This is a genomic window from Microcoleus vaginatus HSN003, assembly GCF_022701255.1.
GTDB classification, from domain to species: Bacteria; Cyanobacteriota; Cyanobacteriia; order Cyanobacteriales; family Microcoleaceae; genus Microcoleus; species Microcoleus vaginatus_B.
Genome location: NZ_CP031705.1, coordinates 2,355,699 through 2,413,369 on the forward strand (window position 1 = coordinate 2,355,699; position 57,671 = coordinate 2,413,369).

Annotated in this window: 44 protein-coding genes, 2 tRNA genes, 2 rRNA genes and 2 pseudogenes (2 of these 50 cut by a window edge); 28 read left to right on the forward strand and 22 right to left on the reverse strand. The window is 45.8% G+C overall.

Features of this window, described 5'->3' with window-relative positions:
* Together D0A37_RS10100 and D0A37_RS29435 are read left to right on the forward strand one after the other, a co-directional pair.
* A protein-coding gene (locus tag D0A37_RS10100) for an MBL fold metallo-hydrolase (RefSeq protein ID WP_242723744.1) crosses the window boundary here: on the forward strand, nt 1-493 show its 3' portion. It extends 344 nt beyond the left edge of the window; only the last 493 of its 837 coding nucleotides appear in the window; the start codon falls outside the window, past its left edge; its stop codon occupies nt 491-493.
* A 22-nt stretch (nt 494-515) separates the two neighbouring features.
* Nucleotides 516-629 carry a glycogen debranching N-terminal domain-containing protein gene (locus D0A37_RS29435; protein WP_445242512.1) on the forward strand — a complete coding sequence of 38 codons (114 nt, stop codon included), beginning with the start codon at nt 516-518 and terminating at the stop codon, nt 627-629.
* Between the two features lie 407 nt (nt 630-1,036).
* On the opposite strand, the gene D0A37_RS10105 is transcribed toward D0A37_RS29435, so the two are convergent.
* Nucleotides 1,037-2,719, reverse strand: coding sequence for a tetratricopeptide repeat protein (locus D0A37_RS10105; protein ID WP_242723745.1), 1,683 nt, complete (start codon nt 2,717-2,719; stop codon nt 1,037-1,039).
* Between the two features lie 304 nt (nt 2,720-3,023).
* Between D0A37_RS10105 and D0A37_RS10110 the strand changes: the two genes are divergently transcribed.
* Entirely contained in the window at nt 3,024-4,862 is a 1,839-nt protein-coding gene (locus tag D0A37_RS10110; protein ID WP_242723747.1) for an RluA family pseudouridine synthase, read from the forward strand.
* A 454-nt stretch (nt 4,863-5,316) separates the two neighbouring features.
* Here the strand turns inward: D0A37_RS10110 and D0A37_RS10115 are convergent, their stop codons facing one another.
* Nucleotides 5,317-7,779, reverse strand: coding sequence for an ATP-dependent helicase (locus D0A37_RS10115; RefSeq protein ID WP_242723749.1), 2,463 nt, complete (start codon nt 7,777-7,779; stop codon nt 5,317-5,319).
* 291 nt (nt 7,780-8,070) lie between these two features.
* On the opposite strand from D0A37_RS10115, the gene D0A37_RS10120 reads away from it, so the two are divergent.
* A complete protein-coding gene (locus D0A37_RS10120; RefSeq protein WP_242723751.1) occupies nt 8,071-9,078 on the forward strand; it encodes a DUF4349 domain-containing protein in 1,008 nt (335 codons plus the stop codon).
* Nucleotides 9,079-9,229: 151 nt separating this feature from the next.
* Here D0A37_RS10120 and D0A37_RS10125 read toward each other — a convergent pair whose 3' ends face one another.
* Nucleotides 9,230-10,324, reverse strand: a complete 1,095-nt coding sequence (locus D0A37_RS10125; RefSeq protein ID WP_242723753.1) for a RuBisCO accumulation factor 1 — start codon at nt 10,322-10,324, stop codon at nt 9,230-9,232.
* A gap of 156 nt (nt 10,325-10,480) precedes the next feature.
* Here D0A37_RS10125 and D0A37_RS10130 point away from each other — a divergent pair, with 156 nt between their 5' ends.
* The 9 genes from D0A37_RS10130 to D0A37_RS10170 all read left to right on the forward strand — a co-directional run bounded on the left by D0A37_RS10130 (nt 10,481) and on the right by D0A37_RS10170 (nt 17,664).
* Nucleotides 10,481-11,425 carry a response regulator gene (locus tag D0A37_RS10130; protein WP_242723754.1) on the forward strand — a complete coding sequence of 315 codons (945 nt, stop codon included), beginning with the start codon at nt 10,481-10,483 and terminating at the stop codon, nt 11,423-11,425.
* Between the two features lie 241 nt (nt 11,426-11,666).
* On the forward strand, nt 11,667-12,374 hold the full coding sequence (gene ubiE / locus D0A37_RS10135) for a bifunctional demethylmenaquinone methyltransferase/2-methoxy-6-polyprenyl-1,4-benzoquinol methylase UbiE (protein WP_242723756.1): 708 nt from the start codon (nt 11,667-11,669) through the stop codon (nt 12,372-12,374).
* Nucleotides 12,375-12,459: 85 nt separating this feature from the next.
* Nucleotides 12,460-13,692 carry a DUF445 domain-containing protein gene (locus tag D0A37_RS10140; protein ID WP_242723758.1) on the forward strand — a complete coding sequence of 411 codons (1,233 nt, stop codon included), beginning with the start codon at nt 12,460-12,462 and terminating at the stop codon, nt 13,690-13,692.
* A gap of 168 nt (nt 13,693-13,860) precedes the next feature.
* Nucleotides 13,861-14,169, forward strand: a complete 309-nt coding sequence (locus D0A37_RS10145) for a DUF3493 domain-containing protein (protein WP_242723760.1) — start codon at nt 13,861-13,863, stop codon at nt 14,167-14,169.
* Between the two features lie 815 nt (nt 14,170-14,984).
* Entirely contained in the window at nt 14,985-15,560 is a 576-nt protein-coding gene (locus D0A37_RS10150; protein WP_242723773.1) for an alpha/beta hydrolase, read from the forward strand.
* Nucleotides 15,561-15,566: 6 nt separating this feature from the next.
* Nucleotides 15,567-15,845 carry a DegT/DnrJ/EryC1/StrS family aminotransferase gene (locus D0A37_RS10155; RefSeq protein ID WP_242723776.1) on the forward strand — a complete coding sequence of 93 codons (279 nt, stop codon included), beginning with the start codon at nt 15,567-15,569 and terminating at the stop codon, nt 15,843-15,845.
* Between the two features lie 114 nt (nt 15,846-15,959).
* Nucleotides 15,960-16,145 (forward strand): hypothetical protein, encoded by a 186-nt coding sequence (locus D0A37_RS10160; RefSeq protein WP_242723777.1) that lies wholly within the window; start codon nt 15,960-15,962, stop codon nt 16,143-16,145.
* Between the two features lie 293 nt (nt 16,146-16,438).
* Nucleotides 16,439-16,894: a hypothetical protein gene (locus D0A37_RS10165; protein ID WP_242723779.1), complete on the forward strand. Its 456-nt coding sequence runs from the start codon at nt 16,439-16,441 to the stop codon at nt 16,892-16,894.
* Nucleotides 16,895-16,968: 74 nt separating this feature from the next.
* Nucleotides 16,969-17,664: a glycosyltransferase family 4 protein gene (locus tag D0A37_RS10170; protein WP_242723781.1), complete on the forward strand. Its 696-nt coding sequence runs from the start codon at nt 16,969-16,971 to the stop codon at nt 17,662-17,664.
* A 212-nt stretch (nt 17,665-17,876) separates the two neighbouring features.
* Here D0A37_RS10170 and D0A37_RS10175 read toward each other — a convergent pair whose 3' ends face one another.
* The 9 genes from D0A37_RS10175 to D0A37_RS10215 form a co-directional block, all read right to left on the reverse strand.
* Nucleotides 17,877-18,101, reverse strand: a complete 225-nt coding sequence (locus D0A37_RS10175; RefSeq protein ID WP_242723783.1) for a hypothetical protein — start codon at nt 18,099-18,101, stop codon at nt 17,877-17,879.
* A 241-nt stretch (nt 18,102-18,342) separates the two neighbouring features.
* Nucleotides 18,343-19,080 carry a low-complexity tail membrane protein gene (locus D0A37_RS10180; protein ID WP_242723785.1) on the reverse strand — a complete coding sequence of 246 codons (738 nt, stop codon included), beginning with the start codon at nt 19,078-19,080 and terminating at the stop codon, nt 18,343-18,345.
* A 418-nt stretch (nt 19,081-19,498) separates the two neighbouring features.
* Nucleotides 19,499-22,705, reverse strand: a complete 3,207-nt coding sequence (gene infB / locus D0A37_RS10185) for a translation initiation factor IF-2 (RefSeq protein WP_242723787.1) — start codon at nt 22,703-22,705, stop codon at nt 19,499-19,501.
* A gap of 382 nt (nt 22,706-23,087) precedes the next feature.
* Nucleotides 23,088-23,402 (reverse strand): YlxR family protein, encoded by a 315-nt coding sequence (locus D0A37_RS10190; protein WP_242723789.1) that lies wholly within the window; start codon nt 23,400-23,402, stop codon nt 23,088-23,090.
* A gap of 94 nt (nt 23,403-23,496) precedes the next feature.
* Complete coding sequence (nusA, locus tag D0A37_RS10195; protein ID WP_242723791.1) at nt 23,497-24,786, reverse strand: transcription termination factor NusA; 1,290 nt, start codon at nt 24,784-24,786, stop codon at nt 23,497-23,499.
* Between the two features lie 285 nt (nt 24,787-25,071).
* Entirely contained in the window at nt 25,072-25,539 is a 468-nt protein-coding gene (gene rimP / locus D0A37_RS10200; RefSeq protein ID WP_242723794.1) for a ribosome maturation factor RimP, read from the reverse strand.
* Nucleotides 25,540-26,025: 486 nt separating this feature from the next.
* Complete coding sequence (locus D0A37_RS10205) at nt 26,026-26,175, reverse strand: MoaD/ThiS family protein (protein ID WP_242723796.1); 150 nt, start codon at nt 26,173-26,175, stop codon at nt 26,026-26,028.
* A gap of 71 nt (nt 26,176-26,246) precedes the next feature.
* Nucleotides 26,247-27,638 (reverse strand): hybrid sensor histidine kinase/response regulator, encoded by a 1,392-nt coding sequence (locus tag D0A37_RS10210; RefSeq protein WP_242723799.1) that lies wholly within the window; start codon nt 27,636-27,638, stop codon nt 26,247-26,249.
* A complete protein-coding gene (locus D0A37_RS10215) occupies nt 27,635-30,460 on the reverse strand; it encodes a hybrid sensor histidine kinase/response regulator (RefSeq protein WP_242723801.1) in 2,826 nt (941 codons plus the stop codon). Before D0A37_RS10215 ends, D0A37_RS10210 begins: the two co-directional genes overlap by 4 nt.
* A 413-nt stretch (nt 30,461-30,873) precedes the next feature.
* On the opposite strand from D0A37_RS10215, the gene D0A37_RS10220 reads away from it, so the two are divergent.
* Together D0A37_RS10220 and D0A37_RS10225 are read left to right on the forward strand one after the other, a co-directional pair.
* Entirely contained in the window at nt 30,874-31,041 is a 168-nt protein-coding gene (locus tag D0A37_RS10220; RefSeq protein ID WP_242723803.1) for a hypothetical protein, read from the forward strand.
* Between the two features lie 292 nt (nt 31,042-31,333).
* A pseudogene (locus D0A37_RS10225) lies at nt 31,334-31,481 on the forward strand (IS5/IS1182 family transposase); the annotation flags it as partial.
* A gap of 13 nt (nt 31,482-31,494) precedes the next feature.
* Here the strand turns inward: D0A37_RS10225 and D0A37_RS10230 are convergent.
* A complete protein-coding gene (locus tag D0A37_RS10230; protein WP_445242513.1) occupies nt 31,495-32,946 on the reverse strand; it encodes a hypothetical protein in 1,452 nt (483 codons plus the stop codon).
* 610 nt (nt 32,947-33,556) lie between these two features.
* Here D0A37_RS10230 and D0A37_RS10235 point away from each other — a divergent pair.
* Together D0A37_RS10235 and D0A37_RS10240 are read left to right on the forward strand one after the other, a co-directional pair.
* Nucleotides 33,557-35,056, forward strand: coding sequence for a GUN4 domain-containing protein (locus D0A37_RS10235; RefSeq protein ID WP_242723805.1), 1,500 nt, complete (start codon nt 33,557-33,559; stop codon nt 35,054-35,056).
* Between the two features lie 300 nt (nt 35,057-35,356).
* The gene (locus D0A37_RS10240) at nt 35,357-35,536 is read left to right on the forward strand and encodes a hypothetical protein (protein WP_006633030.1); all 180 of its coding nucleotides are present in this window, start codon (nt 35,357-35,359) and stop codon (nt 35,534-35,536) included.
* Nucleotides 35,537-35,648: 112 nt separating this feature from the next.
* Here the strand turns inward: D0A37_RS10240 and D0A37_RS10245 are convergent, their stop codons facing one another.
* Nucleotides 35,649-36,176 carry a P-loop NTPase family protein gene (locus D0A37_RS10245; RefSeq protein ID WP_242723806.1) on the reverse strand — a complete coding sequence of 176 codons (528 nt, stop codon included), beginning with the start codon at nt 36,174-36,176 and terminating at the stop codon, nt 35,649-35,651.
* A gap of 356 nt (nt 36,177-36,532) precedes the next feature.
* Between D0A37_RS10245 and D0A37_RS10250 the strand changes: the two genes are divergently transcribed.
* From D0A37_RS10250 to D0A37_RS10270, 5 genes are all read left to right on the forward strand, one after another.
* The gene (locus tag D0A37_RS10250) at nt 36,533-37,099 is read left to right on the forward strand and encodes an adenylate kinase family protein (RefSeq protein ID WP_242725469.1); all 567 of its coding nucleotides are present in this window, start codon (nt 36,533-36,535) and stop codon (nt 37,097-37,099) included.
* Nucleotides 37,100-37,229: 130 nt separating this feature from the next.
* The gene (gene rph / locus D0A37_RS10255) at nt 37,230-37,955 is read left to right on the forward strand and encodes a ribonuclease PH (RefSeq protein ID WP_242723808.1); all 726 of its coding nucleotides are present in this window, start codon (nt 37,230-37,232) and stop codon (nt 37,953-37,955) included.
* 122 nt (nt 37,956-38,077) lie between these two features.
* A complete protein-coding gene (gene avs2, locus D0A37_RS10260; protein ID WP_242723810.1) occupies nt 38,078-42,805 on the forward strand; it encodes an AVAST type 2 anti-phage system protein Avs2 in 4,728 nt (1,575 codons plus the stop codon).
* Between the two features lie 161 nt (nt 42,806-42,966).
* Nucleotides 42,967-43,191: a CopG family transcriptional regulator gene (locus D0A37_RS10265; protein WP_242723813.1), complete on the forward strand. Its 225-nt coding sequence runs from the start codon at nt 42,967-42,969 to the stop codon at nt 43,189-43,191.
* Nucleotides 43,178-43,516: a type II toxin-antitoxin system PemK/MazF family toxin gene (locus tag D0A37_RS10270; protein ID WP_242723815.1), complete on the forward strand. Its 339-nt coding sequence runs from the start codon at nt 43,178-43,180 to the stop codon at nt 43,514-43,516. The genes D0A37_RS10265 and D0A37_RS10270 overlap by 14 nt, the downstream gene beginning before the upstream one ends.
* A gap of 106 nt (nt 43,517-43,622) precedes the next feature.
* On the opposite strand, the gene D0A37_RS10275 is transcribed toward D0A37_RS10270, so the two are convergent.
* Nucleotides 43,623-44,267: a Uma2 family endonuclease gene (locus tag D0A37_RS10275; RefSeq protein WP_242723817.1), complete on the reverse strand. Its 645-nt coding sequence runs from the start codon at nt 44,265-44,267 to the stop codon at nt 43,623-43,625.
* Between the two features lie 411 nt (nt 44,268-44,678).
* Here D0A37_RS10275 and D0A37_RS10280 point away from each other — a divergent pair, with 411 nt between their 5' ends.
* Nucleotides 44,679-46,379 carry an ABC-F family ATP-binding cassette domain-containing protein gene (locus D0A37_RS10280; protein ID WP_242723820.1) on the forward strand — a complete coding sequence of 567 codons (1,701 nt, stop codon included), beginning with the start codon at nt 44,679-44,681 and terminating at the stop codon, nt 46,377-46,379.
* Nucleotides 46,380-46,458: 79 nt separating this feature from the next.
* Here D0A37_RS10280 and D0A37_RS10285 read toward each other — a convergent pair.
* The 6 genes and pseudogenes from D0A37_RS10285 to D0A37_RS29440 form a co-directional block, all read right to left on the reverse strand.
* Nucleotides 46,459-47,375, reverse strand: a pseudogene (locus D0A37_RS10285) (fructosamine kinase family protein).
* Between the two features lie 317 nt (nt 47,376-47,692).
* Nucleotides 47,693-50,597, reverse strand: a 23S ribosomal RNA gene (locus tag D0A37_RS10290).
* 238 nt (nt 50,598-50,835) lie between these two features.
* Nucleotides 50,836-50,908: transfer RNA gene (locus D0A37_RS10295), tRNA-Ala, on the reverse strand.
* A gap of 93 nt (nt 50,909-51,001) precedes the next feature.
* Nucleotides 51,002-51,075, reverse strand: a tRNA-Ile gene (locus D0A37_RS10300).
* 116 nt (nt 51,076-51,191) lie between these two features.
* Nucleotides 51,192-52,691, reverse strand: a 16S ribosomal RNA gene (locus tag D0A37_RS10305).
* Together the 16S and 23S rRNA genes with 2 tRNA genes alongside form the textbook arrangement of a ribosomal RNA operon.
* 456 nt (nt 52,692-53,147) lie before the next feature.
* On the reverse strand, nt 53,148-53,378 hold the full coding sequence (locus D0A37_RS29440; protein WP_445242514.1) for a hypothetical protein: 231 nt from the start codon (nt 53,376-53,378) through the stop codon (nt 53,148-53,150).
* On the opposite strand from D0A37_RS29440, the gene D0A37_RS10310 reads away from it, so the two are divergent.
* The 5 genes from D0A37_RS10310 (at nt 53,362) to D0A37_RS10330 (ending at nt 57,227) form a co-directional block, all read left to right on the forward strand.
* Nucleotides 53,362-54,432 (forward strand): ABC transporter substrate-binding protein, encoded by a 1,071-nt coding sequence (locus D0A37_RS10310; RefSeq protein WP_445242515.1) that lies wholly within the window; start codon nt 53,362-53,364, stop codon nt 54,430-54,432. The genes D0A37_RS29440 and D0A37_RS10310 overlap by 17 nt on opposite strands.
* Nucleotides 54,429-54,569 (forward strand): hypothetical protein, encoded by a 141-nt coding sequence (locus D0A37_RS10315; protein WP_242723825.1) that lies wholly within the window; start codon nt 54,429-54,431, stop codon nt 54,567-54,569. The genes D0A37_RS10310 and D0A37_RS10315 overlap by 4 nt, the downstream gene beginning before the upstream one ends.
* Nucleotides 54,570-54,575: 6 nt before the next feature.
* The gene (locus tag D0A37_RS10320; protein ID WP_242723827.1) at nt 54,576-55,391 is read left to right on the forward strand and encodes a branched-chain amino acid ABC transporter permease; all 816 of its coding nucleotides are present in this window, start codon (nt 54,576-54,578) and stop codon (nt 55,389-55,391) included.
* A 285-nt stretch (nt 55,392-55,676) separates the two neighbouring features.
* Nucleotides 55,677-56,246 carry a GNAT family N-acetyltransferase gene (locus D0A37_RS10325; RefSeq protein WP_242723829.1) on the forward strand — a complete coding sequence of 190 codons (570 nt, stop codon included), beginning with the start codon at nt 55,677-55,679 and terminating at the stop codon, nt 56,244-56,246.
* Nucleotides 56,247-56,291: 45 nt separating this feature from the next.
* Nucleotides 56,292-57,227 carry a branched-chain amino acid ABC transporter permease gene (locus tag D0A37_RS10330; protein WP_242723830.1) on the forward strand — a complete coding sequence of 312 codons (936 nt, stop codon included), beginning with the start codon at nt 56,292-56,294 and terminating at the stop codon, nt 57,225-57,227.
* Between the two features lie 118 nt (nt 57,228-57,345).
* On the opposite strand, the gene D0A37_RS10335 is transcribed toward D0A37_RS10330, so the two are convergent.
* On the reverse strand, nt 57,346-57,671 hold the final stretch of the coding sequence (locus D0A37_RS10335) for a serine/threonine-protein kinase (protein ID WP_242723832.1). It continues 1,546 nt past the right edge of the window; the window shows 326 of its 1,872 coding nt (coding positions 1,547-1,872); the start codon falls outside the window, past its right edge; the stop codon is at nt 57,346-57,348.

Below are 57,671 nucleotides of genomic sequence, written 5' to 3' on the forward strand. Positions count from 1 at the left end.
AGCCACAGTACACGTTATGCAGGCTGAAATCGATGCGGCACAGGATCGGCACGGTTTCATCACAAAAAGGCGCTATCGTCCGGGGCAGTGGGATGAAGTCAAACGCTGGAAATACTATTCGGCGGGCGGCGAACCTTGGTTCGGTTTTGAAGCAGTCCGCGACCTCGACGGGTTGCCGCCGGAGATTTTGCTAATCCCGTTGGTGGGGCACACGCGCGGTCATGCTGGCATTGCCATTGATACACCCGATGGCTGGCTTTTGCACGCAGGCGATGCCTATTTCTACCGACACGAGATGGATGCCGCTAACCGGCGCTGCACACCCGCTTTGCGCGCCTACCAATGGATGATGGAGGTCGATCGCAAGGCTCGGTTGCTCAATCAAGGCCGGCTGCACGCATTATCGGTGCAGCATAGTAAAGATGTGCGCCTGTTTTGCAGTCACGATGCTATTGAGTTAAAAGCCTTTGCTGCCGGGTCTAGGAACTCTTAAAACTAGAAATTTCATCATTTTTTTGGTAACAGATTCTGATGGTTCGATCGACCATCGGCCTGTCCAAGGCTTTTTTGTCCGCGACACTCGTCCGATCTTTTTCTACAACATGTCAGTGGCAAAGGCAGCAGTATAAAGAAGGTTGAGGGCTGACAATTTAGATCCTTTGGCTAGTTCAAAGTCCAAAGGTGGGAGGGGAGCAAGCTCAACTTTTCGGTACACGATCGCAAATGGTGATGCAAGGATTTTGTGCTATTTTACCTGTTTATCTTGCACTCTTCCACCTTTTTTTGCTCACACAATCCATACAGTGTTTACTGGGAAAACTAATTCAGCAAGCCCTAATTATGCTCAGGATATAGCAATACTAATTGTTTTGGGAATTAGATTTTTTTATTAACCGCAGAGGGCGCAGAGAACGCAGAGGAAGAGAGAAGAGGGAAGTTTTTTTAGTTTTAAGTTAAATAGTTCAAGCTTTACCCCAGCGCAGTATTAGGAGGAACAAAGCAATTTCAAAAATTAAAACTATTTGTCAATTTCCCCTTACCACTTTCCTGACATCGCGCCCTTGAGCCTCAATTCTTCTCGACTGACTAGAGCTTCGTAGTAATCGGGTTTGATTTCGAGGGCGACTCCGTAAGAGCTAATAGCATCTTGAGTTCGCTGCAATTTTTGCAAAACGTCCCCCCGCTGCGCCCAAGCTTCCCAGTTGTCTGGCTTGAGTTGAATCACTTGGTCAAAAGCGACGAGTGCTTGGGAATAGTTCTGCATTTCCCCTAGGATCAAACCTCGCTGTACCCAGCCTTGATAGTTATCCGGCCAGACAGTAATTGCTCGATCGTATGATGCTAGAGCTTGTTCGTACTGCTGCAATTTTGACAAAGCGTTGCCGCGTTTCAACCAAACTTCAAAATTGTCTGGCACGATTTTTAGTACGCGGTTGTAAGCTGCGACGGCTTCTTCGTAACGCTGCAATTTTTCCAGCGCTGCGCCTTGCTGCAACCCTACTTTTGATGTAATTTCTGCTTCTGAAGTCAGAGAGATTACTTTATCAAAACAGGCGATCGCTTCTTCGTATTGCTGTAATTTTTCCAGAGCTTCGCCTCGCAAGTTCCAAGCTTCTAGAAAATTACCTTCAATTTGTAGGGCATTGCTGTAAGCGATAATTGCCTCTTTGTAGCGTTCCAATCCTGCCAGGGCGATGCCTCTACCCAGCCAAGCTTCGGGAAAATTCGGATTAATTTGAACGGCTTGGTCAAAAGCAGCGATCGCCCCTTCAAAATCTCTCGATTCTGACAGTGTTTGACCGCGCCCGATCCATGCTTCGGGATAAAAAGAATTAATTTTAATTGCCCGATCGAAACAAGCAATTGCCGCGTCTGCCCACTGGTGTTTGAGGGCCATTCCTTTATAAAACCAAGCTTCGCAGTCGTTGGGCTGCATTTGCAGTACGCGATCGTATGCTGTCACGGCTTCTGCATATTTGTGCAATTTTGCGGAAGCAATGCCTCGATTGAACCAAGCCAGACTATTTTGTGGTTGCAGTTGAATGGCGCGATCGTAAGAAGTTACAGCTTCAGCGTAGCGTTCGGCTTTCATCAAAGCCAAACCTCGGTTCAGCCAAGCTTCCCAATTAGTCGGGACGAGTTTCAGCGCCCGCTCGAAAGCGGCTACGGCTTCAGGGTAGCGCTCCGCTTGAACCAACACGTTGCCTTGCCGATACCACATGGCGGGCAAATTCGGATGAAGTTGGGTTGCTTTTTTGTAACAGCTTGCGGCTGCATCCCACTGCTGCAATTCCTCTAAAACTCGGCCTCGCTGATACCAAGCTTCGTGCTTTTCTGAATTGATTTGAATTGCGGTGTCGAAAGCCGCGATCGCTTCTGAGTGATTTTGCAAACTTAACAGCCCTGTCCCGCGCAGCATCCAAGCCCAGTATTCTTCGGGATTAATTGCTGTAGCTCGATCGGCGCAGGCTACGGTTTCTGCGTAGGAGTGCAGTTGCTTGTAAGCTTTGCCCAGATTCAGCCACGCCCGGGCCCAGTCCGGCTTAATTTGAACGGCTTTTCCGTAGCAAATGACTGCCGCTTCGTACCTTCCTGCGGCGTACAATCTATTGCCCCGATCGTAATCTGGAAATGCTGCCAAAATTCTTAAAATCGGCGGCAGCAGAGCTGGTTGGGGGTTTGAGGAGTTTTCTGTAGCCGAAGTCGAGAGGTCTGGCATACGCCTTTCACATAAAAAATTTAGTGGGATAACAAGCTTGCGGTCTTATATATTAACTTATGCTTTTCTTAATCTCGCTGCTGTTTGGAAACAAATTTAGCATATCAGGCTTGGTGCGACAAATCCTTTTTACTTAATTCGAGTAGGTATAAAATTATGCACGATTCCCACTTTCGGTACACCCCTGTAAGATACGGTCAGTCGATTTTCTATTTTCGATTTTCTATTTTCTATTTTCGATTGACCGAAAGCATCGAGGACACAAGCACATATGCCCTAATTCAGGTTTAAAACCAAATTGAAGATGCTAGAGTTGCACACGCTTTTAGATTTCACTGACTGCGATCGGGAGTCGATCGACTCGCACCCCAATTATTGGTACGAAGGCCGTTGTCCTCAAAATGGTGAGCTGCTGAGACTGCCGCGCACTCGAATGTCTGAGGATCTCGCCCGGGGTTTGATGCGGTATCTTGCGGCTGACGATTCCTACGATCGCGAAGGAAAGATGTACGGCATATTACTGGTGGAGATGCCTTCGGGGGAACAGGGGATACTCAAAGCATTTTCCGGGCTGCTGAACGGTTGCAGCATTGTTGAGGGCTGGGTGCCACCGATTCCGGGACGAGATCGAGTTGCTTTTGAGGAAGCCCGCACGTTAACTCAATTGGAGGCGATGAAACAGGAACTTATTGCACTGAATCAACTCCCGCAGCGACAAGAGTATGAAGCCTTATTTCGGGAGTTTGAAATGCAAATGCAAGTTTTGAGCGATCGGCATCGCAATTGCAAGCAGCAGCGAGACGAAAAACGCCAGTTACTGTGTCAAACTCTCGCAGCAGAAACACTAGAAATTGCCCTGGAACAACTGAATCAAGAAAGCCGTTTGGAGAAAATTGAACGCAGGCAATTGAAACGGCAGCGGGATGAAACATTGCAGCCGCTAAAACAATTCATTGAAGCTGCGGATCGACGGATGCGGGCGCTGAAACAGCAGCGAAAAGAACTTTCCCGCGAACTTCAGACGCAAATGCACGCGGCTTACACTCTGATGAATTTTTTGGGAAAATCGATCTCGCTCTCCTCACTGATGCCAACTAATTCTATTCCCACTGGCACCGGCGACTGTTGCGCGCCAAAATTGCTCCACTACGCGGCAGTAAACAATCTGAAACCGCTGGCAATGGCTGAGTTTTGGTGGGGGCCACCATCGGGCGATAAGATACAGGGAGAATTTTATGGTGCTTGTAGCGATCGGTGTCAGCCGTTGATGGGTTTTTTGCTGTCAGGATTGGCTCAAAATCCGACTGTTTCTAATATAAATGAGGGTTTGAGGGGCGGGCTAGAAGCCCAACCCCTACTCCCCACCAGCAATAATTTTTCTTGTGGAACGGGCATCTTGCCCGTTACCAAAATACATATTGTGGAGGCAGAACCTCTAGATTTAGGGGCTGTTGAAGCCCGCCCTAAAAACCATAATATTTCTTGTGGAACGGGCATCTTGCCCGTTACCCAAATGCTACCGATTATTTATGAAGACAAATGGTTGATCGCGGTCAATAAACCTTCGGGGTTGCTGTCAGTTCCAGGTCGTTATCTGGAAAATCAAGATAGTGTTTTCAGTCGTTTGCGTAACTTGTTACCGGATAGTTTAAATTTGACAGTTGTGCATCGTTTGGATTTGGAAACATCTGGGATTTTGCTATTGGCGCGGGACAAAGAAACTAGCAGTCAACTCAGGCAGCAATTTGCACAAAAGCAGGTTCACAAAGTTTATGAAGCGGTGGTTTCGGGTACTGTAAAAATTGAGGCGGGGACGATCGATCTTCCACTTTGGGGCGCTCCCGAAAATCGCCCTTACCAGCAAGTTAATTGGGAGTGCGGAAAACCCAGTGTTACTCGCTTTCAGGTAATGGCGAGGGAGGGAAATTGCGATCGCGTCGAGTTTTTGCCGCTGACGGGACGCACGCATCAATTGAGGGTTCATGCAGCGGATGTTCGAGGGTTGGGGATACCGATTTTGGGCGATCGGCTTTACGGATGTCGGGCTGCTGCGAAGCGGCTACACTTGCACGCGCGGGAACTTTCATTTGAGCATCCGCAGTTGGGAGAAAGGCTATACCTAAAGACAGAAACACAATTTTGAGCTAAGGGCGGCAACGAGAGATAGTCTAGCAGTAGGAATTACAGATAGAGGCAGCAAATATTTATTTTTGAGTCATCAAAGCAACCTGAATTCTGAGCAAATTTACAGGTTAGCAGCCAGCTTAAAACAATCAGAATGCTTGAGACTTGCGTATTAGATGAAGCAAGAAGATTTTCGGGAAATAGATAAAATTCATATTACCAGAAGGCGCCTCAAAAGTGAGATGACCCCCTGGTAAATTTTGTACAAGGATGTCTATTTAGTTGTACTAACCAGAGGGGTATGCTAATCTTCCCTCGATATTTATAGCCATTTAGATTAAGCGAGTCGCACGTTAGTAAAAGCAGTATATACTAAGGTCATGACAGAATCGAGAAATTCCTAAAATCGGGAAACTTCAGCTTAAGTTGTCACCCATGAGTTGAGCCGGGAAACGAGCTACTTATTACTTCTTTTATATGGCATTACTCGGAAATCTCTGCTTTAAAACAGGCATTACCGGACAAGGTTTTTGCTCCTGCAAATTCTCCGGTTTGTTCCAAGTAAAAGGCCCTTTCTTCTCCGCCGCCATCCACAGCAAGCTTTTTGCTCGCGTCATCGCCACATACAGCAGTCGAAACTCTTCTGCTGTCTTCAAATAACCTGCTTGTTCCCAGGCTTCGCCTAGATTTGGTAAAGGATATTTTTCGTGCAAACTTGCTCGAATTTGTGCTCTTGCTACCTCTGCTAAAGTGAAATCTCCTAAAAATCGGGTTTGCGGCAAAACTCGCAAATTTCCGGGGATGGTTTGTTCGTGCAGAAACGGCAAAAATACGCAATCCCAATCCAATCCTTTGGCTTTGTGCATGGTAATAATTGTTAGTTGACCTTTGCTGGTATAGCGTTCTTCTATTTTGTCGTCTGCATCCACAGGTTCAAATCTTTCGGAACTGACAATTTCGCTGAGTACATCCAAAATATTCCGCATTGAATTGTTCCCGGCTGTTTGGATTGCTACTCGTTCTGCTAATTTGTCGGCGGTGGCTAATTCTGTTTGGTCGTATTGCAGCGCTAAGGCTAAGAATGAAATGATTTGGTATGGTGGCAATTCTAAGCTAGCTTGCAGCAAACCGCAGCAAAAATAGCGACATTTGCGAACGGGGTCTGACTGCTGCGGGTCTAGCGGGCCTGGGTAAAGAAATTGCTCGGGGCTAGTCGCAAAAGCATTGTAGTCTTGTTTGGGGATCAGTTGCCGATCGCTCAAAATCTTTAATGCTGCTTTCAGGTAATCTGGAGAGTGCGGGCGATCGAGAAATTGCAGCAGTGTTAAGATTTCCCAAGGTACTTGAGAATGTCTGTCCCGCTCTCCCACATCCTCAATTTTAATCCCGTATTTCCGCAAATCAAAGTTTAATCCGTGTTTTTGAGGATTTTCCAGCACTTCTTTGATAAACTTACCTTGTTTGTTTTCCCGCACCAAAATAGCCATCGATTTCAGATTTTCTAACGGCAATTTGGCACTATTTTCCCCCTCGCTCGCTTGTCCCCCTGAATCGATATCTTTGCCATCACTGCCCCATTCAAAATCGGTCGGTAAAAATTCCTCGACTAACTCAATTACCCGCTTGCCAATTAACTCAATTGTATGGTAAATATCGCGGGGAGTATGCAATTCTAAGCCGCGACCAATGGGGGCAGGATTTGCATTTTGCTGCGGGTCATCGCTGGGTACTGGCTTAATAGTTTGGTCGCGAAAAGGCTGTTCGGTTCCCGCTAATTTTGAGCTATTTACCCATTGCAACATAAAGTTAGCAGCATCGATAATCACCTGGGTACTACGGCCTGCGCCGTCCATGGTTGCTAACTTATTTTCTACTTCGCACCGATCGCAAAATTGGTTAAAATAAATCGGGTCTGCGGGAGTGAAGGTAGAATTAATCGCTTGATTTGGATCGCCAACTCTGATAAAATTGGGAGGTGAGTTAGGATGATCGGGATCGATCGCCAATGTTTCCAAAAGCCGAGTCTGCAAAGGTGTCGAATCCTGCGCTTCGTCCTCGAAAACGGCAAATACTTGCTTTTGCTCGATCGCCCTCGCCCTCGGATTTTCCAACACCCGCAAAGCGGCTAAAATCATTTCGTCGTAATCGATAAATTCCCGACTCCTCAACAAAGCCTGATATTTTTGATATAAACCCCCAGCTACAGCTAAAATCTCATAACCGTCCCCAGTATCAAGAGCGTTCATTTCTAACAACTGTTCGGGAAATAAACCCGAAGATTTCGCCTCGTGAATCACAGTTTTAGCTACCTGCGGCAAAATTTCTGTCCGCAAAACCGATTGTCGCCGCAGCCTCTCCGTTTCCTCTCCGTCGAATTGCTGTCCTTCCAACAAAACTTGATATCTGCGGGGATTTTCCGCAATCCAAAGTTCTACACAGGTACGAATTAATCGGTGACTTTGAGTGGGAGTAACTAAGGTTGAATTTTCTAAATTTAAACCCGACAAATCAGGATGGCGCATCGCAATATTCAAAGCTAAACCGTGCAAAGTGTGCACCGCAAAACCGCCTTGAGATAAAGATAATTCTGCCAATCTTTCCCGAATTTTAGCTTTAATATTAGCAGCAGCCGATCGCGTAAATGTCACGACAATTAACTGGCGGCGGTTGTGAAGCAGGTTGCGGGCGATCGCAATTGCCGACGCAGCAGCCATTCCCGTAGACTTCCCGGCCCCTGGAACCGCCGAAACAGCAAGGGGGCCGCCTTGCCAATCCGCCATGTCCTGCTGCCCCGCACGCAAGCTCTCACGAATTTTAAGGCAAGCTTGTTCTCGCAAAACTGCGGCAAACCCTGATTCTGACAGCGCTGAGGCTACATCCGGGCGATCGATATTGGTTGTCGATCGCATAAAATCAGTATCAAATTCATCTGTCATGCGATTTTAGATTTTAGATTTTAGATTTTAGATTAGAAAAATATTTGTGGCGTTCAGCCTTTTCAAACGGTATCAGAAACCGAGTTGCTGTAGTTGCGATCGCGTATGTCCAGATCCCGAACCGTCATTGCACCGGCATTGAGCGACCTGCATCTGCAGCTAAAAATCCCAAAGTATTCAACCTCTACCGTTTCCATTTCCGTATCGGCTAAACTAACACTATCTATTGAAGCTTAAATTGAAACCACCATAAAATTCAATACCAAAGCCTTTTTTAGAGGAGTCACCCAAATGAAAACTCACCTCAAAATCAATTCCCCCCCGCCCAAGCCAAACCCAAACCCAGCCAACAACAGCACAGCTCGTTTTGCTGTGGCGGTATTCTTAACTTTATCTTCAGCCATTGCTTTGCCTAGCTGCGGAGGAGATCAATCGACCGGCAGCGCTCCACCCGACGCAGCTTCATCCCGCATCCCTGAAAACCAAGTTGCGACATCGGCTCCACAATCGGCACCAGCACCCGAGCCAGCAGCCCAAAGGTCAAAAACTCCTGGTGCATCAAAAAAAGCAGCAGAAACTCCAGCAACCCGTCCCCAACTGATTAAAAAAGCCCAACTCAGTCTAGTTGTCAAATCTCTTGACGCCAGCACTAAATCTGTTACTAATATTGTCGAAAAACAGCAAGGCGATATCTTGGGTTTCCAAAATCAAAAGCCGCCGGATTCGAGTGTCCGCCAAACCGCGTCTGTGGAGATTCGCGTGCCTCAAGAACGGTTAGAAACTACTTTAGAGGCTTTGGCAAAACTCGGAACTGTAGAGAACCGTGCTCTGACGGCTGAGGATGTTACCAATCAATTAGTTGACAGCGAGGCTAGACTGCGGAACCTCCGCAAATCGGAAGAAATGGTGTTAAAAATTATGGAGCGATCGGGTTCTGTCGGCGATGTGCTCAAAGTTTCTCAAGAGTTGAGCAATATTCGGGAGTCGATCGAACGCATTGACGCTCAGTTAAAAAGTTTGCGAAATCAAGTAGCCTATTCGACTATTAGCTTAACTCTAGAAGCAGCAGTATCGGCTCAACAAACTCCCGAACCTTCTCTAGGTTTGCGGGTGCAGGAAACTTGGGGGAAAGCAACTCATTCTGTGGGTGAATTGACGCTCGGTTTGTTTGCTTTGGGTATTTGGCTGTTGGCTTACAGTCCTTATTTTCTGTTAATTGCGGCTGCGGTTTACGGCTTTAATCGATTTAAGAAACAGCATTCTGTTCCGCAAATTCAAGAACCGAAACCGCCTCAGTAGTCAGTAGTCAGTTGACTGTTGACTGTTGACTGTTGGCTGTTGACTGTTGACTGTTGACTGTTGGCTGATAACAACTAACAACTGATACCTAACAACTGACAACAACTAACAACTGACAACTAACAACTAACAACTGACAACTGACAACTGACTAATCATCAATTTGCCATCCATCTTTGATATAGTCTTCATCCACAATCTTTTTGGGACGCATCACCAGAACAACTCGCCCCAAAATAGGAATATCTGGGGATTGTTCAAACCAGTACAATTCTAAATTGCCAGCGTTATCGGCGAGGAAATAACTGTCAGCATCCCACTGTCTTTGGGCTCGATCGGCAATAATCAAAACTTCTTCAACTTTACCTTGCAGCGGTACCGGCAATCGATCGCTCATTTCCAAAACAGCCACCGGATCTTCAGCGTTCAAAATTACCTGCCATCCGGGAATCGCCACCCAAGCTCCGGCGCCGGAAAATTTTACCATTCGGAATGGCTCGATTTCCTCCGGCAAAGGCACTGCCAGCAAATCTGTCGTAGAAAGCGGCAATTTGCCCACAACCGGGACAATCCGGGGCAATTGTTCCTCGGTATCGAGCCTGTAGACGGGCAGGCGGGGCGCTTCCCGTCTGGAAACTACGGTAAAATCAACGAGCAACTGCTCGATTTGCGCCCTAGCCGTTGGGCTGCTAGCTAATTTTAAACCGCGAGCAATTAAGCGCGATCGCTCTTGCAAATCGCTTTTCTGTCTCGCTAATTGCCAGCATTGGTAAGCCATAGCATCGCCGGGAGTGTCTGTGAACCCTTGGGGGAGACTCCCGAAGTGCGAAAACTCCTTGATCGCTTTAGCAACTTGGCGAGCATCGTCAACATCCAAATTGTGGGTTAGCATCAAAGCAGCCGCTCCGGCCCGCTCTACTTGAGAGAGAATCCGAAACTCGTATAAGATATCACTACCTTTGCCCAAAAAGTGCGATCGAACTTCGTCTGAAGCCCCAGCATTGACCATGCTGGTGTAAACTTGGGCTGCGACGCTCACTTGATTTTGCTGAATTGGCTCAAAACCAGTTTCTTCAAAAATCCTTTGAGAGTTGTAGCCAGCTTTTAGCAGTGCAGTGCAGGCCTGTCCCCACTCTACCCAAGTGCCTTCTTTTCGGCGGAGCGATCGAATTAACTTTTCGGCATCCACAGCATTTGTGGAGGATGGAGATGCAGGAGGGGATGAATCTTGCGGTGTATCAGTCATAATTGAATCAAAAACCAGCGTTAAGTTATGTGTGATTGGATACCGGCAAGGCTCGTGTCGCGGCAGAGCGATAGATTAATAGTAAGTGAGTTATGAGACTATTGTTACAGAATAGTTGCTCGCCTAAATTTACAAAGGGGAGTTTATCGTATTGTTATGGATAATGCCATTTCAGAGCTAGATCAAATTAAACGCCAGCTCATGACCCTACACAGACCGAAAAAGCCCAAAATGCTGGTAGTAGACGACGAACCAGACAATCTGGATTTACTCTACCGCACTTTCCGACGAGATTTTAACGTGCTCAAAGCTGAGAGCGGAATTCGCGCCTTGGAAGTCCTCGGCATCGAAGGCGAGGTCGCCGTCATCATTTCCGACCAGCGGATGCCCGAAATGAAGGGAACGGAGTTTCTGAGCAAAACCGTGCCGCAGTTTCCGAATACGGTCAGAATTATCTTGACTGGTTTTACGGACATTGAAGACTTGGTGGATGCGATTAACTCAGGACAGGTTTACAAGTATATCACTAAGCCTTGGGACCCGAACGAATTGAAAATGGTGGTGCAAAAGGCTGCCGAGACTTATGAAATTCTTAAGCAGCGGACTGAGGAATTAGATCGCGCCCAAAATCAAATACAACTGTTAGCAACAATCATGCAAACGGCTGTGGATTATCCGAGTTTGGAAGCAAGTTTAGATCCAATTGCTACTGCTATAAGTGATAACTTTTTGGCGGACTCTTGCATTTTGCAACTGGTGGAAGGAAATGTTTTAACATCAGTCCAAGGCTGTCACACCACGGGTTCAACTGTGGAAAATTGGCTGGCAGATGACCCTCTGGTTCGAGAAGCTATTAGCTCTCAAACTATTCAGGGTGCTGTAAATATTGGGATCGACACAAACCTAGCGAGTCTGCCACACTATCAGAAATCCGGCATTCAAGCTCACCTGACTATCCCGGTGATTCACAAAGGTCGATCGATCGCCCTGATTTCCATGCAGTGGAAGCAACCTTGTTCCCTGCGCCCCGACGAACTCACAACAGTTCACCTCGCCGCTCAAGAAGTTGCTTTGGTATTGACGAGTTTTCAGGGTCATTAGTCATCAGTCATCAGTCATCAGTCATCAGTCATCAGTCATTAGTCTTTAGTCTTTAGTCATCAATCGGCTCTCTGGAGTCGAAAATGATAGCAAACCAATGATTATAGAAAAACAATCACCAACCGCTAACAAATAAAAAAGCATTAATGACTGGCGACAGCATGACATGAATGCACGGATTAATTATTTTTTCCGGCTGACCAATTACCAATTACCAATCACCAATGACCAATAATGACCAATGACTAATAACGCCGAAGAAATTAAAACTATATTTAATCGAATTGCACCAGTTTACAACCAATTGAACGACTGGTTGAGCTTTGGGCAACACCGGATTTGGAAGCAAATGGCGGTGAAATGGAGCAGTGCTGGCCCCGGAAATACTTGTTTAGACTTGTGCTGCGGTAGCGGAGATCTAGCTTTGTTGCTGGCCAAACAAGCAGGGCCGACCGGTTGCGTATTTGGAGTAGATTTTTCCCCCGAACAATTGGCCGTGGCGGCCAGGCGCGATCGACCTTTTCTCACCCCTATAAGTCCCATTTCCTGGGTAGAAGCTGACGCCCTAGACTTGCCTTTTGCTGACAATTACTTCGACTGCGCCACAATGGGTTACGGCCTGCGTAACGTGACTGACATCCCCCGCAGTCTTCAGGAATTGCACCGCGTACTCAAACCCGGTGCAAAAGCCGCTATTCTCGACCTCCACCGCCCCAGCAATTCCCTAATGCGGAGCTTTCAGCAGTTTTATTTAGATACTCTCGTAGTGCCCATTGCTCAGCAATTTGGCATGACTCAAGAATATGCCTACATTAATCCTAGTTTAGAAAAATTCCCGATCGGCCAGGAGCAAGTGGCGATCGCCCAGAAAGCCGGATTTGCCGCCGCCACCCACTACCCGATTGCCGGAGCTATGATGGGAGTATTGGTACTGGGCAAAGCAATTTAAAATTAAAAATGCTTGCAGTCTATATCAGCTATCTAACTATAGGGTGCACTGATCCCTGTGCACCTTACCCTATTTTTAATCATTTATGAATCCGTCTGACATTTGGCTGTTGTTGGCCCCACCTGTAGTGGGAGGAATTATTGGCTATTTCACTAACGATATAGCTATCCAAATGCTGTTCCGCCCCTATCGAGCTATTTACATCAAAGGGCGGAAGTTACCTTTCACTCCAGGCTTGATCCCCCGCAACCAAGAGCGTTTAGCAAAGCGAATTTCCGACACCATTATGGGTTCGCTGCTGACGCCACAGGAACTGCAAAACTTAGCTCGCCGCCTCCTGCAAACCGAGCGGATGCAGTCGGTGATTCTCTGGTTGTTGCAGTTGGCGCTGGATCAGGTAAAAGCAGACGCAGAGCAAAAAACGGCTAAAATTCTCGCTAACATTTTGCGAGATTTGTTGGGGGAATCTGTGCCGCGAATTCTCAAAGTTATGGCGCGCCGGGAAGATTTTTTAGAAGTTCAGCTAAATCAAATTTTTGACCAAGTTTTGCTGGAGATTCAGTTAACTGAAGCTCAGGCGGCTCAGCTTGCTGAGTGGTTGTTGCAGGTAGTAATACCACCGGAAGTGCTGCGGCAGGCTTTAATTGACTTTTTGACGGATCGCAATATTTCGATTATCGATGAAGGGTTTCGAGAAAAAACCAGCGGCACTTATTGGGTAGTAGCAAATTTGTTTGGTTTGCGGAACACTTTAACTCGGCTGCGGACTTTTTGTCTGGATGACAGAGAAGCTACAAATCAGCGCTTAGCAGAGTTAACTATTTCTTTGGGGATTCGCGGGCGAATTCAGGAATGGCTGCAAAATTTGTCGATGCAAAATTTACCGGTTTCGACTGTGAGACAGTTGCGAAAAACTATGCGCGACAGCGTTCGCAGCTACGTTCAAGAGCGGGGTACAGACGTACTTGAGGGGTTGAGTAAATCTATTGACTGGGAAAATATTTCGCGGTTGCTTCTCAATCGATTGCAGACTTCAGCGGTGATGAGCGCTTCCCTGGAAATTGTTAGCAAAGAACTTGCTTTGGTTTTAGAACGCTATCTAGAGCGGGATTTAGAAAATATTGTAGCTCAGGCTATCCCGATTTTGAATATTGACCAGGTGATTGTCGATCGAGTCAAAGGTACTTCTCCTGAAGAGTTGGAGTTAGCAATTCAGGGAATTGTCAAAAGCGAGTTGCAGGGAATTGTAAATTTAGGAGGCATTTTGGGCGTTTTTGTCGGCTGTTTGCAGACAGTTGTACTTTGGATTCAGCGGTGATTTATTTCGGCAGTTGTGAGATATTTGTTGTAGTCTAATATTCGCTCGACTTGCGCCCCCACTACCAAAAACCTGGTTTTTCGACCGTATTAGCCACCTCAGACAGAGGATTTTTGGTAGAAACCGGCTTTTTGTGGCCCCATGCTAATTTACTTATTTCCTAAATCTATGCCAGCCCCCAATTCAGACGATCGCACAAACATCCCAAAAAACCCGCGCAACCTCAGCCGCCAACAATACGAGCGTTTAACCGCAGAAATGGCCACCCCCTACCGGCCTCTGCGACAGTTTGTTTACATAGCTTGTGGCGCTTCGGGCTTTATCGGCGGCTTGGTGTTCCTCGCTAAAATTGCCTCGGGGCGGGAAATTGGTTCTGCTTTGCCTAATTTTGCTCTCCAAGTCGGAGTTGTAGCCCTGATGGTGTTCCTGTTTCGCTGGGAGCAGCGCGCCGAGGGCCGATCCCCGAAGTCGAAGTAACAAAAGTTTACAAACCGAGACAAATATCTATCTGAGGCAAGGAAAAGTTAGAAATATAAAGAAATTATTATGAAATCATGGTTTGTCAGCGATCCCTGTAATAATAATGGTGTGGGTTCAATTGGGGTCAGCAAATTTAAAGGTCCTAATCATAAACCGCTTGTAATTCGTTCAATTGGGGTCAGCTTTCATAAAGACCCTAAATATATAAAATAAATTTAAGCCCAGCGCCAGCCTTCACTAATAGAAGAGCTGGCGTTGGCTATTTTTCCCAACAGCTTTAAAGCAATTAAATATAAGGAAATCGCCTTCACTGATAGAAGAGCTAGCGTTCGGCATTGTGGGAGGCTCGGGAGATTGGGAGATACAATCAGTAGTGTGCCGACCGCGTACACAGAAGCCCGTACCAGCGCCCGGAACCGAGTTTTTTGCCTAGCATCCGATATAGGTAATACGAGTTCCCAACAATCATGCAACTGTAGGCTCATGCTCCCAACCATGATAATCATCAGTCATTCGCAAATCTAAAATCTAAAATGGTATAACGGCTGGAGCGATCGAATAAGGTGGCATTTCCCGAAGAGCTTAGTCTGTGCAGTAACTAATGATATCGTTTCCGGCTGCCTCGGAATGATAAATTAGAGGGCAATTCATGAATAATTTTTACAAGTTGCCACCTATCTCGGCGCAATTTTCAGTTGTTCGAGTCACAGTCAACAGTCAACAGTCAACAGTCAACATCATAAGGAGTGCAACCGGAATTGATATGAGATGTGTCAAAGTCTAAGTAGAAAAAGATGTTGGGAGATTTTACTATGGGTCGATCATTTTTCAAAAGGCGGTGGACGTTATTTTTAGCAGCAGGCGTGGGAATTGTATTTTATAGTAATGCTGCGGGGGCTGCCGAAAAGGTAGTGCTCAAATACAGTGCGATCCGAATGACTTTACCCGTCAGCGAATTAGAAATTTTTGTAGAAACTGGGAAAATGTCGCCCGCGTTAGAAATGCTGCTGGGAAAAGCAAACAAAGACCCGGAAGCGGTTCGCAGCAGTCTGACGAGACCGGTGAAAGTGAGTCAAAGCTTTTTGGATGGGACGCTTAACAGTAAGCTTGGGGAAATAATTCTTGATGAAGTGGGTCAGGTAATTCGCAATCCTTCGGGGAATGCAAATCGAGAAGCTTTGCGCGAGGCCTTGGTGCTGTCTGCAACTAATGATAACGAGATTACGCTGCTGGAAGCGATGAAGAATTATCCGAATTCAGAAGTTTATGTTGAGGGCGATCGCTTAGTTGAAGCTTACGGTAAACTTGTAGTTTGGTCAGAACAATTGGGCGGCGTTTCAGAACGGCTGCAAAATATTTTAAACAAGATTCGCCTGCCTAGACTGTAGCGGATTTTGCCAAGGAGGGTTGATTCGTGCGATCGCACAATGTTTCTGAACCGGCATCAATTACAGGGGAGTTACATTGTGGTGGGACTCGGTTTTAAATACAATATGATGGATCTGCAAGCTGCGATCGGCATTCATCAAATGAAACGAATTCCTCCTTATGGGCAGCGACGGGAGCAGATTTGGCAGCGCTACAACGAAGCATTTGCGGATCTGCCGATTACTTTGCCCGCCAAACCTGAACCGGATACAATTCATGCTTATCACCTGTACACCTTCTGGTAGATGAAGCCAAAGCAGGAATCTGCCCCGACGAGTGTCTCAACGCTATCAATGCTGAAAATATCGGTGTCGGCGTACATTACATGAGTATGCCGGAACATCCTAATCTATCAAGAAATGTTTGGATGGCAGCCGGAAGACTATGCGAATGCTGCGTACATCGGGCGGCATACAGTTAGCTTGCCGATTTCGGCAAAATTAACAGATGCAGATGTGGAAGATGTAATTGCTGCTGTTAAAAAGTGTTTGGCGATCGGCAAAGTTCGGAATCGATTAGAACTCACAGCCCGCCAAGTTGCCTAGACTATTAGCCAAAAAACAATGTGAAACCTCTCCCGCTAGTCAGCATTGATTGAATGACGGCTCACATTCAGTACCCTAAATTTTTACACCCTTTCAACGTAGGGGGATTGGGGCTTTTGGTGGATACAAATATAGTTGTAGGTATCCCCAAAACTATATTTGTAGCTATTAAAACTTCTAATACCCAAAAAATAGCAGGGCGTGGGTTCCGCCAGCAAATCTTTGAGCTGGAACAAACAACCGATTGTTTAGCATATTTTAATTTGTCGAGTTGCTAAGGAAAAGAATCAATAATGAATAAACAGATTGGCTACTTTATCCCTGAATTTCCCGGACAAACTCATACTTGGATATGGCGAGAATATCAAGCAATGCTCGAGCTTGGTATGAAACCTCACATGATATCAACCCGCCGTCCGCCCACTAAAGTTGTACATACTTGGGCCCAGAAAGCGCAAAGTATGACTGATTATTTGATACCCTTTGAGACCAAAGATTTTGTGAAGGTTCCCATAGAACTCATCAAAGCTGGCCCGATTGCCTGGTGGCGCTGCCTCAGTGTAATGGCTAATACTAAAAATCTATCCTTTTCTCAAAGGCTTTACTATTTGGTATTAATTGTTATGGGGGCTAAGCTAGCTTGCCTTGCCAGAACTCAGGGCTGTCTCACGTCCACGTTCATTCCTGTAGCAATGCTGCTAATATTGCCCTATTTGCCTCCATACTTTCGGAGATCACTTATAGTCTGACTCTTCTCGGTCAGTTAGAAGATTTTGGGCCCAATCAAGAACCAAAATGGAAACATTCTGCTTTTGCTTCTGTAATGTCTGAGCAACTCCTCAACTTTCTCAAAGATGAGCTGGCAGGCTTCTTGCCCAAGGAGGTGAGGGTGTTACCAGTCTGGGTAAATCTAGATGAAGTTAAGCGTGAAACTCCCTATAGTCCTTGGCAGGAAGGCAGTCACTGCCGAATTTACACTTGCGGCCGTCTTAATATAGCGAAAGGACAAAAGTACCTGATTGAGTCAGTGAAGTTGCTTCGAGAACGAGGGTTTGACGTGCGCTTGCAGATTGCTGGTGAGGATGAAAAGGGTGGTAATGGCTACCGCAAAGAACTGGAGAAATTCATTGAAGAGCAATCCATGTCTGATTATGTGGAGCTGCTTGGTTCTGTCTCAGAAGAACGAAATCGCCAAGGTTATAAAGAGGCTGATATTTTTGTTTTACCCAGCTTGAAAGAGGGAATTTCTATAGTTGTTATGGAAGCAATGGCTATGGAAACTCCTGTAGTCGTCGTGACGCAGGTGGGTGGAATGGCGGAACTGATAGATAACGGTGTTGACGGTAGGCTAGCCCCGCCGGAAAATCCCGAAAAAATGGCAGAGGCTATAGCAAAATTGCTAAAGGACAAAGAATTAACATTGAGCCTGATTCAGAAATCACGACAGAAGATTGCTGCTAAATTCCCCCATCGGCATAGTGCTCAGGTATTACTTGAATCCTTGCAGGAACTCAGTTAATTTTTGGACGATTCAATCCGGTGATTTTTTAAGTTTTAAGTAGGTATCGATAACGTCCTAGCTCCTGAATAGAAGGAGCTAGGATATCTATGATTCATTCTAAAACGCCCTTTGTTCTGAAAAATCGTGAAATTAACGCCGTGTTTCAAGTTGGTTTTAAACATGGGGCGATGGAAAGGTACTATCGGTTACAGCATTTGGCTTGGCTGTTCTCAGTAAGCCAAAGTTTCTAAAGTTTCCCGCAGATAGGAACGAACCTGCTGATCGATGGTGGCATTTTGCTGCTGACGCTCAAAATTTAGTTCTAGCTGCCAGCGTTGAAATCCTGAACTTGCGCCGATCGCGGATTTGAGACTGCCCCAGATTTCAGAATCTTCGCACAGCTCCATCGCCTCTGCGCCTTGAGGTTCTTCTGCGATCGGTAGATAATTCGCCATATTGTTATACCTCTGTTTTAATCCCCTGTAAGGATTGAAAGCTGACCTTGACACTCTCTATTATAGATTCTTCTCTCCACATAGCCAATATAAAATATCCACACTCTGGGATTAAAAATTCAATATTAAGACTATTAATAATCTCTATCCGAAGAGGGGCCTTACCTATTTTTTTCAAAGCATACATCTGTACAAATTAAAGTAGCTTAAACTACAATTGTCCCCCTCTTAATTTTTAATTTCACTTTTTTTCGATCGACTGTTCGGGTAGAGATGTAACGCCGTTGGTGTCAGCAGGTTTTGGGTTGACAATACTATCGACTGACGAATTCCCGCCGGATGCTGGCCTAATTGACTCTACGGGTGCAGCCACAGCGGCAGTTGTCTCGGCTGCCAAAGCCGGCAAAAGTCGATCGACTTGCCAAGGCGCGATCGTAAAATCCTGCCGAATTTTTTCTACAACATGAGGCTTTGTCGCTGCAAATTCTGATTCTGGCGTCAGCAAAACCGGCATGACACTAGCAGACACCTGCAAAAACAAATTGCTAGCTAAAAAAGCAGAAGCTGCCAACAACAATCCAGCCCACCGCCAGGAAGGAGGAAAGGGAGCCACCGAAGCCGCGAGGGGAGCGAATCGGTAAAGCTGCCACAAAATTACTGCCAGCAAAACAGCGACAAATAAAGCAAGTCCTTTATTTAAGTTAGTTTTAAACCGAGTCAGAATCCGGTGCTGCACAGAAGTTAAATTCTGCGGTTTTACCGCCACAACTAAAATACTAAAAATGTAAAAAGGGCGAAACCACTGCATCCACAGCACAGGAACAATACCTGCTACAGCCACTAAAAACATTTCTAACCAGACAGGGAGCAGGGGAGAACCCACTGCCAGTCCCAGCAAGCACAGTCCTAGGAAAATCGGCAGTGTAGCCGCCCCAGAAAGGTGAATCCACAAAAAAGGATCTGACCAAAAAGAACGCACTTTCAATAATTATGAGTTATGAGTTTTGAATTTTGAGTTTTGATAGTCTGCGACGCACTCTTAACCAAGAAACCCGTGCGAAGAGTACATATCTAGGGGTCAAACCGAGCATTGTGGGAGGCAACTCGGTTGCTTTGTGTAAGTCTTATTTGAGTTTTAAATTAAGAATTTTTAGGAACAGCCAAGACGATGAGGACGTTGTTAATTGCGGATATATTTGCTTTTATTACTTCTTCCTTCTCACCTCGATAACTAAAACCTTCTGCCTTCTGGCTTCTTGCTTCTGCTATAAGTTAAAGACAAAAGTTGGGAGTGATGAGTTGGGGAGTATTGAGTGAAGAGAATAGTTGCGAGCGATCGGCAATTTGGTTGCCATCACTCACAAATTCTCTTCCAACTCAACACTCACAACTCAAAACTATTGAGAGAGAGTCCGGCGCTTAGTAACCATCCGGTAGGCTTCAATAAGATCGCCATCCGCCCAGTCGCTAAACCCGCTCAAAGAAATGCCGCATTCAAAGCCAGCATTGACTTCCTTGGCATCTTCCTTCATCCGTTTTAGGGAGTCGAGGACACCTTCGTAAACGACATTGTTGCCCCGGCGCACCCGCACCTTACAGTTACGGATGACTTTGCCAGAGAGTACCATACATCCAGCCACAGCCCCGCGACCGATCGCGAAGACAGCGCGCACTTCGACTTGACCCAAAGGTTCTTCCACCAGTTCGGGTTCCAGCAGGCCTTCCATCGCCCCTTGAATATCATCCAAGAGGTTGTAGATGATGCTGTATTCCCGCACGTCTACGCCTGCTTGGTCAGCGGCGAGGCGAGCGTCGGTGGCGAGAGTAGTATTGAACCCGATAATTACAGCATTACTTGCTGCAGCGAGGTCAATATCCGTTTCGGTAATTTCCCCAGGAGCAGATAGCAGCAGTCGGAGTTGAACTTCTTTTTGAGGAAGTTGAGTCAGAGCGCCGACAATTGCTTCGAGGGAGCCTTGGACATCTGCCTTCAAGATCAAGTTGAGTTCCTTGAGAACGCCTTCCTTAGCTTGTTGAGAGAAGCCACTGAGGCTGATCCGGCCGCCTTGCAGCAGGCGGGAATCTCGTTGGGAGGTAGCTCTTCCAGTGGCGATCGCCGCAGCTTCTTTTTCGTTTGCGAAGACATCAAACTCGTCTCCGGCGCGAGGAACTTCTCGCAGCCCCAGCACTTCCACCGCGAAGGATGGAGTTGCGTGCTCTACGCGTTCGCCCCGGTCATCGATCATGGCGCGCACCTTGCCCAGAGCCGAGCCTGCGACCACAATATCGCCTACTCGCAGAGTGCCGTTCTGCACAAGCAGAGTTGCCACAGGTCCCCTTGCCTTGTCGAGGTGAGCTTCAATCACAGTACCCTTAGCCGGTCGGTGCGGGTTGGCGTTGAGGTCTTCCATTTCCGCCACTGTCAGAATCATTTCTAACAGCGTATCCAGGTTTTCGCCTCGGATCGCGCTGACTGGAACCATCGTGATATCGCCGCCCCAGTCATCTGCCACCAAGCCGTACTCAGTAAGCTCTTGCTTCACCCGTTCCGGCTGAGCACCCTCCTTGTCAACTTTATTGATAGCCACAACAATTGGCACTTTCGCCGCTTTTGCGTGGCTGATCGCTTCAATTGTCTGGGGTCGCACGCCGTCGTCCGCCGCCACCACCAAGATGGCGATGTCCGTAACCCGTGTTCCCCGAGCCCGCATCGCTGTAAAGGCTTCGTGACCGGGCGTATCCAAAAATACCACCTGCTGGCTCTTGCCTTCGTGTACCACATCCACGTGGTAAGCACCGATGTGCTGGGTAATGCCCCCAGCTTCTCCCTGAGCCACCTTGGTTTTGCGGATCGAGTCGAGCAAGGTAGTTTTACCGTGATCCACGTGACCCATAATCGTTACGACTGGCGGACGGCGTTCGAGGTATTCCAAATCGGCTGCGTCCAGCATCTCGATCACTTTGATAGCTGGGGCTACTTTTTCTGGGGTTTCCACCTCTACGCCCATTTCTTCGGCTACCATCCTCACCGCTGGAATGTCCAGGGTTTCGGTAATATTTACCGCAATTCCTTTAGAGAAAAGCCGCTTAATAATTTCGGTTTCGGGAACAGCCAGAGTAATTGCTAGTTCTTGAACGGTCATCGGCCTGCTCAGCAGCAGTTTTTCTGGACGTTCTACCTTAGCTTCGGCTGTTTTGCCCCGGTTGCCGCGTCCCCCGCTGGAACCTGAAGAAGAACTTTTATCGTGAGAAGGGCCTGGTCTCTTATTTTTTCCGCTGCTTCCGGGTGCGCCCGGAGTTGGTGTTGACTTGGGTGCTGCTTGTCCCTTCGCTTTAGCTGGGCGGGCTAGGGACAGGCTGACCGTGACTGGTGCTGGCAGATCCAAGCCGTTTTCTAAGTCATCGTCATCCTCGTCTATGGGTTTGAGGCGAGAACGTTTTGCCTTAACTGCCTTGGCAGCTTTGGCAGCATCTGAGTTTTCGTCATCATCTTCTTCCCAAATGACCGATGTCTTTTTGGCAGGACGAGGGAGGGAGGGCCTTTCGAGGAGAGGAATCTCCAGCAACGGCGTATTATCTTCTTCATTGTCATCCGTGTCATCCCCTATGGCTCCGGTGTCACCGCCGCGGCTACGCAGCCCGGTAGCTGACGTTGCGGGGGCAAGGCTCCGGCGCGGGCCACCGGGCTGGGGTCGAGCGGCCAGTGGAGTTTTTACTGGGCCACCAGCGCCTTCCCGGCGCGGTCTTTGCGCGTCGCGGGATTCGGTAGGAGCTCCCGGTGTCGGTCTGCTGGGGCGGCTCGGTTTAGCCGGCGCTTCCAGAGTTTCTGACTGTTCTGATTGCTCTTGCTCGGTTTTTGCAAGTTTGAGTACCGGCTTGTTCCCCAGATTTTGTGGGGTACGGCTAGCCGACTCTGACGCCCCTCTGACTGGCGGCGACGTGAGTTTTGCCGACGGCGCAGGGGGGGCGATCGGCGGTTGCTTGGTGCGTTCGGGAGCCTTTTCCGACGGCGGTTGAGGTGCTGTAGGTGCCTGAGCCTGGGCGGTTGTTTCCGGGGCGATCGCACCTACAGTTTCCGAAACTGTTTCTGACACTGTTTCCGAAACTGTTTCGGCCACTGTTTCTGACGGAGCCGCCGGGACAGCGACATTTGGCTTCGACAGTACAGGTCGATTGATATTCGGTTTAGCTGGAGGCTGGAGTTGTTGAGCTGCAGGCGACTTGGGAGGAGTTGCCACGGTTGCCGCGGGCTGGTCTTTGTTCTCCTCGTTGCCTGCAGGCTGGGAGTTGGCACCAGCCGGTCGTACTTTTGGACTGCGTATTTCTAAAATTTGCTGCTTTTTTTGTTGGTCGTTAGGGTGAGGGCCAGATTCTCTAGATGGCGCTGCTGCTCTTTCGGGTGGAGCTGGCTTGCCGGGGGAAGAGTGGCTACTGGCTACGTATTTTTCCGCCGTTTTGCGAATGCGCTCTGCTTCGGATTCTGTAATTGTGCTGCTGTGGCTCTTGACTGAAATATTGAGCCGCTCGCAAACTGCCAAGATGTCTTTATTATCCAAATTTAGTTCCCGTGATAATTCGTAAATTCTTACTTTGCCGTTGTTCATCCACTCTGCCCTCTTTTGTGCCAACCAGTTTTTACATTGTGATTTTTTGTGCTAATGACGACATCATTCGGTGTGATTGATTCAGTGTCAGGAATCGGGGTTTTGGTACTCGCTCAGCAATTTTATCTAAAAGATGCAACTCGCTGAAGTCTGCGGTTGAAGAATTCTCAAGTCTGTTTGGGAACTTGGAACTCCGAAGTCTGAGTTTTGGCAAAACCCACTCTCTCAAGCTTCAAAGTTTGCCTTTCCACCTTGAGGATACCTCTGCTAGTACCCTACCCTTATCTAATCTGACACAAATCTTTCCAGACTGGTGGGCAGATCGGATTGGGGTTTTATAGCTGGCGCTACCGGTAATTACTGGTAGGGCTGCCAAGAGGGTTTATACAGTCGATGCCGAACCATTGTCGGTTTTTCGTCCGGGTGAGCCAGAGTAAGATGTACAGTCAGATGTGGCTAAACGCTGCCCAAGTGTTTGGTACAGTTCGTCAGACACAGGTGCTTTGAGCGATCGCCCAAGTCGATTTTTTTTCTGAGCTGCTTTGAGGCATTCTGCTTCCCGACAAAGGTAAGCAGAACGGCCCATGCCACGATCTAATTGTACCTGATGAGAAGGATAGAGCCTGACTACTCGCCAAAAAGCTTCCTTAGGAGCTATTTTTCGACAACTTGCACAGCACCGGTAGTTCGGTTTCATTTCTTGTGAGAGGGGGAGTAGGGGGAGAGGGGGGAGTAGGGGACAAGTCCTCCTGGTCTCCCGAAGAGAGAAAATCTGGTAAATCTCACAGTTTTTAGACTGCGGCTTCGGTTTCCTCTGTCGCGGCTGCCTCCTCTTCCTCAAATTCTCCGGTTTCCTCGTCGCCGTCGTAGTCTGATCCTTCGTCTGCGTCGTAGTCGCCTGCTAGTTCTTCGAGCCTGGTTGCTTCTGCTGCCAATTTGCTGTCTTCGGCGGCGCGATCGTACTTAGCAATATCTTTGATATCGATTTTCCAACCGGTTAGGCGGGCCGCGAGGCGCACGTTCTGACCTTCTTTGCCAATGGCAAGACTCAGTTGGTCTTCAGCGACCAAAATGTGAGCTCTCCTGCCTTCTGGAGCAACCAAACGCACTTCATCTACTCTAGCAGGACTCAGAGCGTTGGCAATATAAGTTGCTGGGTCTGGAGACCAGCGGATCACGTCGATTTTTTCGCCACGCAATTCGTTGACTACTACCTGAATCCGCGATCCCCGCGCTCCGATGCAGGCTCCTACAGGGTCTACGTCGCGATCGAGAGTATCAACTGCTATTTTAGTCCGGGGGCCGACGTGCCGGGAAGGGGGATTTGCCTCCCGGGCTACGGCGACAATCCTCACCACCCCGTCTTCTATTTCTGGTACTTCGTTAGCAAACAGATAAACCACCAAACCTGCGTCGGCTCTAGAAACAAGTAACTGCGGCCCTCTAGTAGAGCCTTCGCCTACTTTTTTGAGATAAACCTTGAATGTAGCGTTGGCCCGGTAATTGTCGTTGGGCAACTGTTCGCGCTTAGGGAGTTCGGCATCTACTTCTGGCTGACCGAAGCTGCTGGTAACTGCTAAAATTACCGACTGCCTCTCAAACCTGAGCACTCTTGCTTGAAGAACGGTTTCTTCTAAATCTTTAAACTCTTCTTGAATCATTTTGCGCTGTTGGTCGCGCAGTTTTTGAGCCAGGACTTGTTTGGTCTGGATGGCGGCCATGCGACCAAATTCTTTTTGATTTGGTGTTACGTCTACGAGCACGATGCTCCCAGGCTGAGCTTCCGTGGCTACTTCTTGCACTTCCGTAAGTGAGATTTCGTGATCGGGATTGATGACTTCTTCGACAATAGTTTTGTTGGCTAAAACGCGGAAACCTTCTTGTTCGGCGTCGAGCTCTACATCAAAGTTGTCGAAGTATTCTTCGCTGAAGTGATCGAGTTTTTGGGTACGGCGGTAGCGTTCGTATCCTTTGAGCAGGGCTTCTCGCAAGGCTGCTTGGACGGCGTGTTTGGGTAAATTGCGTTCTTTGCTAATACCTTCGACCATTTCTTTTAGTCCGGGCAGGGGAACCATTGACATATAAAACACTCCTTTTTTGCTGTGGTAATAAGTAACTGGTAACTGGTAATCGGTAATTGGTACTTGGAAATTTTCCAGGAGAAGTGAGGACAGAGGAGTGATGAGTTACTGAATAGGATTAGGGGAACTCGGTGCTGTAACAATTTATTTGTTATTCCTATTCAACCCGCTGCCTACAGATGTGATTGTTAAAAATTAACTCGCAGCCAAGCGTTTTCAGCTTGCTGCGAGGCAATCTCAAAACTTAACACTCAAAACTCAAAACTCAAAACTCAAAATTTCCCTTTACATCTTTTTTCCTTCGTCTAGTTCAACTTTGACAATCTGAGGGCGGGGAATTTTAACCTGTCGCCCTTTTTGATTGAGATAAACCGCTGTTTCATCCCGGCCCTGGAGTAGTCCTTTCAACTCTTTGATTCGTGAGTCGGGTTCGGTGGTTGTGGCTGTCACGGGAAAACCTTTAAAGGTAATAAATTCTCGATCGCTGCTGAGCAATCGGGATATTCCGGGACTGGAAATCTCTAGCACGTAGGCATCGGGTATGATGTCGGCTGCCTCTAACTCAGCATCGAGGGCTGTGCTCATGCGCTCGCAGTCGGCTAAACCAGTGTCTTGTTGGAGGTTGCGGATGTCTACCCGCAAGACGGGAGGATTTTGGTTGGTGTGAAACACTGCTCCCACTACTTCCAATCCCAGTGTTTCCGCAACAGGGGTAGCTAAGTCAATGATTTGTGGGATTAGGGGATGAGTCATATCGAATACTTAAGTTAAAACTCCTAAACTCGGACACGGGCAAGGAAAAATTTGGTGTTGAGATTGCTTGGCTTTGAGGTGGTTTGATTAGGTGGCTGCGACTTTCGTCTTCAACTTTGGGACTTACCCAACATCCCAGCAGGGATCTCAAGCGGGGGGATTACCCCTACTCAATCAGTCCTCAACTTGCAAATCAGACGCCCTGAGATCTTTTCCTGCGACTAATGCAACAAAAAAAGTGGGCTTGACCCACTCCTAGGTAAAACAATTTCTTCCAAGAAGTTTGAGGACTTCTTTCGATCGAAGGGAGGCCTCAGTTCTCAGTTTAGCTCGATCGCCCGCCCGGTGACAAACCGATCGCCATCGGCGGACTGTCCGAGGGCAGAGGGGGATAGCTGACAGGGGGAATGAGGAGGACTTGATCGCCGTTTTGGAGTGGGGCGAGGGCAAATTCCTGGTGGATACCGTGATCGGGTGCGATCGTCCCTAGAACTGTTGGCGATGGGCACTCAGGCGTTCTAGGACTTGGGATACGGGAGTTTCGTTGGGAAATTTTAATTTTAGTTTGGACAAGCCCTCTGCTTCTTGATAGGTGGCGAAGAGTTTGACAGTGATGGTGATTGGTAGATTCCACATGGGCGATCGCCAAATTAACAGTATATTGACAAAACAGCCAAACTAAGATTCACCCTGAAAAATCCCCATTACTAATGCTGAATAGGAAGCTCAATTACAAACTCTACCCCGCATTCGGGCGAGGAAATGCAGGTCAGCGTACCACCATGTTTTGCTTCTACAATCTCACGGCTAATAGACAAGCCTAAACCTGTCCCTTTACCCACTGATTTTGTAGTAAACATCGGCGTAAATAAATGCTGCATTATCTCCGGCGTTATCCCCAGCCCATTGTCAGCAATCCGAATCACCACTCTGTCGCCCCGAAGCATTTCAGTGGAGATCCGAATTTGTGGATTGTCATTGCTCTGTTGCTTTTCCCCACACAGCGGACAACTGATCGTAGACTCTTCTAAAGCATCAATTGCATTCGCTAATACATTCATAAACACCTGATTGATTTGCCCAGGATAGCACTCGACCAGCGGTAATTCGCCGTACTCTTTAATAACCTTAATAGCTGGGTGAGTGCCTTTACCTTTCAATCGATGACCTAAAATCAACAGGGTACTATCTAGCCCATCGTGAATATTCACTGGCGTTAGTGCCGATGTATCCAACCGAGAGAAATTACGCAGTGACATAGAAAGATTGTAAAGGCGCTCTGTTCCGACCGCCATTGAATCGATAATTTTTGGCAAATCTTCAACAATAAAATCTAACTCAATCTCCTGGGACTTATCCTCAAATTCTGATGTCGAAGTAACGTTGTGCTGGCAAAGCCGAGTCATCCCGATCAAATCGGCAATATATTCCTTGGCAATAGGGATATTATTGGAGATAAAACTAACTGGATTGTTAATTTCGTGAGCCACCCCAGCTACAAGTTGACCAAGGCAAGCCATCTTTTCACTTTGAACGATTTGCACTTGAGCTTTTTTAAGATTATCCAAAGCTTGAGAAAGTTCAGTCGTTCGTTCTTCCACCCGTTTTTCTAACTCCTGCGCGAGCTGATTTAACGCTGCTTCTGCTGCGAGCCTGTCTTCTATTTCCCGTTTCAGCATTAGGTTTTGCTGTGCGAGAACTTTAGTCAAAGAACGCAGTTTTAAATGGAGGTTGACGCGAGCTAACACCTCCTTTTGTTCAAAGGGCTTAGTAATGTAATCCACCGCCCCTAGATTAAAGCCTTTGACCTTATCTCCTATGTCAGAAAGAGCGGTCATAAAAATTACCGAAATTTCGGTTGTCAACGGACTTGCCTTCAGCCGATGACAGGTTTCAAACCCGTCAATTCCTGGCATCATCACATCTAACAAAATCAAATCAGGCTGACTATATTCAGCCTGTTCGATGGCAGTTTCTCCATCAGTTGCTACCAATATCTCCCATCCCGAACCAGCTAAAGCTTCAGAAAGCACGTCCAGATTGCTAGGATTATCATCGACGATTAAGATGCTACTTGTTTCCATATTTGCTGCCTTCATTCTTTTTCTATTCTGTGGGATGTAATAAACTCTTTGATTTTTTTGACCTGATAGCCTTGGGCTAACTGGCGCAGCTCAACAGCAAAGGACACAAATTTCTGATCCAACTTCTCTAGGTGCTCACTGCGCTTCACAATTCCTTTTACGTTGCCTCTCATCGCCAGTTCAAATAAAAGTTCTATTTCTCCTGGCGGGGGAGCCACTACAGATTTCGATTCAGAAAGTGATTGAGGATCAGAGGAAAAGGGAATAGGGCTGATTTTTTCATTTTTTCCTTCGTCATATATCCATTTAAGTTTTAAATACTTTTGCAAGATATCAAATAGCTCTTCTGCCTGGACTGGCTTACCGATAAAATCGTTGGCTCCCCCCTCCAAACTTTTATGTTGATCCGTAGCAAATACGCTGGCAGATGAAGCAATGATTGCCACGTCTTTATAGTGTGACAAATTTTTGATACGGCGCATCATCTCAAAGCCATCTAACACTGGCATCACCAAGTCAGTGATAATCAGATCGAAATTAAACTTTTCTACTTTTTCTAAACCTTCTTGGCCGTTTTTAGCTTCGGTTACTTCAAATCCGAGGGGCTCCAGCAAATTGACAATGACTGAGAGATTTTCCCATTTGTCATCCACAACCAAAACTTTCTGCTTTCTACCTTGGTAGCCAACCAGCTTTCTTTGGTTGGCCGTCGTGGTTGTATTTGCCCAGTCTGACGCTTCCCGTAAATCCAAATCTAGCCAAAAAACACTGCCGATTCCTGACTGACTTTTTACTTGAATTGTACTACCCATCATTTCGACAATTTTCTGGCTAATTGTTAAACCGAGCCCGGTTCCTTCCGCCTGACGCTTACTGTCTCCTACCTGTTCAAAAGGTAAAAATATTTTTTCTAATTGTTCTGGTGTCATACCAACGCCAGTATCTTCTATTTGAAACCGAATTTTATGAATTGGTGAGGATGGCTTTTGCTCATAGCTTTGTAATTTTTCACCTGTCCCATTGTCCCGATATTCTATTTTAAAATTTACCCCTCCAGAGTCGGTAAACTTAATTGCATTGCTCAGTAAGTTAATGAGTACCTGTCGCAAACGTTTTTCGTCAGCCTGGATGCCAACAGGCATTTCAGAGCTGGGTTGATAAACAAAAGCAATTCCTTTTTGTTCGGCTCGGATGCGGCAAATTTCTGCGACTCCCTGCAAAAAGGAAGGAAAATTAAAATCTTTCGCGTACAGTTCCAATTTCTGGGCTTCAATTTTAGCGAGGTCTAAGATGTCATTGATCAGGGTTAACAGGTGGGAGCCACATTGGTGAATGATATTGATGCCTTGAAGTTCCTTCGGGTCCATCGTTTTCGATCGTTCTAGGATTTGAGCGTATCCTAAAATGCCATTGAGTGGCGTTCTCAATTCGTGACTCATATTCGCTAAAAATTCACTTTTAGCTTGGTTGGCAGTATCAGCGAGTTGTTTGGCTTCGGTGAGTTGGGCGGTGCGTTCTTCTACTCGGATTTCTAGCTCTGAATTGGTCTTGGCTAGCGCCTCAAAGGATTCGCGCAACTGTTGTGCCATAAGGTTGAAAGACTGACCCAAAACTTCTAGTTCTTCTATGCCTTTTACCTGCACATTTTCCTTCAAGTCGCCACTGGCGATCGCCCTAGAAGCTGCGCTCAAACGGAGAATCGGGCTGGTAATCCAGCGTGCGGTTAAGATTCCCAAAACGGTAGCCAGCGCCAAGGCTCCCAAACACAACAAAATGGTAGTCTGGGTATTGGCGTTAATTTGATCCATGAAATCGCTTTCAGGAACTACGACGACAATCAGCCAGTCCAATCCTCGGCTATCCTGAAAGGGCATAACTTGGAGGAATTGCCGCTGACCGGCGATCGTAAAATCTATTTGCTGAGATTTGCTAATTTTAGTGAGGTTGCCAAAGCGTTCTTTTAAATGCGCTGTTGTCAGCCGAATTAAATCATCTGTGCTATCTAAAGCATTCAGACGATCGAGTTTGCCATTTTTGATGATAAATGCTTCTTTGAGAGTTGAACTGCCTACTAGGAGTCCAGAACGTTCCATAATGAATGTCTGTCCCGATCGACCGATTTTTAAGCTTTGCAGAAAGTCACTGAGGAAAGAGATCAGAAAATTAGCCACCAATACCCCGCGCAGCTCACCACTTTCGTCATAAACTGGATGTCCGGCAGGAAGTGAGAGCGTTTTCTGACCTGTAATCGAAAAAATTTCGCTCCATGTGGGCCGGCTATAGCGTACACTGTCTTTATACCAAGAACGGTTGAGTATATTGTTGCTAGGAGAAATTTTTAAGAGCTTTGTTTGATTGCCTTTGCTATCCGATTCATAAATATGAAGTTCAGTACGACTCTCCTTATCTACTCTTTTAAAAAATAGTTTGCCATTCTCTTGGCGTTCAATGGCTATGAACTCTCCACTTTTAGTAGCAAAACCCATATTGGGCAGAGAAGGAAATGCTTGAATTTGCTCCCACAAATAACGCTCCGCACTCTCCAATTCGTCGGGCTTGAAGTATCCTAGGCGAAGGGCATTGGCATTCAGTTGATTGACGCGAGGGGCTGTATCTAGGTATGTGTTGAGCTGCTGCTCGATGCGGGCTGTAATTTCACTCCGCAACTGGCTAGCAACTTCGTTGACTGCTTTTTGCCCGTTGCGTAAGGATAGCCAGCCTGTCAGACCGACGGCAGCAAAGATTTGCACGACGAATGGCAATACTAAAATCAGGCGCAGGGATACCTTTTTTTTAGAACGGTTTGATAAGAAAGTGGTTGCAGAGGTTTGTGGCATTGAGTGGTGTTATTCCTGGGGTAATGAGTGGGTTGAATGAAAATTTTCAGTGGATTTACTGAAATGAGGCTGAGGAAATAGATGTTGAAAAGGAATCTATAATAGTTAGTGTAAAGTTTTAGAAAGTAATTTACTTGGAAAAGCATTGCTACTTACGTGTTTTCCCTGAGAGCGTTATAATTATAGCTGACTGAAAATGCTGATCCGCCTTATTTTTTGGTAGCCGTCGTATTTTTTTTATCGCTTAGCAAAGCAGTTAGAAATCCTATCTAATAGATTACCTCGTCTAGAGATATTTGTAATAGTTTTTAACTTTACTTTACACAGTCGCACTAAAAAGTATAATTTCATCAAACTTACATATAAATTGATATAATCTACATCTACAAAAATTCACCTGGCTCGCTAAAAACATGACACCCCAAGCCGCTGAGAACCGTAACGGCGGTCTAACTCACTACCGCGCTAAAGATTTGATGCACAACCCTGCGGATGACTCTCGTAGAGAATGCCGATCGCAAATGAAACTTTACAATTCCAGCAAGTTTCATTTGCAGGAGTTACAGCAGGGTAATTGCTAATTGCTAATTGGGCACGAAAAAAATAAGTAAAGCGGTGCAGCAGAAGGGATTATGACAGAGGAGAAAGCTGAGGGCTATTCTTTTTATTCTGGGAAACTATCTCAGCTTAATAGTGAATTTGGTATTAGAGATGAACCGAGGGCTGCCAAGGATTTTAAGGTTATTCAAATCCTAGAGGCTAGGGCCTGTCATCACTTGAGGTAAAGGAAGGTGAAGTAGAGATACAGCCGACTAGAAGAATTTGATCGCCGTAAAAAGCCACCGTTATGCCCTACGGGATTAACAGTGGGAAATGACGATCAAAGATTTGTGGCGCGGAGGAGAAGGTGCTGTGAGTGGAACAGCCTGTCTACAATCGGTTGTTAGTGGAAGCGGTGTTGTACGGCTACCCAGCGGGCATCTCGTGGCGAGACTTGCCCGAACGGTTTGGGGACTTCCGAATGATGACACGCCCTAACGCGGGGCTATCCGTTGCAGTTCTTTGGCTTGTTCTAAAATTTTCTCGAAGTCTTCTTCGCTCAACCGCTGAATGTAGTTGATTTTGAACTCTTCTAGGAAGTCGCATAGCAGCAGTTGTATTTCTTGCCAGGTGTGCTGCTGTTGCAGTTCGGTTCCTAAAGCTTGCCCGAAATGTTGGACTAGCTGGCTTGAGAGTTTCATGCCTATGGGGTCTTCGGTGGCGATTTTGAAGGCTTCGTAGGCATCTTGGGGGCCGAGAGTGGCTAATTTTGACAGTTCTGCAACTAATTGCTGTGCTAGCTGTCCGGGCAGGTTTCCCAGACCGGGTACTTGCTTCCATCCTTCATACAGGGGGGATTGTTTGAGGAAGGTTTCAATATTGTACTGGAGAAGGGCTTCTAGGTCTGGCTGGAGTTGGGGGAGGACTTTGTAGACGGTTATTTGGACTAGATGGGTGGCGATCGCTTCTATTTCATTAACATTGTTGATGTCTAGATAGCGCTGTTTTTTAGATTGAAATAGTTGACGGGCGAGTTCGCCTGTGGTAATTGATTGCTGCATCTGGTTGATGAGTTGAATTACTACAACTTCGGTCAATTCTTGGGCGAAGTTGGCGACGAAACCTCGGCTGATTTGGCTGCGTATGGGTTGGAGATCCGGCATTTTTGCTTGGTGGATGCGAATTGTGACGGGTAATATTCGCAACAGGCGCCAGAATGGGAGCATCAGGAAGATGTCGTACCATCGCCAGAGCATGGCTGCTCTCCAAGTGACGCTACGGTGACGGCGGCTGATCGAGTAGGTACGGGCTAGAAATTCGATCGCGAATATGACAACAAATGGCAGGTCTATTTGCCAGAAGTTATCGGTGAATTCACCGTTTTCTCCAATCTCGCGGTAATAGTTGGTGGCCATTAATGGCTTAATTTTGGTATCAAACCACTTGATTTCTTTTTGCCAACCTTGTTTGTTTAAATAGTCTTGGCGCCAGAATGCTTGGAATGATTGTTTAGCGGAGTCTTGCGAATTCGGGATGCGATCGCGCATTCGGTCTTTAATTTTTTCTAGGGTGCCGCTTTTTGATGCTACTCGAAAGGGATCTTCGTCGATCATTTTCGCGCTCAGATTGTTTATTTCCTGCAATTTGGCTGCTACTTGGGGAGAGGGCAAGCCTGTTTGCACTACTTGAATTTTTAATTCTTCTAAGGTTTCTAGATATTGCTGGGTGTCTCGGTGGGGTTTAATTCCTTTAAATGGGTCGTATAGTTGAGTTATAACTGGCAGTTGCCGGAGGTAGAAATCTCGCCCTGGCACGTAACTTATGTCAAATAATACTAGGCTTAAATTTCCTAGGGCGACCAGTGCCATGAACCGCTCGAACCAAGGTACTTTTGGTGATTTTTGGCGGGAGTTTGGAGTTTTAGAGGGCTGTAGTTTTGGGGTCACTGGCGATTCCTAATTAAGTAGACAGATCGAAATAGATGTAACTGGTAATAGCTAAAAAAAGGAAACAGGGAAAACTGGCTAATTGTCGGCTCGCGCTCGGATTGCGTTCGAGGAAGCTAGTCTTTATTTTAACGTGCGTTTGTTAGGGAGTTTTGGATTGTTGATTGGGCCTGGTTAGGTAAAAAATATACTGGTAAAATATTAAGGTCGAGCGAACTTAACGGAAGCGGCCGCTCCCGTTAGTCTGCTTCTCTCTGGCAATAAAATTATATCTCAGGCGGAATCCTAAGTTTTTTGTCGGTGTTGCAAACCTAAGTGGGCTGGTAATAAATTACTATTTCTGTTTAATCTGGTGGCTATTTGACCGCTAAATCAAATGTATTGCTGGCTCGGAGTCTAAGGCTAGATTTGGGCTTCGAGTTTGAGGTCAAACCCTCAAGAGAGTTATACTTGCTCAGGGGCAGTCCGGCGAGAACGCCCCCTCCGATCGCGAGGGTGGCTGTCGCCTCCGTAAGGTTCGAGGTCTCGCCTCTACAAAAACCATCTCGCGATCGGACTCTTGAATAATATTAAACCCTGAGTATAAATTGGTTCGCATTTTTTTTAATATATGACATACTGCCTTAATCTCGATTGCCCAAGAGACAAGCGTCAGAACCCCCCAGGCACAAAGTATTGTCTTAATTGTGGTTCAAAGCTGCTGCTAAAAGACCTTTATGCAGCAACTGAGCCGCTGCGCGATGGGGGATTTGGCAGGACTTTCCGAGCTGTTAATCATGGAAAATTTGAGGAATTGTGCGTGATCAAACAGTTGTCGCCCCCTCAAGAATTTCAACGGAAACCCGGTCATTTTAAAAAATATGTTCGACTGTTTGAACAAGAGGCAAGGCGGTTATATGAACTGAAGCACCCGCAAATTCCTCAGTTAATTTCTTATTTTGAGGAAGATGGGCGCTTGTATTTAGTGCAAGAGTTTATTGATGGCAACAATTTAAAGGATGAGTTAGATAAGTACGGTGCTTATAGCGAAATTAAAACTTGCGAACTGCTGTTAGATTTGCTGCCTTTATTGAAGTTTGTTCACGACAGAAATGTAATTCACCGCGATATTAAGCCTGAGAATGTGATCCGCAGATCTCGCGATCGCAAGTTAGTGCTAATAGATTTTGGGGTTTCCAAACAGGTAGTAGCGGCTGCTCCAACTAAAACTGGAACGAAGTTGGGAACTCCTGGCTACGCGGCTCTAGAACAGCGTCACGGTAGGGCTGTTCCTGCTAGCGACCTTTATAGTTTGGGGGTGACTTGCATTCGCTTGCTGACTTCTGTTATGCCTTATCTCGATATCTACGGGGACATTCACGATGACCTTTACGATCCGCTTGAAGGCCGATGGCTTTGGAGGGAAGCTTTGCCAAAAGGAACGCAAATTAGCCAGGATTTAGGTCAGGTTTTGGATAAGTTGATTCAGGAATATGTTAAAGATCGCTACAAATCGGCTGTGGAAGTTTTGGATGCTTTAAAACCTCCTGTTGTTGTTGTCCCCGTGCTGGAAAAGTCGCAGCAGGCAACTGTTATTAGTCCTTCTGTACCGACTCAACCTGTGACTGAGACTCCGCTAGTTTCTGTGAATTTAGAGTCAGAAAAAGGTATTGATTATTCTCATTTGGCAAGTCTGCTCGCTGCTAAAAATTGGCGGGGTGCTGATGAGGAAACTTCTGTGAAAATGCTGGAGGTGATGCAGCAAGTTTCACGGGGTTATTTGAGCGAGGAAGATATTAGGAAGTTTCCAGCTAAGGATTTGCAGACTATCGATCAACTTTGGGTGCGGCACAGTCACCGCAGATTCGGTTTTTCTGTGCAAAAGGGTTTGTGGGTAAAGTCGGGGGGAAAGGCTGGTGTTTATGATGCTACAGTTTGGGAGAAGTTTGGCGATCGAGTGGGCTGGCGGGTTAACAGCCAGTGGGTATACTATTCTGAGCTGAATTTTACTTCTAAAGCAAAGCCTGGACATTTGCCGGGGGGGACTGTTTTTGGGTGGGAAGGCGGGGTTTTGTGTGGTGTTTTGGGTTTGGGTGGGATCTGGTTTCTGCTGTCGCGGCGGGATTTGTAGAAGGAAGGTAGAAGGTAGAAGGCAGAATTTATTAGTCAGGCTGCACCCCAAGCGAATTTGAAGTGTTAGTCATTAAATAGTTTTGAGTTGCGAATTAAAGAATTAACAAGTTTTTAGTTTAATCATTTGTCCTGTAGGAATTAGGTATAAAGAAAGCGGAAAATAAGATATAATCACAAACTATTTTTTTTGTGCTATGTTCTTAGAGAAGGGCAAGTTTACAAAGTCAAAAGCCAGTCCTGGGCCCTGCCAAAGCATGGGGACTGGCTTTGGCTCCAATTTACCAAGGAGATATATATTATGTTGCAAGAAAAACGTCTCAAGCCGTGGACTATAGTTCGCTCGCTTCCAAATGTGGAAAAGGTGGTTGTGGGTGAGTTTCGCAGTTGGTCTGATGCAGATGGTCACTTAAAAATTCTCAAACGGATGGTGCCGGCTGATCGATTGACTGTTGTGTTCGATCCGGTAGTTCAATCCTAATGTCGCTGCTAAATTGATAGCGTGCGATCGCTCTTTGAGCTAAGCGGTCGCCTATTTTTTTACATAAAAAATGCGACCGCTAAACAGGCGATCGCAACTGGAATCATTGTCCTTAACTGCGGCGAATTTCAGTGATTTGGTCGGCAATATCCAAAATTCTTTGGGGCATGGATGGCCCGGTAAAAATCATATCCAAATGATGCGGTTTGTTGTCAATCAATGCCACCACTTCGGCTTCGGGAATCAATCCCAAATTAACCGCTAAACTCAATTCATCGAGAATAACTAAGGAATAACGACCTTCGCGCACCGCATTTTGAACATACTGCCACAATTGTTCGATCGATCGCGTCTCCAGCTCATCTAAATCGGCATTCTCAATGCAGCGTGACAAATCGCAGCGCACCCAATCTAAATTTTGCCCCAGCCGCACCGGATGCTGATGCCCTTGATTAATTCCCCCTTTGAGGAACTGTACCGCTAGCACTGGAGCTCCCTGTCCTGCAATTCTGAGGGCTTGAGCCATGACACTGGTAAAAAAGCAGCGGTGCGGGCCTGTAAAGACTTGCACCAGCCCTTGAACTGTGTAGGGCAAGCTGTGGTTTAAATTTAGTTTAGGGGTTTGTAACTGAGCAACCATAGGGCAATATTTAATCAGCAACTAAGTCTTGAGTGCAGCTCCGACCTTGGCGTGGCTGAAGCCTGCTTGACAATATATAGTGTACGGGGCCGAGTGCACATCGGATCGAACACTAGATATACAAGTTGTCAAAAGCTCACGGCAGTGGCATTCGCAGTCATTTGTTCAATTTTTGGACTCAATTAGCACTTACGCAGAAACGGGGTTTTTTACCAAAATACGGCGTGGAGCTTGACATTTATACAGTTATGGGGTGAAAAACCAAGGTGATGAGAGTCTCGCTGCGTCCAGGGCTTTTAAGAAAAGGTACACACATCGCGTAAAATTTGAATGTCGCGGCACTAGGAGCAGGGACTGTGAGAGTGGTGATTCTGGGAGGGCCAGGAGCGGGAAAGGGAACTCAGGCTGAACTACTGTGCAGCAATTTGAGCCTTCCTTTGCTGGCTGTGGGGGACATTCTACGGGAGGCGATCGCAGAAGACACAGATTTAGGCAAGCTGGCGGTGTCTTATGTCGAAAGAGGGGAATTAGTTCCCGACGCAACTATGATTGAATTCTTTCGCCGCCGACTGCTGCTATGGGATGTCTTTAATGGCTGGGTGTTGGAGGGCTATCCGCGAACGGCTTTTCAAGCTGAGGAGTTGGATTTTTTATTAGAGGATTTGGCGCAGGAGCTAGATTGGGCCGTTTGGCTGAAAGTGCCGATCGAGGTTTTGCTGAGTAGGTCGATCGAGCGCGATCGATCGGATGACCATCCTGAAATTTTACAGCGTCGCCTCGATTTGTTCCACGAACGCACTATTCCTCTTTTAGAGTATTACGAATACCGCAACAAACTGTTAACTGTGGATGGCGATCAATCCCCTGAACAAGTCCAGCAGGATATTCTCCAATTGATCGAGGCTAAGGGCCAATCGTCATAGCATTTTAGATTTTAGATTTTAGATTCTATATTGAATGACTGCATATTTACCGAATCAAAAAAACCGGAAGATTAATCACCAATTTTGAATTTTTACTACCCAATTACCCATTACCAATCACCTAAATATTATGTCTTTCCAGCGTCCAGATGGCAGACAACCAAATCAAATTCGTCCGATTAGTTTCGATCGACAGTTTACCAAATTTGCTAGCGGCTCGGTGCTAGCAAAAAGTGGCGATACTCAGGTACTTTGCAGCGTTACAATCAAGCCGGGAGTGCCTAGATTTCTGGAGAATACCGGACAAGGTTGGCTGACAGCAGAATACCGAATGTTGCCTGGTTCTACGCCGCAGCGACAAGAGCGGGAATTTATGAAATTATCGGGACGGACTCAAGAAATTCAGCGGTTGATTGGGCGCAGTTTGCGATCGTGCTTGGATATGCAACTATTGGGAGAACGCACCATACTTGTGGATGCGGATGTTTTGCAAGCTGACGCGGGGACTCGCACAACTTCAATTACTGGCGGGTTTGTGGCTGTGGCTGATGCTTTGAATAAATTGGTACAAAAAGGTGATTTAGTGCGATCGCCGATTATTCGTCAAGTGGCGGCGGTGTCTGTCGGACTTTTGGAAGGCGAGCCCTTTTTAGATTTGAATTATGTGGAAGATGTGGCGGCTGAAATTGATTGTAATGTGGTAATGAATGGAGATTTGAATATCATCGAAATTCAGGGAACTGCGGAAGAGGGAAGTTTCAGTCGGAGTCAGTTAAATCAAATTTTGGATTTGGCAGAAACCGGGATTCAAGAATTGTTGGAGGCTCAAAGGCAAGCTTTAGTCAGCAGTCATTAGTCATTAGTCAGCAGTCAGTTTTATGTACTCGGTCGATCGGGCAGATGAATAAAATATAAGCCTGTCCGTGAATCAGAGGTTAGCTAAGTAGAACGTTAGTTTTGTCTAGGAGAGTATTAGTAATGACTAAAATCGATTTCAAAGACATTCGCACTCACAAAGGTAGTCAACATGAAGGATTTGAAGAACTATGCTGTCAACTTGCATCATTTGAGGAAGTACCAAAAGACTCTATTTTTCGTCGCAAATCGGGTGCTGGAGGAGATGCTGGTGTTGAATGTTACTGGCGATTACCTAATGGAAATGAGAAGGCTTGGCAAACAAAATATTTTCCTGATAAATTGGGAGATAGCCAATGGGTACAAATTGATAAATCCGTTAAAGCGGCCTTGGATAAACATCCAAATTTAATTGAATATATAATCTGTTTGCCCCTTAACCGTACTGAAGGACGCAAGGACGGAGAAAAATCCCAAATGGATCGCTGGGATGAGCGTGTTCAAACATGGGAAGGATGGGCTGAAGAACATGATATGAAAGTTCAGTTTGTTTATTGGGGAGAATCAGAAATTATTGAAAGGCTTTCTCGCCCACAACCTCAGTATGCTGGTCGTGCCTATTTTTGGTTTAATAAACAAGAACTAACTAATGAATGGATGATTCAGCGTTTTCAAGAAGTTAGAGAAAATGCTGGGGCACGCTACACACCAGAAATTCATGTTGATTTACCAGCAGCTCAAATATTTGAAGGACTTGGTAGAACCGATCTTTTCTTTGACCGCATTGACAACTTATACAGTCAGCTTTGTCGAAAGTGGAAAGATGCCAAGAAGCCGTCAGAAGAATTACAGGAAAAAGTTCCTAATGTAGCTAAATCTTTAAACGATCTGAGTAAAGATGTCAACTTACTCATCAGTGCATTGAAAAAAGCATCTGATAGACAGGCTTTGTCACCAATTGATTTTGACTTAATTGCTTCTTTGTCAAAAAAACTTTGGCAATATGATAGTTACACACAAATTCGGCAAGTGAATCCGTCTCATAACGGACAACCAAAGGAAAAAATAGAAAATAGAGACATTGATAATCGTTCAAATGAAGACTTAAAATCAGTTCGTGATAAAATTTCAAAAGTAAAAGAAATAGGAATAGAAATTTACGAGTTTGCCACCAGTGATATTACTGCTGCGTGTAATCAAGGCGCACTTCTACTTACGGGTGAAGCTGGAACAGGTAAAACTCATCTCTTCTGTGATATAGCTAAACATCGTCTTGATAACTCACTTCCGACCATAATTTTATTGGGTCAGCACTTTTGTCAAGGCAACCCTTGGATTCAAATAATGCAGAGATTGCACCTTTCTTGTCAGCGTGACGAGTTTTTAGGCGCATTAGATGCTGCTGCACAAGCTTGTGGTAGTCATGCAATGATTTTGATTGATGCTCTTAATGAGAGTGATGATAAAGGTTTATGGAAAAAGGAACTAGCAGGTATGTTAGCTGTTTTGCATAACTATCCACGCATTACTATTGCAGTAAGCTGTCGTACTTCATACGAAAGCGTAACAATACCAAAAAGCATTGTTCCAGAAAAGTTAGTGAAAGTTGAACATCATGGATTTGCTAACCATGAATATATTGCTACTAAAACCTTTTTTTCTCATTATGGCATTGAACATCCTAACGTTCCTTTGTTAGTTCCAGAGTTTTCTAATCCACTTTTCTTACAAACACTTTGTAAAGGTATTAAAAATCGTAAATTAACACGAATCCCTAAAGGCATTAAGGGAATTACTGCTGTTTTTAATCTATTTATAGATTCAGTTAATGAGGTTTTATGTGTACGACTCGATTATGATTATAAGACTAATTTAGTAAGAAAATCAGTAGAAGCTTTAGCCTGTAGAATGGCAGAAAAAGAACAGCCTTGGATAGATAGAGAAGAAGCAAAAAGTATTGTTAATTATTTCTTGCCTAATAATATTTTTTCACAGAGCTTATTTTCTCACCTGCTTGCTGAGGGGTTACTATCAGAAGATTTAATTTATCGTCCCTCAGAAGACGAATATGAAGAAGAACAAAATCAAAAGATTGATATTATTAAGTTTCCCTACGAAAAATTTAGCGATCATTTAATAGTCCGTTATTTGCTGAAAAACTACCTTGATAAAGACAAGCCAACTGAATCATTTGATGAAAATAAACCGCTAGGTAGGTTAATAGCAGCTAGATGGAATACACAGAGTATAAGTGGTTTACTGGAAGCTTTATGTATTCAAATTCCTGAACGACTTGGAAAAGAAGTAATGGAATTAACATCAATTAGATTATGGTGGTTTGAACATCCATTTTTACAAAGTCTTATTTGGCGTAATCCCACTAAAATAACTCAAACAACCAAAGATTATCTTGATGAAATATTCCAAGAAGAAGGAAATGAAGAAAAAGTTTATAATGTACTACTGACAGTAGCTACCGATCCTGAACATCCTTTAAATGCAAAATCTCTTCATCGTCATCTCATAAATCTCAGAATGCCAGATCGCGATGCAATTTGGTCTATTTATTTATTCGATCAGTATGAACAAAAAGGGGCAGTCGATCGTTTACTTGAATGGGTCTGGGAAGCCGAAAAAGACCATATCTCAGATGAATCCATCGAACTTTGTGCAATTGCTTTGACATGGTTTTTAACAACATCTCATCGTTTTCTTCGCGATCGTGCAACAAAAGCTCTTGTTTCAATGCTACATCCAAGACCTCAAGTTTTAGTCAAAGTTATCGAGCAGTTTTTAGAAGTTGATGATATTTATGTATTAGAACGGCTCTATGCTGTTGCTTATGGAGTCGCAATGGTTAGCAATGATGCTGACAAAATAGGAGAACTTGCAAACAAAATCTATGAATGGGTATTTAAAGAAGGTACACCACCAGTACATATACTTTTGCGTGATTATGCTCGTGGTGTTATTGAAGTAGCTAATCATCTGGGTACTTTATCAGACAAGGTAGATATTGATAAAACTCATCCCCCTTATAAAAGTGATTGGAATCTCGATCTACCAACAGAAGAAGAATTAAAACTATATATTGAATTAATAAAGCTTGATTTTGACATCAATCTACCTCTATTACTATTACTTTTATCATTTAAGTCATGGGCTTCAAATTCTTTAATTATATGTAAGCTAAGAAGTGTTTCAAAGGAAACTCAATTTAATAGTTTTAAAGACGATCCTAAATGGAGCCTTGATGTTCTATACACATCAGTTATGGACTCTTTTATGGGAGGGGATTTTTCTCAGTATGTTATAGAATATCGTACTCGTTACTGGTCTTCCTGTATATTAGGCGAGCCAAAAGAACCTACTAAAAAAGAGAGATATGAGCAATTTATAGACTCTCTTACAACTACACAGAAACAAGCATGGGAAGAATATCAAACAATATCCAAAAATGTAGATTTGTATAAACAGCTAGAGCCTGAAAGTCGTATAGAATATTTTGAAGAAGAGTGGACAGACGAAGAATTAAAGGAAGCTATTACATCTGGTAAAGGAGATTTTGTGAGCATTATTGACCAGGAAAAAACAGAATTTTTTGAAAATTATGTTGTACCATTTTTAGAAAATCCAAGAGAAGATGAATGTCGGTTCGATACTTCTATTGCAAAACGCTGGATTGTTAAGCGAGTTCTTGAATTAGGATGGACAATTGAAAAGTTCGGTTGGTTTGATAGACGTTGTGGTAGTCATGGTCGTGCTGCGAATAAACCAGAACGAATTGGTAAGAAATACCAATGGATTGCCCTTCATGAATTTCTTGGTTGCATGGCAGATAATTTAGAGTTTACAGTTTCTTCTGGGTTGGATGAAGCATCTGAATCATCTGTTTATAAAGGAACTTGGCAGATTGGAATCCGAGATATCGATCCATCCTTTTTGTTAAAACAAATTCCTGAATCTCAACAAAATAATCAAAAAACTTGGTTAAAACCTATCGACTATATATTTGACGAAGTTGATAAACAAGGACAGATAGACTGGATAAAGCAACAAGATGACTGTCCCGATCCATGTCAACTCATTGAATTAACTAATCCTAATGATGAAACAGTTTGGTTAACTCTAGAAGGTCATTATGGTTGGGAAGAAAAAGAACCTTTAGAAGAAGAAAAATATCAAACTTCTCAACGACAAATGTGGTATCAGATACGAAGCTATATTGTGCGTTGTGAAAATATGGAAGAAACCTACAAATGGTTAAAAAATAAGAACTTTGAAGGGAGATGGATGCCAGAATCTGGAGAAATTTCTGATATATTTATTGGCGAATTTTCTTGGGGTTTACCTTATCATAAATGGATTGAAGCTAATTCTTGGGTTTCTCACATAAATAGTACAGACGGAGATTTACCTTATCCAGTCGTTGTAACAACAACCGGATATTCTTTTAGTAGTAGTTTTGATTGTTCAACAGATGAAACAATATCTGCTTTAATTCCTTCCGCTTGGCTAATGAAGAATATGGAATTAAGATGGTCAGGAGAATATTTGAAGTTTAGGAATTTAAACAATGAACTTGTGGCATTTAATCCTTTAAATCAACTGTCTCCAGCAAACTTTTTAATCTCCAAATATCAACTGGTTAACTTTCTAAGTGAAAATAATTTAGATATTATTTGGACAGTATTAGGAGAACGTCAATTGATTGGTGGAAATCATAATGAATGGCCTGGACGCCTAGAAATTTATGGTGTGTATCGGCTAAAAAATGGTGTAATAGATGCAGAAAAGCTTAATACTTGGCATAGAAAACCCGATTTGCTTCTCAAAAGCTCGACTATTTGACTATCGCCCTTTCATCTATCCGCCTCCATCGTGGCACGGGCGTCCCGCCTGTGCAATAGATCGGTTCAAAAAGAGCGATCGCCCTGTAAATAGTAGAATTTACTCTGGTTTACTGCTTGTGCTATAATTGAGTAAAAATCTTTGTAATTACTACTAAGATAATGCAAGCTGAAAAAATATCAATTTCCCTATCACAATCGCTACTACAGTTTATTGAAAGCTACAAAATTGCTAAAGGATGCAACTCGCCCTCCCAAGTAATTGAAGTAGCTTTGGAATTGCTGCGAAATCAAGAACTAGAATCTGCTTACCGACAAGCATCCAGTGAAATAGACTCCGCTTGGGAGCTAACAGTTGCCGATGGATTAACCGATGAAACGTGGTGACATTTACTACGCTAATCTCAGTCCTACGGTTGGTTCGGAGATCGATAAACGCCGTCCCGTATTGGTGGTGAGCAATGACGCTAATAACCGTGCCGCCAATACAGTTACAATTCTACCCATTACCTCTAATGTAACCCGTGTCTACCCTTTCGAGGTCTTACTAAATCCAGAGGATAGCGGTTTATCCAAACCTTCTAAAGTTCAAGCACAGCAAGTACGGACAATTTCTAAACAGCGAATTAGCAGCGATGCAGTGGGAAGTTTGAGTGAGGAAATCATGCAGCTAGTAAATGCTGCTCTCAAACTGCATTTAGATGTCGATTAACTGTGATATATAGGCGTTTTTTTTCGTGGCACGGGCGTCCCGCCTGTGCGATCGATCGGCTGAAAAAAGAGCGTGAAGGGGATCTATCCCGTAGAGAATCGCCCTTTCATTCCCCTGACTGAATTTGACTCCTCACCCACTGCCTAAACCCTCGAATCATCGACGTTTCACCCACATTTTCTTGCTTTTCCAAAAATCCCATAATCTCAGATGGCGACAAAAAAGGAAAGTGAGGAGAAACCTCCCGTTCTACATATTCCTGACCTTCTAACTGATAGAATATTAAACGCGAACCGTCATAACGCCAAACCTCTGGCACGCCCAAACTCGCATACAATTCCATGCGGTTGATAGAACTGCTAGTAATGTCAATCTCGATTACTAAATCAGGTGGCGGATATTCATTTAAGTCAATTTGATTTACAGCTCGAATAAGTCGCTCATTCTCGATATAGTAGCACTGATCCGGTTCTAATCCGCGAGCCAAATCCTCGCGCCTGCAAGTTCTCGAACCCAAGCTGCGAATTTCTACATTTAATTCTTCGGTGACTGTTTCTACGAAACGTCCTAAGATTTGTTTATTACCTTCATGTGGATCTGATGGAGTCATAATTTCTAATGTTCCGCGATCGTAAGTTAAACGAATTCCCCGCTGTTGGGCTAACTCGTTTACCAGAGATTCGTAAGTCTGCCAACTAATATTTTTCAGCACAACTCCCGGTTGTGGGGTTTGAATCAGGGTGGCTGTCATGGCTACCTGCTTGCTTTTTAGCTTATTTATTAAATCTTAGCAAAACTCAGCTTTACCAAACGCACTGAGGGGGTGAGAACGCCTCAGAAATTTGGATTCTAAGAGCATTGAGGCTGCTGAACCACGAAAAAGATAGCGGATTATTGACAAGTTTATTGACTCGTAGGATCGGCAGCGATCGTCCCACCCAAATAGTCCTGCACCCACATCGAGGCCAGAAACCCGGTTGCTTCGTAGATTTCTAGTTGAGAATCTGCGATTTTTCAGAGAAACCCCGTTTCTTCGCGTAACTCCTACCAAATCAAAATCCAGCAATACGCTAAATATAATTAAAATTTGTTAAGATTAACTCGACCTCAGCGCCGGCATCCCATCCGCCGCTAAACCTGCCCTTCCCCAGTCCCCACAACAATGCTGCGACTCGAACACATCAGTAAAATTTACCCCACAGGCGTCGTACTCAAAGATGTCACCTGGGAAGTCAAACCGGGCGATCGCATCGGCTTAGTCGGCGTTAACGGTGCCGGTAAATCCACCCAACTCAAAATCATCGCCGGCGAAATCGAACCCACCGCCGGCGAAGTTATTCGCCCCGCCAGCTTGCACATCGCCTACCTCTCCCAAGAATTTGAAGTAGATCCGACTCGTACCGTCAAAGAAGAATTTTGGCGTGCCTTCAGCGAAGCCAACGAAGTCCATGAATCCCTAATGCAAGTCCATCGAGACTTGGAAAACTCCTCCCCAGAAAATCTCGACGAACTGATCCACAAAATGGATCGGCTGCAACGGCAATTTGAAGGCTTAAACGGCTACGGTTTAGAAGCCCAAATCGAGAAAATTCTGCCCGAAATCGGATTTGAACCCGAAGATGGCGATCGATTAGTCAGCGCCTTCAGCGGCGGCTGGCAAATGCGGATGAGTTTGGGCAAAATTCTCCTCCAAAAACCAGACATCCTGCTACTAGACGAACCTACCAACCACCTCGACTTAGAAACGATCGAATGGCTGGAAGTTTACCTCAAAGGGCTGACAACCCCGATGGTAATCGTATCCCATGACCGAGAATTTCTCGATCGACTCTGCACTCAAATAGTCGAAACCGAACGCGGAGTTTCCAGCACCTACCTCGGCAACTACTCCTCTTATTTACTGCAAAAAGCCGAAGCCAGAGAAGCCCAACTCAGCGCCTACGAAAGCCAGCAAAAAGAACTGGAGAAACAGCAAGCATTCGTTGAAAAATTCCGTGCCAGCGCCACTCGCAGCACCCAAGCCAAAAGCCGGGAGAAACAGTTAGACAAAATCGAACGCATCGAAGCACCCACCGGCGGATTAAAAACTTTGCATTTTCGCTTTCCCCCCGCACCCCGCAGCGGCCGCGAAGTAGCCATAATTGAAGATTTGGTGCATACCTACGGCGAAAAAATCCTATTTTTGGGAGCAGACTTGTTAATTGAACGGGGCGATCGCATTGCCTTTCTCGGCCCCAACGGCGCGGGCAAATCAACCCTGCTGCGCCTGATTATGGGTTTAGAAAAGCCGACTGAAGGTACGGTCAAATTGGGAGGCCACAACGTCATCCCCGGTTACTTTGAACAGAATCAGGCAGAAGCCTTAGATTTGAATAAAACCGTGATCGAAACCATTCACGACGAAGTACCGGACTGGAAAAATGAAGAAGTTCGGACTTTACTGGGGCGGTTCTTGTTTATCGGCGAAACAGTATTCAAACAGGTTGGCGCTTTAAGCGGCGGCGAAAAAGCCCGCCTAGCTTTGGCAAAAATGCTGTTGACTCCCGTGAATTTGCTGATTTTGGACGAACCGACAAATCACCTCGACATTCCGGCGAAAGAGATGATGGAAGAGGCGATTCAGAATTATGACGGTACGGTAATTATCGTGTCGCACGATCGCTATTTCATCTCCCAAGTCGCCAACAAAATAGTCGAAATCCGGGACGGAGAATTTCGCCCTTATTTGGGAGACTACCACTACTATCTCGATAAAATAGCTGAAGAAAAAGAGCTAGCCAAGTTAGCCAAACTGGAAGCTGAAAAAGCAGCTAAAAAAGCAGAAAAAGAAGCGAAGAAAAAAGCGGCTGCTAAGCAAAAATAAACTTGCATCACTCGCAGATAAACCTTAAATCCGCGTTTATCTGCGTGTATCTGCGGTTAAAAAAGAATCTGATTCTTAACTAATCCAAAATTTGATTAATCATTTGATTCGCCTGGGACTGGTAACTCCCACCAAACAAATTAAAATGATTTAAAATGTGATACAGATTATAAAGAGTTCGGCGTTCTTCATACGCTGACTCCAAAGGCCAAACCTGATTATATCCCCGGTAAAACTGCGCCGGAAACCCGCCAAATAACTCCGTCATCGCAAGATCAACTTCTCTATCTCCAAAATAAGTTGCCGGGTCAAAAATCACCGCTTCCCCCGCAGATGTCACCCCTGCATTTCCCCCCCATAAATCCCCGTGAACTAGCGAGGGTTGAGGTTCATAACCAGCTAACAATCCAGGAATCATTTCTAATAAACGTTCCCCTTGTGGAAAATGACCGCCCCGACGCCTAGCCAGTTTTAACTGATAACCAATCCGATGTTCTGCCCAAAATTCTGCCCAATTTGCGGTCCAATTATTAATTTGTATAGTTGAGCCGATCGTATTATTAATATCCCACCCAAAAACTCCCCTCCACAAGCCCGAATTAGGCTCTTCTCTCCCCCTTAGCAAGGGGGGGTTGGGGGGGTATATTTGTGCATTTCGGCGAGTTTTCGCCCCATTTCTTCCCAAGCTCGATCGCCCCCGCGACTTCCCAAATCCAGCCATTCCAGCACAATATAAGCTGAATTCCCCTCAGTTCCCCAGCAAATCGGCTCAGGTACTCGAATCGTCTGGGTTCCCCCCATTTGCTGCAAACCCAGCGCTTCAGCTTCAAACATCGCGACTTGGGAAGCTTGATTGATTTTCACGAAGTAAGTGCGGGAGCTGCTGCTGATATAATAGCCTTGATTGATGCAGCCACCGCTGACGGAACGGCGATTGTCGATCGAAAATGTTTCTCCGGTTGTTTCACAGATGTGCGCAGCAATTTTGTCCCACATAGCATGAAATCGTCTTGAGGGTTGAGGGCGATCGGAATTAGTTTAACAGGTATGGCAACTTAATCAAGCAAAAACAACAAAGCCCCTATCTGAAGCTCAGAAAGAGGCTTTGTATTGGATAAGAGAATTCCAGCCATCGAGATATTTTAGAGCGGCAGTGAAGGGCCAAATATCTTCGCCACAGGGAGGTTTAAGAAGCGAGCTGGGGATGGTATCGGGGTGGTGCCACTGGGTCTTTTGAGACTACCAAAAAGTTGTAAGGGAGAAAAACGCTGAAGACTGCAGAGAATTAAGTCATCAATCACCATCAGTCAATAGAGGTCAAGCCCTCGGTCTATTAGTACGCCTCAGCTTCATCCCTCTCAGGACTTCCACTTAACGCCTATCAACGGGTGTTCTGCCCGTGACCTTACTGGATAACTCCATGAGAAGACTCATCTTGAGGTGGGCTTCCCACTTAGATGCTTTCAGCGGTTATCCACTCCGCACTTGGCTACCCTGCGTTTACCGTTGGCACGATAACAGGTACACCAGCGGTGCGTCCCTCCCGGTCCTCTCGTACTAGGGAGGAATCCTCTCAATCTTCTTGCGCCTGCACCGGATATGGACCGAACTGTCTCACGACGTTCTGAACCCAGCTCACGTACCGCTTTAATCGGCGAACAGCCGAACCCTTGGGACGTACTTCCGCCCCAGGTTGCGATGAGCCGACATCGAGGTGCCAAACCTCCCCGTCGATGTGGACTCTTGGGGGAGATCAGCCTGTTATCCCTAGAGTAACTTTTATCCGTTGAGCGACGGCCCTTCCATGCGGCACCGTCGGATCACTAAGACCGTGTTTCCACCCTGCTCGACTTGTAGGTCTTGCAGTCAAGCTCCCTTATGCCTTTGCACTCTTTGGCTGATTTCCAACCAGCCTGAGGGAACCTTTGCGCGCCTCCGTTACCTTTTAGGAGGCGACCGCCCCAGTCAAACTACCCCCCTGAAACTGTCTCCTTCCCGGATGACGGGCAAGGGTTAGAATTCTAGCCTCGCTAAAGTGGTATCTCACCGTTGGCTCGATTCTGCCCACAAGCAGAACTTCATAGCCTCCCACCTATCCTGCGTAAGCGAAGCCCGAACACAATTCCAGGCTATAGTAAAGCTTCATAGGGTCTTTCTGTCCAGGTGCAGGTAGTCCGTATCTTCACAGACAATTCTATTTCGCCGAGTCTCTCTCCGAGACAGCTCCCAGATCGTTACGCCTTTCGTGCGGGTCGGAACTTACCCGACAAGGAATTTCGCTACCTTAGGACCGTTATAGTTACGGCCGCCGTTCACCGGGGCTTCAGTCGCTAGCTTCGGTTACCCTAACCAACTTCCTTAACCTTCCGGCACTGGGCAGGCGTCAGCCCCCATACGTCGTCTTACGACTTTGCGGAGACCTGTGTTTTTGGTAAACAGTCGCCTGGGACTCTTCACTGTGACCTACTTGCGTAGGTACCCCTTCTCCCGAAGTTACGGGGCCATTTTGCCGAGTTCCTTAGAGAGAGTTATCTCGCGCCCCTTGGTATACTCTACCTCCCTACCTGTGTCGGTTTCGGGTACAGGCTGACTAAAGTTTATGATGTTTAGAGCTTTTCTTGGAAGCCTGACATCTACCACTTCCCTCCCGTAGGAGGTCGTACTCGTACCTCAGCTCAAGACGTTTTCTCCGTCTCTCAACACCTCGAATACTTGAACCGGTAACCAACATCCGGCTGGCGATTGCCTTCTCCGTCCCTCTGCACCAACTTTAGTCAGGTACGGGAATATTGACCCGTTATCCATCGACTACGCACTTCTGCCTCGCCTTAGGACCTGACTCACCCTCCGCGGACGAGCCTGGCGGAGGAACCCTTAGGGTTTCGGGGTGTAGGATTCTCACCTACATTTGCGCTACTCAAGCCGACATTCTCACTTCCGCACAGTCCACACCTGCTTGTCGCTAGTGCTTCACACCGTTGCGGAACGCTCCCCTACCAATACATGATTAAAAATCATTTATTCCACAGCTTCGGTAGACTGCTTAGCCCCGTTCATTTTCGGCGCAGGAGCGCTAGACCAGTGAGCTATTACGCACTCTTTTAAGGGTGGCTGCTTCTAGGCAAACCTCCTGGTTGTCACTGCACTCCCACCTCCTTTATCACTTAGCAGTCATTTTGGGACCTTAGCTGGTGGTCTGGGCTGTTTCCCTCTTGACGATGAAGCTTATCCCCCACCGTCTGACTGGCCGAGTACCAGTTTAGTATTCAGAGTTTGCCTCGATTTGGTACCGCTCTCGCAGCCCGCACCGAAACAGTGCTTTACCCCTAAACTTAATCTCGACCGCTGTGCCTCAACACATTTCGGGGAGAACCAGCTAGCTCCGGGTTCGATTGGCATTTCACCCCTAACCACACCTCATCCGCTGATTTTTCAACATCAGTCGGTTCGGACCTCCACTTGGTGTTACCCAAGCTTCATCCTGGACATGGTTAGATCACCCGGGTTCGGGTCTATAAACAGTGACCTGTGCTTTCACACGGGCGCTCTTGTCAAACTCGCTTTCGCTTTGGCTGCAACCCATAGGGTCTTAACCTGCCACTGCCTATAACTCGCCGGCTCATGCTTCAACAGGCACGCGGTCAGACGTTAAATCGTCCTCCCACTGCTTGTAAGCTAACGGTTTCATGTTCTATTTCACTCCCCTTCCGGGGTTCTTTTCACCTTTCCCTCGCGGTACTGGTTCACTATCGGTCACACAGTAGTATTTAGCCTTACGAGATGGTCCTCGCTGATTCACACGGGATTTCACGGGCCCCGTGCTACTCGGGATACAGTCACGCTCTTTTCTACTTTCGACTACAGGACTTTCACCTTCTCTGGTGCAGCTTTCAACTGCTTTGTCTAGCTTGAAGATACGTTAATTGACTGTCCCACGACCCCAGAAGTAAAAACCTCTGGTTTAGGCTGTTTCCCGTTCGCTCACCACTACTTGGGAAATCGCTATTGCTTTCTCTTCCTCCAGCTACTAAGATGTTTCAATTCGCTGGGTTCGCTGCTCTCAGTCTATGTATTCAACTGATGCTTACTGGGTTGCCCCATTCGGACATCTCCGGCTCAATGCTTGCTTCCAGCTCCCCGGAGCTTATCGTCGGTCGCCACGTCCTTCTTCGCCTCTGTGTGCCTAGGTATCCACCGTTAGCCCTTTGTAACTTGACCACTTAATCTTTTGATGATGTCGCTTGTAAGATGCTCTTGTCAGATGCTCCGATTGCTCGGATGACTTACAAGTGACTTACAAGCTTTGATGACTTAATTTCTATGCAGTTTTCAAGGTTCTGACTAGAGTTCTAGACTCCAGCATTCCGACTTCTTTTTGGATTTTGAGCAACTGAGTCTGGGTGCTGATTTCTATTTCTTTTGGTTTTTTTTGTTGGTTTTGGCTAGTTAGTGAGAGTGGAGGTAAGCGGACTCGAACCGCTGACTTCCTGCGTGCAAGGCAGGCGCTCTACCAACTGAGCTATACCCCCACTAAGCAAGTTCTGATTTTGATTGTCTGAGTCCTGAATTAATCATTGATTATTCATTACTCATTACTTAAAATTCATCACTTTTTTTCCAGGTGGGCCATCCTGGATTTGAACCAGGGACCTCACCCTTATCAGGGGTGCGCTCTAACCAACTGAGCTAATAGCCCGCGAGTTCCGAACCAGTTAATAGTTTGAAAGCTTTGACATCTATTCCTCGAACGACCAGGGATGACTGATATTGACCTATTGTTTAGGTTCGGTCGAGTATCAGATGGTCTCCCTAAAAGGAGGTGATCCAGCCACACCTTCCGGTACGGCTACCTTGTTACGACTTCACCCCAGTCATCAGCCCTGCCTTCGGCATCCTCCTCCTCGAAAGGTTAGAGTAATGACTTCGGGCGTGGCCAACTTCCATGGTGTGACGGGCGGTGTGTACAAGGCCCGGGAACGGATTCACCGCAGTATGCTGACCTGCGATTACTAGCGATTCCGCCTTCATGCAGGCGAGTTGCAGCCTGCAATCTGAACTGAGGCAGGGTTTACGGGATTAGCTCGCCCTCGCGGGTTGGCTGCCCTCTGTCCCTACCATTGTAGTACGTGTGTAGCCCAGGACGTAAGGGGCATGCTGACTTGACGTCATCCCCACCTTCCTCCGGTTTGTCACCGGCAGTCTGTTTAGAGTGCCCAACTTAATGATGGCAACTAAACACGAGGGTTGCGCTCGTTGCGGGACTTAACCCAACATCTCACGACACGAGCTGACGACAGCCATGCACCACCTGTGTTCGCGCTCCCGAAGGCACTCCTCTGTTTCCAGAGGATTCGCGACATGTCAAGTCCTGGTAAGGTTCTTCGCGTTGCATCGAATTAAACCACATACTCCACCGCTTGTGCGGGCCCCCGTCAATTCCTTTGAGTTTCACACTTGCGTGCGTACTCCCCAGGCGGGATACTTAACGCGTTAGCTACGGCACTGTCCGGGTCGATACAGACAACACCTAGTATCCATCGTTTACGGCTAGGACTACTGGGGTATCTAATCCCATTCGCTCCCCTAGCTTTCGTCCCTGAGTGTCAGTTATGGTCCAGCAGAGCGCCTTCGCCACCGATGTTCTTCCTGATCTCTACGCATTTCACCGCTACACCAGGAATTCCCTCTGCCCCTACCATACTCTAGCTGTTCAGTTTCCACTGCCTTTCCGAAGTTAAGCCCCGGTCTTTGACAGCAGACTTGAACTGCCACCTGCGGACGCTTTACGCCCAATCATTCCGGATAACGCTTGCATCCTCCGTCTTACCGCGGCTGCTGGCACGGAGTTAGCCGATGCTGATTCCTCTGGTACCGTCAGGTTGCTTTCACAACTTTCTTCCCAGAGAAAAGGGGTTTACAACCCAAGAGCCTTCTTCCCCCACGCGGTCTTGCTCCGTCAGGCTTTCGCCCATTGCGGAAAATTCCCCACTGCTGCCTCCCGTAGGAGTCTGGGCCGTGTCTCAGTCCCAGTGTGGCTGATCGTCCTCTCAGACCAGCTACCGATCGTCGCCTTGGTGGGCTTTTACTCCGCCAACTAGCTAATCGGACGCGAGCTCATCTTCAGGCTATAAATATTTTCCCTTTCGGTACATCGGGGCTTAGCAGTCGTTTCCAACTGTTGTCTCCGTCCTGAAGGCAGATTCTCACGCGTTACTCACCCGTCCGCCACTAAGTATTTCTACTCCGTTCGACTTGCATGTGTTAAGCAGACCGCCAGCGTTCATCCTGAGCCAGGATCAAACTCTCCGTGTTGTTGAGTTTTTTGGCTTTCGTCAAGTTCTTTCCACTCAGCCTTTCACCGCTGGTTTTTTTCCCTTGACATTTTTCTCGTTGTTTGCGATATTGAGTATCAGCTCTCGCTTCTACTCTCGATCTTAATTTTTTGACGAGGTTAATAGTGCTTTAAGCTTTCAAACTATTCTTTTTTCTAGGTTCAGTTTTATGCCTTTAGTTCGCGGTTGTTTGAACCGCCTCTCTTCTGGCGCTTTATTAATGTATCAACTCTCCCCAGAGTTGTCAAGCGTTTTGCCAAAATATTTTTGACTTTTTTTTGAAGCTATACACTGTAAGGGTTTTGGCTCTTACACCGCGCTCCGACATCCGCTGGCTCAATCCTCTTTTCGGGAAGGAGTCTTTTTTTTTGCAAGATGGGACTTTTGGGGGGAGTATCTACCACGCATGGGTAGAATATCTCTACGTGTAGATGTTCTATATATAGATGTTCGATCGCCCGCTCATGAAAAAACCTGCCCCTGGCCCTAGTGCCTTGTTCGTTACCTGCGCTTCACTGCTGATCGCTTGCAGCCAGACAAACACTCCCCAGACATCGACTACAGTATCTCCAGGTACTTCGCCATCTCCGACAACTTCGCCACAGGGTTCGGCTGCGGGGAACTCTACCGCTATTCCCGTTGGGGTTGGGGTGGCGCAAACTAGCAATGTGGCTTTGCTCGGTCAGGAACAGGTGGCTGGGGCGAAAATTGCTGAGAAGTATTTCAACGATAAAGGCGGTGTGGATGGGACGCCTATTAAACTGGTGTTCCAAGATACTGGTGGAGATGAACAAGGGACTATTAATGCTTTTAATACTCTGATCAATCAGGATAAGGTCGTGGGTATTGTGGGGCCCACCCTGTCACAACAAGCTTTTAGTGCCGATCCGATCGCCGATCGAGCAAAAGTTCCCGTACTCGGGCCCTCCAACACCGCTAAAGGCATTCCCCAGATTGGCGATTATGTGGCCAGAGTCTCCGCGCCTGTGGCAGTGGTAGCACCTAATGCAGTTAAAGCTGCACTGAAGCAAAATCCCAATATTAAGAAAGTAGCTGTGTTTTTTGCTCAGAATGATGCTTTTAGCAAATCTGAGACTGAAACTTTTCAGACAACGGTTAAAGATATGGGACTGGAATTGGCAACAGTCCAAAAATTCTTGACTACTGATACAGATTTCCAATCTCAAGCTACTAACGCGATCAATGTCAACCCCGATTTGATAATTATTTCCGGGTTGGCCGCCGATGGAGGCAATTTAATTAAGCAATTGCGGGAGTTGGGTTACAAAGGCGCGATCATTGGGGGCAACGGTCTGAATACTTCTAATGTATTTCCTGTTTGTAAAGCACTCTGTGATGGAGTTTTGATTGCCCAAGCCTACAGCCCGGAATATGAAAATGAAGTTAACAAGGCTTTTCGCGATGCTTATCGCGCTCAATTCAAGAAGGAACCGCCTCAATTTAGCGCTCAAGCTTTTACTGGCGTACAAGTTTTTGTTGAGTCATTAAAGGCAATTAATGCTAAGTCTAAGGTTAGCGAAAAGCCGTTGGCAGAATTGCGTACAAATTTGAATCAGCAGTTGTTGGATGGTAAGTACGATACGCCTTTGGGGGAAATTTCTTTTACGCCTGAAGGGGAGATAAATCAGAAAGAGTTTTATGTGGCACGGATTAAGATGGAGGCGGATGGCAATAATGGTAAGTTTGAGTTTTTGAAATGATTGGAGAGGAAAGTTCGGCAACAGATTCCTTCGACGAATTTAACGGATGTCGGGAAGACCGAAGAAGTAAGAGGAAAGAGGGAAAATCCGTGACGTATTTGCTGTTGAATGATTTTGGTGTGATGCTCAATTTTTAACGGGTGATGGACTTAACTCTGTTTTTGCAACAATTTTTGAATGGTTTGTCGATCGGCAGCGTGTATGCTATTTTTGCTCTGGGCTATACGCTGGTGTTTTCGATTTTGGGAATTATTAACTTTGCTCACGGTGCAGTATTTACCTTGGGTGCTTATTTCACCTATGCGCTGATGGGAGGGACTTTCGGTTTTAATGGGTTGTGGGCTAATGCTAGAATTCCCGTGGACTTGCCTTTTGCTGTGGCGTTAATTTTGGGCAGTGTCATGGCTGGTGTAGTGGGAGTAATTGTGGAACGAGTTGCTTTTTTGCCTTTGCGTCGCCGACACTCAGATTCTCTGCTAACAGTGGTTTCTAGTTTGGGTGTAGCAGTAGCGATCGCTAATATCATCCAATATCTTGTAGGTGCGGAGATTTACACTTTTCCTGCTAACACTTACGGCTATTTGCCTGCTGCAATCAACTTCGGTACAGCGGATAAACCGATTCCAATTCGGAGTGTTCAAATAGTAATTTTTGCGGTATCAGTTGCGATTGTGGCTGTCTTAACTTACTTAATAAATTTCACTAAGTTTGGCAAAGCAATGCAGGCGGTGGCTGAAGATGCTACTACTTCTAGTTTGTTGGGGATTGATACCGATCGATACATTGTATTGACGTTTTTTGTGAGTAGTTTTCTGGCTGGTTTGGCGGGGAGTTTGGTGGGTTCTAGTGTGAGTATTGCTGGGCCGTATTTTGGTATTGCTTTTGGTTTGAAGGGTTTGGCGGTGATTGTGCTTGGGGGTTGGGGAGTATTCCTGGGGCGGTTTTGGGTGGGTTTATGATTGGTTTGGTTGAGGCTTTTGTGCCTGGTGATTTTTCGGCTTATAAGGATGCTGTTGCTTTTGCCATATTGTTTATTATGCTATTGGTTAGACCGCAGGGTTTGTTTGGACGGCGTTTGATTCAGAAAGTCTAGGCTGATTTGCAGGACATCTCCTAAGCCAAGACGGTTTTGAAAAGGGAAAACGGGTTTCCAGCAAAGACTATAGCTAAACCAGCCCGTATCAACTGTTGTGGAGTTTTATATCCTTACCTATAAAACTTATTCATACCTCAGAGGCAGTTTGATGAATTCGGAAGTTCCATTAATAGTAAGCGATCGCCTTTTTTTACGATTAGCCACTCAAGAGGATATCGGCAAAATAATTAAATTTTACAGAGACAATCAAAGGTTTTTTACTCCGTGGCACCGACAGTGGGCGGAAGAATTTTTAACGGAAAGTTATTGGAAAAAACAAGTAGAGAAAGATTTCCAAGGCTTTAAATCTGACAGATCTTTAAAGCTATGGATTTTTGAGAAGGATAATCCTGAGTATATTGTCGGTAACGTTAATTTTGATAATTTTGTACGAGGTGCCGGTCATTTCTGCTTTTTGGGATATAATCTGGCAGAAGCGCAACAAGGTAAAGGTTATATGAGTGAATCTGTGCGAGTTGCAATTCAATATGTTTTTGAAGAGTTAAATTTACATCGCGTTATGGCAAATTATATGCCTCACAATCAGCGTAGCGGTAATCTACTTAAAAGATTGGGATTTGTGGTGGAAGGTTACGCTAGAGACTATTTGTTGATAAATGGTCGGTGGGAAGACCATATTCAGACTAGCTTAATAAATCCCAATTGGAAACCAAGCTAACCCGATTTTCCTTAATAACTTCTAATCTAAAATATCTAAAATCAAATGGCTACCTTTTTTACTACTTATGGGTTTCTGATGGTCTCGATGTTGCTGGGTGCAATGTTGGGAATGTCGCTGTATTTGCCTTTAATGACTGGACAGTTGTCTTTGGCTAGTCCTGGCTTTTATGCTTTGGGTGGGTATATTGCGGCGATTTTGTCTACAACAGTGTTTCAAACGACAGGCAGTTTATTTCCCCTGTCACTGCTGTTATTAGAGATGATAATTGCAGGGGTTGTTTCAGGGTTGCTGGGTATTTTGGTGGGAATTCCGGCGCTGCGGTTAAGTGGGATTTATTTGGCGATCGCAACTATTGCTTTTGTGGAAATTTTGCGGGTTTTATCGCTGAATCTAGATATCACTGGCGGGGCTGTGGGCATTTTTGGGATTCCGCAACCGTTTGGGACGCCGATCGAGTATTTGTGGATTGTACTACCTTTACTGTTGGTAAGTATGGCGATTGTTTATCGGCTGGAACGGATTCGGGTGGGTCGGGCTTTTGCGGCGATTCGGGCTGATGAGTTGGCGGCTGATGCGATCGGCATTAACCCAACTTTTTATAAAGTTTTGGCTTTCACGTTAGGTGCTGTTTTAGCTGGTGTTGTGGGTGCAGTTAGTGCCCATTTTCTGAATACTTGGAACGCCCGTCAAGGGACTTTTGATGCTAGTATTATTTACTTAACTTCTGTGTTGATTGGTGGTAGCAGAACGTTTCTGGGAGCAGTTTTGGGTGGGATGGTGTTTACTGCTTTACCGGAAGTTTTGAGGGGAATGGCGACTATTCAGGGATTACCGATTTGGTTGACACAATTTCTGCGGGATGGGCGGTTAATTATTTTTGGGTTGCTGATTGTTTTAGGGACGATATTTTTTCCGCAAGGTTTGGTGACGCCGGAGTTGTTGAAGAGGTTTAAAAAGGGCGATCGTACTTCTATTTAAAAGTTATAAATCCTCAGGGATTTCTGGCAAATATCGCGCGCCGTACAACATTTTTTACAAGCTTTTTTCGTCAATAAGAACTTTATTCCTTAATACAAACAACTTGGAGTGTGGGTAATTAAACAAACATCATATTCTGCCAGATCTTAATAGTTTTGTCACTGCTGGCACTAGCCAAAAACTCTCCTTCCTGGCTAAAATTAACAGAATAAACCGAGTTATTATGACCCGCAATATTAAAAATTTCTTGGCCGTCTTTCACTCGCCAAATCTTAATAGTTTGATTGCTGCTGCTAGCCAGAATCTCGCCATCTGGACTAAACGCAATAGAATCAACATACCAAGAATGTCCTGTGATAGTTAAAACTTCTTGCCAATCTTTAACCCACCACATTTTAATAGTATTGTCATGGCTGCCGCTTGCCAAAAACTCTCCATTTGGAC

Bases quoted from the DNA above. Each gene is read 5' to 3' on its own strand.
- D0A37_RS10105 (WP_242723745.1), bottom strand. From the start codon at position 2,719: ATGCCAGACCTCTCGACTTCGGCTACAGAAAACTCCTCAAACCCCCAA.
- D0A37_RS10110 (WP_242723747.1), top strand. From the start codon at position 3,024: ATGCTAGAGTTGCACACGCTTTTAGATTTCACTGACTGCGATCGGGAG.
- D0A37_RS10115 (WP_242723749.1), bottom strand. From the start codon at position 7,779: ATGACAGATGAATTTGATACTGATTTTATGCGATCGACAACCAATATC.
- D0A37_RS10120 (WP_242723751.1), top strand. From the start codon at position 8,071: ATGAAAACTCACCTCAAAATCAATTCCCCCCCGCCCAAGCCAAACCCA.
- D0A37_RS10125 (WP_242723753.1), bottom strand. From the start codon at position 10,324: ATGACTGATACACCGCAAGATTCATCCCCTCCTGCATCTCCATCCTCC.
- D0A37_RS10130 (WP_242723754.1), top strand. From the start codon at position 10,481: ATGGATAATGCCATTTCAGAGCTAGATCAAATTAAACGCCAGCTCATG.
- ubiE (WP_242723756.1), top strand. From the start codon at position 11,667: ATGACTAATAACGCCGAAGAAATTAAAACTATATTTAATCGAATTGCA.
- D0A37_RS10140 (WP_242723758.1), top strand. From the start codon at position 12,460: ATGAATCCGTCTGACATTTGGCTGTTGTTGGCCCCACCTGTAGTGGGA.
- D0A37_RS10145 (WP_242723760.1), top strand. From the start codon at position 13,861: ATGCCAGCCCCCAATTCAGACGATCGCACAAACATCCCAAAAAACCCG.
- D0A37_RS10150 (WP_242723773.1), top strand. From the start codon at position 14,985: ATGGGTCGATCATTTTTCAAAAGGCGGTGGACGTTATTTTTAGCAGCA.
- D0A37_RS10160 (WP_242723777.1), top strand. From the start codon at position 15,960: ATGTTTGGATGGCAGCCGGAAGACTATGCGAATGCTGCGTACATCGGG.
- D0A37_RS10165 (WP_242723779.1), top strand. From the start codon at position 16,439: ATGAATAAACAGATTGGCTACTTTATCCCTGAATTTCCCGGACAAACT.
- D0A37_RS10170 (WP_242723781.1), top strand. From the start codon at position 16,969: ATGTCTGAGCAACTCCTCAACTTTCTCAAAGATGAGCTGGCAGGCTTC.
- D0A37_RS10175 (WP_242723783.1), bottom strand. From the start codon at position 18,101: ATGGCGAATTATCTACCGATCGCAGAAGAACCTCAAGGCGCAGAGGCG.
- infB (WP_242723787.1), bottom strand. From the start codon at position 22,705: ATGAACAACGGCAAAGTAAGAATTTACGAATTATCACGGGAACTAAAT.
- D0A37_RS10190 (WP_242723789.1), bottom strand. From the start codon at position 23,402: ATGAAACCGAACTACCGGTGCTGTGCAAGTTGTCGAAAAATAGCTCCT.
- nusA (WP_242723791.1), bottom strand. From the start codon at position 24,786: ATGTCAATGGTTCCCCTGCCCGGACTAAAAGAAATGGTCGAAGGTATT.
- rimP (WP_242723794.1), bottom strand. From the start codon at position 25,539: ATGACTCATCCCCTAATCCCACAAATCATTGACTTAGCTACCCCTGTT.
- D0A37_RS10205 (WP_242723796.1), bottom strand. From the start codon at position 26,175: ATGTGGAATCTACCAATCACCATCACTGTCAAACTCTTCGCCACCTAT.
- D0A37_RS10210 (WP_242723799.1), bottom strand. From the start codon at position 27,638: ATGAAGGCAGCAAATATGGAAACAAGTAGCATCTTAATCGTCGATGAT.
- D0A37_RS10215 (WP_242723801.1), bottom strand. From the start codon at position 30,460: ATGCCACAAACCTCTGCAACCACTTTCTTATCAAACCGTTCTAAAAAA.
- D0A37_RS10220 (WP_242723803.1), top strand. From the start codon at position 30,874: ATGACACCCCAAGCCGCTGAGAACCGTAACGGCGGTCTAACTCACTAC.
- D0A37_RS10235 (WP_242723805.1), top strand. From the start codon at position 33,557: ATGACATACTGCCTTAATCTCGATTGCCCAAGAGACAAGCGTCAGAAC.
- D0A37_RS10240 (WP_006633030.1), top strand. From the start codon at position 35,357: ATGTTGCAAGAAAAACGTCTCAAGCCGTGGACTATAGTTCGCTCGCTT.
- D0A37_RS10245 (WP_242723806.1), bottom strand. From the start codon at position 36,176: ATGGTTGCTCAGTTACAAACCCCTAAACTAAATTTAAACCACAGCTTG.
- rph (WP_242723808.1), top strand. From the start codon at position 37,230: ATGTCTTTCCAGCGTCCAGATGGCAGACAACCAAATCAAATTCGTCCG.
- avs2 (WP_242723810.1), top strand. From the start codon at position 38,078: ATGACTAAAATCGATTTCAAAGACATTCGCACTCACAAAGGTAGTCAA.
- D0A37_RS10265 (WP_242723813.1), top strand. From the start codon at position 42,967: ATGCAAGCTGAAAAAATATCAATTTCCCTATCACAATCGCTACTACAG.
- D0A37_RS10270 (WP_242723815.1), top strand. From the start codon at position 43,178: ATGAAACGTGGTGACATTTACTACGCTAATCTCAGTCCTACGGTTGGT.
- D0A37_RS10275 (WP_242723817.1), bottom strand. From the start codon at position 44,267: ATGACAGCCACCCTGATTCAAACCCCACAACCGGGAGTTGTGCTGAAA.
- D0A37_RS10280 (WP_242723820.1), top strand. From the start codon at position 44,679: ATGCTGCGACTCGAACACATCAGTAAAATTTACCCCACAGGCGTCGTA.
- D0A37_RS10315 (WP_242723825.1), top strand. From the start codon at position 54,429: ATGATTGGAGAGGAAAGTTCGGCAACAGATTCCTTCGACGAATTTAAC.
- D0A37_RS10320 (WP_242723827.1), top strand. From the start codon at position 54,576: ATGGACTTAACTCTGTTTTTGCAACAATTTTTGAATGGTTTGTCGATC.
- D0A37_RS10325 (WP_242723829.1), top strand. From the start codon at position 55,677: ATGAATTCGGAAGTTCCATTAATAGTAAGCGATCGCCTTTTTTTACGA.
- D0A37_RS10330 (WP_242723830.1), top strand. From the start codon at position 56,292: ATGGCTACCTTTTTTACTACTTATGGGTTTCTGATGGTCTCGATGTTG.